Consider the following 57671-nt stretch of genomic DNA (forward strand, 5'->3'; position numbering starts at 1 on the left):
CTGACCAACCGGTTCCTGATTCTTGCCGCACTGGCCGACGGTCCGTCGCGGCTGAGGGCGCCACTGATCTCCCGTGATTCGGTCCTGATGGTCAACGCGCTCAGGGCCTTGGGCGCCGACTGCACCGAGGTTGCTGGGGATGGCGCGTTCGGCCCTGACCTGCTGGTGACGCCCGTCGACTTCGCCGTAGCCAATGACACGTCAATTGACTGTGGGCTGGCGGGCACCGTGATGCGGTTCGTCCCGCCGCTCGCCGCCCTGCGGCGGGGAACCACATCCTTCGACGGCGACCCCCACGCCCGGCAGCGACCGATGGGCGCTGTGCTCCAGGCGCTCCGCGGACTCGGGATCATCGTCGACGACGACGGCGAGCCGCTGTTGCCCTTCTCGGTCACCGGTACCGGGGTCATCCCCGGCGGCAGGCTGGTCGTCGATGCGAGCGCCTCTTCGCAGTTTGTCTCCGCCCTGCTGCTGGTCGGTGCGCGCTTCACCAAAGGACTCCACCTCGAACATGTGGGACCCCCGGTTCCCAGCCTCGACCACATCGCCATGACGGTGAAGGTCCTGCGGGAGGTGGGGGTTGAGGTTGATGACTCTGTCCCCAACCAATGGAAGGTGTCCCCCGGACCCATCAGCGCCTTCGACGTGCGGATCGAACAGGATCTCTCCAACGCCGGACCGTTCCTCGCCGCGGCGCTGGTCACTGCGGGCACCGTGCGAATCCCCAACTGGCCGATGGGCACCACCCAGGTGGGCGACCAGTGGCGACAGATCCTGACGACACTCGGCGCCGATGTGAACCTTACCGGAGGCACCCTGACGGTGACTGGCGGCTCCCGCATCCGGGGTGCCGCGATCGCCGATACCAGCGAACTGGCCCCGACAGTCGCGGCCCTCTGCGCGCTGGCTGACTCGCCGTCGGTCCTCACCGGCATCGCCCACCTGCGCGGCCACGAAACCGATCGCCTGAAAGCACTCGCCACCGAAATCAACCGGCTGGGCGGTGACGTGACCGAGACCGCCGACGGGTTAGCCATCAGGCCTGCGCCACTGCACGACGGACTCTTCAGGACTTATGAGGACCACCGGATGGCGACGGCGGGCGCCATCCTCGGCCTCGCTGTGTCGGGGGTGGAGGTCGAGAACATCGGCACCACCGCCAAGACCATGCCGCAGTTCCCTGACCTGTGGGCCGATCTCGCCGCGACCGGCCACCCACTGACTGGCCAGACCGACCCCTCCAACGGGTGCTGACGTGGCCACTGGAGGCAACCGTGGAGGGTCCAGGTCGTGGGACGAATCAGATATCAGGGTCCGGCCCAACAAGAAGGGCACCCGGCCCCGCACCAAGGAACGGCCCGCCTACGACGACGCCGTCACCGGCAGGATCGTTACGGTCGACCGTGGGCGCTACACAGCAGTCGTCGACGAGGACGCCCTGGACGAGCGGATCGTCATTGCCGCCCGGGCCCGGGAGCTACGCCGGACTCCGGTGGTCGCCGGTGACCTGGTGGCCCTGGTGGGCGACCTCTCCGGAGGGCCGGACGCCCTGGCACGCCTGGTCCGGGTGGAGGAGCGCCGAACCCTGCTGCGTCGCAGCGCCGACGACACCGATCCGGTGGAGCGCGCAGTGGTCGCCAACGCCGACCAGCTGGTCATCGTCGTGGCGGCAGCCAACCCGGAACCAAGGACAGGATTCATCGACCGGGCGCTGGTAGCGGCCTACGACGCTGGCATCCAGCCGATCCTCTGCGTCACCAAGGCTGATCTGCGGGACCCCACCGAGCTGCTCGATAACTACCGACACCTGGACCTGCCGGTCATCATCAGCCGGACCGCTACCGATGCCGACGGGATCGACAGCACCTCGGATGACGGACTGTCCGCCCGGCTCCTCGGCGATGCAGTGAGTCAGCTGCGGTCCCACCTCGATGGCAAGGTCAGTGTGCTGCTGGGCCACTCGGGGGTGGGAAAGTCCACAATGGTCAACGCGCTGACCGGGTCCAACCGTGCCACCGGCGGGGTCAACGCCGTGACCGGGCGCGGGCGGCACACGTCGTCGTCGGCGGTCGCCTTGAAGGCAGGAGATTCCCTGCCAGGAACGTGGATCATCGATACCCCCGGGATTCGCTCGTTCGGCCTCGCCCATGTTGATCCTGACCGGATTCTTCAGGCGTTCCCAGACCTTGAGCCCGGCACCGCCGATTGTGCGCGAGGCTGCCGGCATGACCGGCTCGCGGTGAAGTGCGGCCTGGACCCCTGGGTGCGGGACGGATCGGCAGGGGTCTCGGGTCCTGTCAGGCTCGCCTCCCTACGGCGGTTGCTGGGTGCCAGCGCCCCCGAACCCAAGGGAAATACCCAGGAAGCCAAACAGCTCGGCGAACAGTAGACCTGATACGCTTTAAGGAGTTGCAGTGTTGCGCCTCAAGCTGACATCGCAACGAGAACCCCGAAGCACGGGGGGATTCTCACACACAAGGAATAAGAAAAATGGCAACAGGTACAGTCAAATGGTTCAACGCTGAAAAGGGCTTTGGATTCATTGCTCCTGACGACGGCGGCGCGGACGTATTCGCCCACTTCTCGGCAATCAACTCCAGCGGATTCCGCGCGCTCGAAGAAAACCAGAAGGTCAACTTCGAGACCACGCAGGGCCCCAAGGGACCGCAGGCAGAGAACATCACCGTTATCTGACAACCCCTCAACGTAGCCCGTCCCACTGGACGGCTCCCCGCAGGACACCGAAGCGGCCCACCGCCGTCGGTGTCCTGCGGTGTTTAATCCCGCACTATGGCGACGTTAGGCGATAGGTTGAAGGTATGAACCACCGCCAAAGTTATAACGATGATCTGCGCCTTGCCCACGTCATGGCCGATTCTGTCGACGACCAGACCATGTCGCGATTCAAGGCCCTTGATCTGGTGGTGGAAACCAAGCCTGACCTCACGCCTGTCACCGACGCCGACAAGGCAGCCGAAGAGTCAATTCGGGGCCAACTCTCCCGCGCCCGCCCGCGCGACGCGGTCCTCGGCGAAGAGTTCGGCAGCAGCGGCGCTGGCTCACGCCGCTGGATCATCGACCCCATCGACGGCACCAAAAGCTTTGTGCGAGGCGTCCCGGTCTGGGCCACCCTGATTTCCCTCGTTGACGAGGGGCAGCCGGTTGTCGGTTTGGTCAGCGCCCCCGCCCTGGGTAAACGCTGGTGGGCGGCCACCGGTACCGGCGCCTACATGGGTAAATCGCTGGCCGCAGCAACCCGGCTCAAGGTGTCAAACGTGTCGCGGCTTGAGGATGCCTCGCTGTCCTATTCAAGCCTGTCGGGTTGGAAGGAACGCGGCAACCTGCCGGAATTCCTTACCCTGACGGACGCGGTTTGGCGCAGCCGGGCGTACGGCGACTTCTGGTCCTACTGCCTGGTCGCAGAGGGCGCCGTCGACATCGCCTGCGAACCCGAGCTGAACCTCTATGACATGGCGGCGCTGGTGCCGATCATCACCGAGGCCGGCGGACGCTTCACCTCCCTTGAGGGCACTGACGGCCCCTTCGGCGGCAACGCGCTGGCCACCAACAGCACGTTGCACAACGATGTGCTGCAAATCCTCAACCCTGATGTGGACGACCTGCTCTAGACGCAGGCCGCCCCGGCCTGCGAAGGAGACCACACCATGCCCCACGGCGGCCCGCGTCTGCACGCCTCCCGGCGGATCCACCTTGCCGGCGGCTACCTCGACGGCGGTGAGCAATACGACAGGGTCCGGCCCGGCTACCCGGCAGCTAGCGTCGACTGGGTCCTGACGGCAGGAGCCCTGACCGCGGCCGACGTCGGTGCCGGCACCGGGCTCTTTACCGCGCAGTTGGTGGCGCGCGGACTGGACGTCACCGGCGTCGACCCCTCACGCGACATGCTTGACGTGCTGCGGACCAAGCTCCCCCAGGTGACCACCGTGGTGGGTACTGCCGAGGCGACCGGGCTGGCCACGGCGTCGGTCCAACTGGTCACGATTGCCCAGGCCTGGCACTGGCTCGATCCAGCGGCGGCGGCCAGCGAGGCGGCCCGCATCCTCGTTCCAGGCGGCCGCATTGCGCTGCTCTGGAATCAGCTGGATGTCTCGCTCTCGTGGGTGCACCGGCTCAGCCGGATCATGCACGCCGGGGATGTCTACAAGCCCGATCATCAGCCGACCATCGGCGAGGACTTCGAGCTACCCGAACATCTGGCTACCCGCTGGACGCAGACGTTGAGCACGGCGGACATCGTGGAACTGGCGAAATCCAGAAGCTACTATCGGCGTGCCAGCCCCGTGATTCGCGCGAAGGTGGAAGCCAACCTCGACTGGTACCTCCACGAACATCTGGGATTCACCCCGGAGGCAGCGGTGGAATTGCCGTACTTTACCCATGTCTGGCGGGCGTCCAGGGTGTGACCACCTCGCAGCCCTACCTTTTAGGCCCCCCTTTGCGCTAGGTTTAGGTATGCCGAAATTCTCGATCCCGCTCGCTACGCTGACGGTTTTGGTCCTTGCCGGTTGCGGGGCCAGCCCGGCAGCGCTGGCCAGGCCTGCCGACAACGATGACCGACCCGTGGTCCTGACCACCTTCAGTGTGCTCGCTGACCTCACCGACCAGGTGGGTGGAGGACGGGTGCGGGTCGAGTCCATCACCAAGATCGGCGCCGAAATCCACGGTTACGACCCCACCCCGTCCGACCTGGTCAACGCGCAGGACGCCGACCTGATTCTCGACAACGGACTGGGGCTGGAGCGGTGGTTCGAGCGCTTCGTCCTCTCGGTCGACGCCCCCCACGTTGTCCTGTCACAAGGGGTGGAGCCAGTCGATATCCGTTCCGGCGCCTACCGGGGCCTGCCCAACCCCCACGCCTGGATGTCACCCGCCGCCGCGCAGGTCTATGTCGACAACATCGTGGCGGCTCTGACTGAACTCAGCCCGGCGCACGCCGCCGAATTCGAGGCCAACGGTCTCCGCATCAAAGCCGAATTGCAGGCCATGCTGGATGACCTGCGGGCAGCCTTCACCGATGCGTCCACGCCCGCCCTGGTCACCTGTGAGGGAGCCTTTTCCTACCTGGCGCGGGACGCCGGACTCGACGAGGCGTTTATCTGGCCGGTCAACTCGGACGCCGAGGGAACTCCCCGCCAGATCAGGGAAGTGATCAGCTTCGTCGAAGCCAACCACGTTCCTGCAGTATTCTGCGAGTCGACGGTCAACCCGTCCGCCCAGGAACAGGTGGCGTTGGCCACGGGCGCCGACCTGACCGGTCCGCTGTATGTCGATTCGCTCTCCGGCCCGGCCGGTCCGGTACCCACCTTCCTCGATCTCCTCCGGTACGACATCGCCATGATTACTGATGGGCTCACCTCATGACCTCCTTCGCTCCCCCACACCCCACGTCCACGGACGCCGGCCCCGTCGCAGCAATCTCCGTCGCCGGGCTCACCGTCAGTTACAACGAGGTGATGGCGCTGACCGATGTCAACCTGACCCTGGCGAGGGCGCGGATCTGCGGCCTGATCGGGGTCAACGGTTCGGGCAAGTCGACGCTCTTCAAATGCCTGATGGGGCTGGTCCAGCCACAGGCCGGTGCCGTGGCGATCTTCGGTAAGGACCACCGCACCGCCCGGCGCAGCAACCTGGTGGCCTATGTTCCCCAATCCGAGGACGTTGACTGGACCTTCCCGCTATCGGTGAGCGACGTCGTTCTGATGGGCCGCTACGGCAGGATGCCGCAGTCCCGCCGTGCCAATCGGGCCGACCGTGACGCCGTCGACGAGGCGCTGGAACGGGTTGGGCTGAGCCAGCAACGCCACCGCCAGATCGGCGAGCTGTCCGGCGGGCAGAAGAAGCGGGCCTTCGTGGCTCGCAGCATTGCCCAGGACGCTCAACTCCTGCTCCTCGACGAACCGTTTGCCGGCGTCGACAAGACCAGCGAGGCAACCCTGATCGACCTGCTCCGGGAGTTGAGGGACGAGGGACGGACGGCGCTGATTTCCACGCACGACCTCGCAGGCATCCCGGAACTGTGCGACGAAGCGGTGCTGCTGCACAACCGAGTCCTCGCCCACGGGCTACCCGAGGACGTCCTGACACATGACAAGCTGGCACTGGCGTTCGGCCCGACGCCGGCCGCCGTACCGTCCAGCGTTCCCCTGGGACAAGCAGCGAACGAAAGCTAGGACAACGTTATGGACCTTCTCACCTTCATCATCGAACCGCTCCAATACGGCTTCCTGACCCGGGCCCTGATCGTCACTGTGTGCGCGGCGGTGGTCGCCTCCGTGCTGTCCTGCTGGCTGATCCTGATGGGGTGGTCACTGATGGGCGACGCCGTTTCACACGCGGTGCTGCCCGGCGTCGCCCTTGCCTACATCATCGGTATCCCGTTCTCCATCGGCGCTTTCGTCTTCGGTGCAGGTGCTGTGGCCTTGATTGGGCTGGTGAAATCGACCACTAAGCTCAAATCGGACACCGTCATTGGGGTGGTGTTCACCGGCTTGTTTGCCGTCGGACTGGCCATCGTATCCCGAACGCCATCCCAGGTGGACCTGATGCACATTCTGTTCGGAAACGTCCTGGGCGTCACCAATGGGGAGTTGTGGCAGGTGGTCATTCTGGGTGTCCTGACGCTCGCCATCCTGCTCTACAAACGCCGCGACCTCACCCTCTTCGCCTTCGACCGGACCCACGCGCATGTGATCGGGCTCAATACCCGGCTGCTGTCGGCCCTGTTGCTGGGCCTGCTGGCGCTGAGCGTCGTCGTCGGCCTGCAGGCGGTGGGGATCATCCTGGTGGTCGCCATGCTCATTACCCCCGGGGCGACGGCCTTCCTGCTGACCCGCAGTTTTGATCGGATGCTGATCCTCGCCGCGGCCATCACCGCCGTCGCCTCGGTGGCAGGAATCTATGCCAGCTATTACCTGGACATCTCGACCGGCGCCGCAGTGGTACTCTCCCAGTCGCTCGTTTTCGTCCTGGTTTACCTGTTCGCGCGGCGAACTGGCGTCCTGTGGCAGGTGGGCAACCGGCGCCGCCTCCGGCGCACCATGGCCCTGACCGCCAGACCGTTAACGGCTGTCCGCCCTCTACCGGCCAGCCACCAGCCATTCGGTGGTGCCTAAGGTGGTACGCCGGTCAGCTATCGCCCTCAGCGCGGGATCGTCGAGCGTCCAGGACTATGTCAAGGGCATCTACTCCTTCACCGAATGGCAGGAACGGCCGATCACCGCCTCGCAACTGGCGTCCCGGCTGTCGGTAGCCAACTCCTCGGTCTCGGAGATGGTCCGCAAACTCATGGATCTGGGCCTTGCCCAGCACGAACCGTACGGCGCGGTTGAGCTGACCGACGACGGGCTGCATCTTGCCCTGGCGATGGTGCGCCGTCACCGTCTCCTGGAGACGTTTCTGGTACGCGAGCTCGGGTACCGGTGGGACGAGGTCCACGACGAGGCCGAGCTGCTGGAGCACACGGTGTCCGACACCTTTATTGAGCGGCTGGACCGGAAACTCGGCTATCCGTCCCGTGACCCGCACGGGGATCCGATCCCCACCGCGGACGGGAAAATTACTGTGCCGAGCGCTCATCCCCTGCGGGAGCTCGACGACGGGCACCGGGGCCGCATCACCCGGATCAGCGACGCAAATCCTGAGTTGCTCAGATTCCTCGCTGCGGAAGCCATCGACCTCGACGCTCCGGTACAGGTTCTGGAACGCAAACCTTTTGGGGGTCCCCTGGTGGTGAGGGTTGGCGATTCCAGCAGCGCCAGGACCTTCGACTTCGGTGAAGAACTGACCGCTGCGCTGTGGATCGAAACCCATGAGGCCCATGCAGGCTGCCGCCTGCGCGAAGCCTCCGGGCGCTAGCCACCCGCCAGGCCGGCGCCCACCAGGACGGCGCCGGCAGCGATACCTGCCGCCGCGGCGATCAGGGCGAGCACCGCCGTTCCGATGGCGTGGACCAATCCACGTCCTACCCGCCCGCTCCGGATCAGCCTCACCGTGTCGACACTGGCTGTGCTGAAGGTAGTGAACCCGCCCAGGAACCCGACACCGGCGGCGAGCTCTAGCTCCAGAGACACCCCGCCGCCCAGGGCCAACCCGGTGAGGAGCCCCAGGAACCCGGAACCCACCACGTTGATGGTCACCGTCCCCCAAGGAATGGCCGTGGCAAACCGCGCCCGCACCACGCCGTCGAGTACGAAGCGGGTCACCGCACCGAGCCCACCCGCCGCACCGATCAGCAGGACCACCAGGACGCTCACCGGCCGGCCTTTCCAGTGGTAGACCCCCGATTGGCTCGGCGGCGGGTCAGTGCTGCGGCTAGTCCGATCCCCGCGAAGCTCAGCAGGATTCCCCCCAGGAGGCTGGCTGCCACGTACCCGGCAGCCGGCCAGTAGTCACCCTCGGTTCCCAGCCCGATCGTTTCGATCGCGAAGGTGCTGTAGGTGGTGAATCCCCCCAGAAACCCTGTGCCCGCCAGCAGCCGCACCATGCGGCGTTTCCCCTGGTCCGGTCCGGTGCGCAGCAGGGACTCCAGGAGCAACCCCAGCAGAAACGAACCGCTCAGGTTGATCAGCAGGGTAGGGAGTGGCCAGCCCTGCGGAGCGGGAAGGAGCCCCTCCAGCCAGAACCGACTGAGTGTTCCGCCCATTCCACCAACGAAGACCAGGGCAATGAGGGTTAGGCGATGGTGTGGTTGAGGTGCGGCAGGGTCGGCTGACCGTTCGCCCAGTCTGTGCCGACGGATCACAATGCTCTGCCCCTATCGGGTGTCAAAGGAAGGAACCATCAGCCCTGCGTGGCGGTTCGGGCAATACCCCGGCGGGATCCATCGCCGTAGCCTTGACTATATCGGATCTGTACCGGGAGCCCCCGAAAAGTCACAGTATTAGCCGTCGGCAATTCGGGGGTGCAATGATCACTACCAGCACCGCATGCTCCGCGCCCGCACCCATCTAGGCAAAGGTTCCACATGACAACGCTGGGGATCGAAGAAGAGTACCTCCTGCTGGACCCGCTGTCCGGGTTGCCGGTCTATCAGGCGAATGAGGTGCAGGCCCTCTTGGAGCAATCACCCACCATCGAGGCCGACGACGTTCAGCGCGAACTCCTCAGCTGCCAGATCGAGACTGCCACCCCAGTGTGTTCAACCCTGACCGAAGCGGAAGAATCCCTGCTCCACTTCCGACGACGCATCTCGGCAGCGGCGCGGAAGGCGGGGGTGCGGGCCAGCGGTTCAGCGACGGCGCCCCGGATTGAATCCGCCTACCCGACGCTGACCGATCATCAGCGCTATCACGAGCTGAAGGCCAGCGCCAGCGGGATCGTGGCGGATCAGTTTGTGAATGGCCTGCACGTTCATGTCGCGATCCCCGACCGGGAGACCGGTGTGCAGGCATTGAACCGGATCCGGCCGTGGCTTCCGGTGATCATAGCGCTCAGCAGCAATTCACCGTTCTGGTTGGACCGGGACAGCGGCTTCGCGAGTTGGCGAGTGGTGCATTACCGCAGGTGGCCGGTGCAGGGGTGCCCGCCGGTCTTCGCCGATGCCGCCGACTACGAACGCCGCATTGAACGTCTCGTGGGCACCGGCGTCATCATCGACCGCGGTGTTTTGACCTGGATGGCGCGGCTGTCCGATGCCTATCCCACGCTGGAGGTGCGGGCCGGCGACGCCCAGCTCGAAGCCCAGGATTCGGTCCTTCTCGCTGCCCTGGTCAGAGGTCTGGTGTCCACAGCTGTCCGCGAGGCCAAGGCCGGCTTGCCGTTCCTCAACCCGGACCCCGAACTGCTGGACGCCGCCATGTGGCAGGCGGCCCGGCACGGACTGGCCGCCTGCCTGGTTGAGCTGGAGACCGGTAACCTGCTGCCGGCCCGTGAGGTGATGGACCGGCTACTGTCCTACACGGCGGCCGCAGTGGAAGCCGAAGGTGATACCGAGTGGATTGCCGCGGGCCTGGCAACGGTCTGGGAGCGGGGCACCGGTGCCGAACGCCAGCGCCGGGCCATGGCGGACGGCGGCATGGCCTCCCTCCTGGATCTCTACAGCACAACGCTGACCGCCGAACGCTAACCCGGTTTCTGGTTTGCCCGGCCCTCCGCCAGCCGCTGCAGCGTCCTGGCGATCCGCGCGTCCCGGGTGGCAGGACGCTTCGCGGAGGCGATCCACAGCGCGTATTCGCGCTGGCGCGAGTACGCGAGAGCCCTGAACCGGTCCACTGCACCGCCCGCCACCAGTGCCGCCGCCACATCATCGGCGAGTTCCACCACCCGCTCGCTGGTGTCCAGGGTAAGCGACACACGCACCGTGTCGCCGGCGGCTTTACCGATCTGTGCCTGGACGTCGGACCGGACCAACAGCAGGTGATCGTCGCCGTGGGTGACCAGCGAACCCCGGTATCCGACGCCGTCGAACGTGGCACGGACCGGGACCCGCCCGCCTGCACCAAATGTTTCCGGCACGCTGTACGGAAAGGTGACGAACGACGCCGCACCAATCACGGCTGAGTGCTGGATGACTGCGTCGAACTCGATGGGGCCGGGATCTTGATAATGGGCCATCCCTGAAGCTTAGCTAACCCGTCTATGGCCCGGCCGTCCGAAGGACCCGCGCCTCCCACGGACGCAGCCGTCCAGCATCCTCTGTGGTGTCCTCAATGGTGTCCCGTGTGGCGTCCGACCTCGGAACCGGGTAGTTGCCCAGCACGCGCTCCCCGCGGCCCAGCCCCTGCGGCAGGACCAGGTCCTCGCCTGACACGTTGCCCAGGACGGTGAGCGTCTCACCGTTCCGGGTCCGCGTGAATGCGTACAGGGTGGGGTGGTCCTCCTGGATTGGGGTGAACCCTCCGAGGCGCACCACGGCGTTGTCGTGCCGCAGCCGGATCAGCTGCTGGTAGTAACCGTAAACGGATCGATCTGACGCCCGATCCGCCTGGGCGTTGATCGCGGTGTAGTTCGGGTTGACCCCCAGCCAGGGCTCGCCGGTGGTGAACCCTGCGTGGGCCTCGTCCGACCACTGGACCGGTGTTCTGGCGTTGTCGCGGCTCATGATGCGAATGCCCGCGAGCACCTGCTCCGGGTCAAGCCCCAGAACGGTGGTCGCTTCGGTGAAGTAGTTGATCGACTCCAGGTCCCGGAAGTCCTCGATGGCGGCGAACGGCACGTTGGTCATGCCGAGTTCCTCGCCCTGGTAAATGTAGGGCGTCCCCCGGTGCAGGTGGAGCAGGGTCGCCCATAGGGTGGCCGACTCATATCTGAACTCCGAGTCATTGCCGAACCGTGACACCAGTCGCGGCTGATCGTGGTTGTTCAGGTAGAGGCTGTTCCAGCCCGTCGTTGCCAGGCCCTGCTGCCACCGGTTCCAGGACACTTTCAGGTCAGCCAGATTCAGGCCACGGTAATCCCACTTGCCGCCGGGCCCGTAGTCCAGTCCAACATGCTCGAACTGGAAGATCATGTCCAATTCGCGACGGGACGGGTCGGTGAAAAGGCGGGCCTCCTCGACTGTTGCACCGGGCATCTCGCCCACAGTAATCAGCTCAGCCGACCGTCCGGCGAACACCTCGCGGTGCATTTCCTGCAGGTAGTCGTGGATTCGTGGACCGGAAATGAAGTGCGGCCCGCCGTCGCCCCACAGTACTCCGGGCGGGACAACGCCGTCCGGCAGAGCGGGGTCCTTGGAGATGTAGTTGATGACATCCATCCGGAAGCCATCAACACCGAGGTCGAGCCACCAGTTCATCATCTCGTAGACGGCCGAGCGGACCTGAGGGTTCTCCCAGTTCAGGTCCGGTTGTTGGGGGGCGAACAGGTGCAAATAGTACTGCCCGGTGTGGGGGTCGAGCGTCCAGGCCGGCCCGCTGAAGGCCGATCCCCAGTTCGTCGGTTCGGCACCGGGGCTGCCGGCGTCGAACCCGTCCCGGGGGTCCCGCCACCAGTACCAGTCTCGCTTGGGGCTGTCCACGGAAGCGGACGCCTCCTTGAACCACTCGTGTTCGTGGGAGGTGTGGTTGACCACCAGATCCATCACCAGTTTCATCCCCCGATTGTGCACACCCTCCAGGAGCTCGCGGAATTGTTTGAGGGTACCGAACGCTGGATCGATCCGGCGGTAGTCGCTGATGTCGTAACCATTGTCGTGGTGTGGCGACTGGTAGACCGGGGACAGCCAGAGCACGTCGACGCCGAGCTCCGCCAGGTAGTCCAGCTTGCCGATGATCCCACCCAGGTCGCCCACGCCGTCGCCGTTGGAATCGGCGAAACTACGGGGGTAGATCTGGTAGACAACAGCGCTCGTCCACCAGGCGGGCTGGGTCTGGTCCGTTGCGATGCTCACGAGGGGTTCTCCTTGGCTGGTGTTCGCCGCACTTCGATGAGTACTGATTGTTCGGGGAAAAGCACAGGTGCCTGAACGCCGATGGACCCGAGAACACGACCTGACAGGATGACCGGGCTGCCGAGCAGCGCCGCCTGGTACCAGTCCAGTGAGGACTGGCCGGCACCCGGATGTTCGAGTGCCGGGGCCGCCGGGGCGAGGGTGTACAACGCCGTGGGTTCCAGCCCCGGAAACCGGATCCGGCCTGGCGGATAGGAGGCACTGGATGCGGTGAGGGTATAGGAGTACAACGCCGCGGAACCGTCCCTGGCCACAGTGCCACGGAGATCCATGGCCGGGTCCGGCAGGTCCGCGTGGACCACCCTGCCGCTGTGCAGCAGGCTCCGCCATCGTTTGTGCAGGGCAATCCACGCTGTGAGGTCAGCAGAGTCCTGCTCCCCCAAATCGGAGATATCCCATTCGACCCCGTAGTGGCCAAACACTGCAGTGCTTGCCCGAAGCGACAACGAGTGCGCCCGGTGGGTGGAGTGGGAGACCGGCCCGCCGATGTGCATCCCCATCAGTTCAGGGGCGATCAACAGTCCGGTGTACTTCTGGATGACCAGTCGCTCCAGCGGATCAATGCAGTCGCTGGTCCAGATGCGGTCGGTGCGGGCCAGGATTTCCAGGTCCACCCGCCCGCCACCCGAGGCGCAGCTTTCAATCTCGAGGCCGGGATGGCGGCGTTTGAGCTCCTCGAGCAGCCGGTACAGCGCCGCCACGTTCCGGTGCACCTCGGGCATACCCGAGGTGGCGCCGACCGCTTCCACCAGATCCCTGTTGTGGTCCCACTTGAGGTAGGCGATGTCGTGATCCGCCAGGATGGAGTCCATCCGCTCCAGGAGGTATTCCCATGCCTCGGGGATGGCCAGATTCAGCACCTGCTGCTGGCGGGCCGACGGCGGCAGTCGTCCGTCGGCCTGCAGCATCCAGTCGGGGTGCCGCCGGGCCAGATCGGAGTCCGGGTTAACCATTTCCGGTTCGAACCACAGCCCAAATTCCATCCCGAGAACGCGCACATGGTCGATGATCGGAGCCAGTCCGTCGGGCCACACGTCGTCGTCGACAAACCAGTCCCCCAGGCCTGCCGTGTCGTCGCGGCGTCCCCTAAACCAGCCGTCGTCGAGCACGAACCGTTCGATCCCCACCGCAGCCGCCCGGTCAGCCAACTGGGTGAGCCGCTCGAGGTTGTGGTCAAAGTAGATGGCTTCCCAGGTATTCAGCGTCACAGGTCGCTCCCGCACCGGGTGGGAGGGCCGGCTCCGTTGCTCCTGGTGGAACCGCTGTGCGAGCTCGTTGAGGCCGTTGCCCCACGAGGCCAAAGCATCCGGTGCAGCATAGGAGTCGCCCGGCTGAAGCACAATTTCCTGCGGCAGGAGCAGCTCTCCGGCGGCGATGAAGGTCTCACCGGTGGGTGTCTTCTCCACCAGGAGCTGGTGGTTTCCACTCCAGGCAGCATGCACGGCGTGAACCACGCCGGATTCGAACCCGACTGATGCCTCCCCCGCGGCCAGCAGGAGCGTCGCGTCGAGTCCGGGCCGGCCTCGCCTGCTCTCACGCCGGTAGGTACCGGTGGTCAGGGCGTGCCGTTGCGGGCTGCGCTCCCTCAGGTGGCGTCCGGTGGTGTCAAGGATTTCCACAGCGTCTGATGGAACCGGGAACACCGCCAGCAGGGCGTCCACCTCGTAGGGGGTGTCCCCCACATTCGTCAGCCGTAACCGCTGCCTGAGCAATCCCGCGTCGGTCAGGGTGAGAGTGCCTTCCAGGCGAAGGCCGCCGTGGGGATCGGCTGCCGAGAAACGAAATTCAGCGGTCGACGTCGAACTGGCCGTCGTAGCCAAGCGCGGAAAGAGGGCCCTGCCGGCGCGGTGCCCTATGATTCCCGGGGTGCCCTGCCACCCAAACGATTCCTGCGGAGTCAACGTCAATCGCGGCGGCGAGTCAAGACCGCCCGAAACCCTCTGCGGCCTGGATGCTGCGGCAAAGTCGTCGAGGCTGCCGGTCTCGCCCAGTTCGCTACCCCAGTACAGGATGGCTGGCAGGCCCGCAGCCGTGGTGTCGACAACAACGCTGGTACCGCCGTTGGTGAAATGAAAGACCGTAGTAGACTGCATTAGTTATTTTTACTGCAAAAGTAATTGTAGTGTCAAGCATCGCAGCTGACCCGTTTGACGCATGGCGGACGTCGATCATCGATAGTAAATTGACTTTGGTATCACAGGAAAAATATTCGGGGACGGAGTCCAGTGAAGGCAGTCCGAGCGCTCGCCGCCGATAGTCCCACCCGTGCCATTGCCCGCGAGGTGCTGATCCGTGGCCCCATCTCGCGGAGTGAGCTGGCACGGAAGCTCGGGCTATCTGCCGCCAGCCTCACCCGCCTGAGCAAGCCTCTGCTCGCGGCCGGCATCCTGCAGGAAGGCTCTGATGTGCAGGTGGGGGCGGTGGGCCGCCCCACGAAACCCCTGAACGTCTGCTCCGACTCCCACCGGTTCGTGGGCATCAAACTGACCGGTGATGCCGCAAGCGCCGTCTCGGTAGACCTGCGCTGCCGGGTGAACGCTTCGGCGACGCGACCGCTGGCCAGCCATCTGGTGGATGACGTCGTCGACGTCGTCTGTGCCGTGGTGGGCGATCTGGGCCCGGCGACCAGCTTCAGCGGCATCGGGATCAGCTTGGGCGGCAAGGTGGGATCACCCACCGCATCCGGAACGGTTCAGCGGGCACCCTTCCTCAACTGGCGTGATGTTCCCCTGGCCCAGCTCGTGCAGCAACGCACAGGGCTACCCGTGGTGCTGGAGAACGACGTCATTGCCCTCACCGTCGCTGAGCAATGGTTTGGTGCGGGGCGGGGGGTCCCGAATTTTGCGGTAGTGACCATCGGAGCTGGCGTGGGCTACGGGCTGGTCATCAACGACCAGGTGATTGCTCCCCCGGATGCCGGGCTGGGTCTTGCCGGGCATTTTCCGCTGGACGCCTCGGGCCCGCTGTGCCCCGAGGGCCACCGGGGGTGTTCAACGGCGATGCTGACCATGCCCGGGATCTGTGCCCAGGTGACAGGGGCGACGGGCCTTGCCCACCCCTACGCATCGGTGTTGCAGCTGGCCCGCGAGAAACACCCGGTGGCCCTGCACGTTGTCGAGAGTGCCGGCGCCGCCTTGGGCACCTTGATCGCGGCGATCGCCAACCTGACCATGGTCGAGTTGATGATCCTTTCCGGTGAGGGGATGGACCTGGTCGATGTGGTGCCAGCTGCGGTGGATGCGGCGGTGGCCGCCCATCGGGATCCGGAGGCACAATCGGTACAGCTGGTCCGCGAACACACTGACTTCAGCCAGTGGGCGCGGGGCGCGGCGGCAGTCGTGATCCAGCAGTCAATCGTGGGAACGCTGAGCTGACCGTCAGCGACCCTCATTGCGGCGGACCATTCCGACGATCAGGAGAATCAGCCCGAGCGCCAGAGGGATCAGGGTCACCAGGGTGTGGGTTCCACCGATGAAACTCATGTAAAAGATGAAGATGAAGGATCCGATCACCAGGAACAGCCCGGTGTTCACCAGCGCGCGGCCCCGGTTAGGGGGCGGCAGCGGGGGAAGCCACGATGGAGGATCGTCCGTCCAGTTCATCTGGTCAGTCTACGTCCGGGGACGGACACCCGATGCTCCCGCACCAGTTAACGACAAAACGTCCCTCCCCCAAAGGGGAAGGACGTTCCGCCGTGAAAGGCTTTCCGTGGAGATGGCGGGAATTGAACCCGCGTCCGATGCAGTGTAGTCAGGGCTTCTCCGGGCGCAGTTTGCGTCGGTTTTTCTCAGCTTCAGCCATCTTGCAAACAGGTGACTGCCAAGCTCAGTTACATAAGAGTCCCCCCGAAGCCTGTAACGAGCTTCAGGAGCAGTGGCCCTCTAAATGACGCCAGGATCCGGGACGAGAGCATTCCCGGGCTGACGGACTTGGTCTTACTGCCTAGGCAGCGAGAGCGAAGTCAGTGCGTTTTTGTTCGGCACTTATATTTTTACAAGGAGCGTTAACGAGATAACCTTGTAGATCCTCGGCCCGCTTCCCCTGTCGCGACTAACATCGTCGAAACCTGTCATCCCCGTGTGTAGTTATCAAGTAATACTTCCCGGATTGCCCCGGGTCTCCCAGTATATCGCACTGGGGCACGGTTCGTGGTCCCGGCTGGATGGTCCGCGAAATCCCTAGACGGTGATCCCGAACATGACGATAGGTGATTGCCACAGTGTCACTACCACGAAAGACACTGCCACGAACGCGAGGCCGACGGCGGCCAGGGCGGTGGTTGCCGCCTGCTTTCGTGTGAAGCTCCACCAGAACACCACCAGGTTCATCAGCACCAGCAGTGGCGCCACCCAGATGATCACCTGAGCCAGATACAGGTAGATCAGGAAGAAAAAGGGGATCAGCGCGAAAATTCCCACCGGCACGATCGCCAGCAGGATGAGCAGATCGACTAAGGCAACCACCGTCACCCACCAGGGGCGCCGGTACCGCAGTTCCAACTCCTCAGTGTCCTCGCGCGGATCCTGGGCATCCCAGAAGACGTCAGTCATACCTCAGGTGCCCCGGTTCTTGTCGCGCATATCGCGCAGCGCTTCGCGGTTGTCTTGCTTTTCCCTCAAGGTCTGACGCTTGTCGTAGTCCCGCTTACCCCGTGCGACGGCGATTTCGACCTTAGCCCGACCGTTCAGGAAGTAGAGCTGCAGCGGCACCAGAGTGAATCCGCTCTCCCGGATCCGCTGCGAGATGCGGGTGAGCTCGTCCCGATGCAGCAGCAGCTTGCGGCGCCGCCGGGCCGCGTGGTTGGTCCAGCTGCCCTGCGTGTATTCGGGGATGTGGATGCCTTCGAGCCACAGTTCGTCGTTGTAGAAGATGGCAAATCCGTCCACCAGTGATGCGCGCCCCGCCCGCAGTGACTTCACTTCGGTACCCATCAGCGCGATGCCGGCCTCATAGGTATCCAGGACCTCGTAATCGTGCCGGGCCTTCCGATTGGTGGCCACTACCTGTCGGCCACTTTCCTTGGGCACGGTACAACTCCTTTTTTTCGGGTGATTCAGCTCCACGGCTCAGGCCTGCGGAACGGAGAATGGTCCCTCCAGTCTACGACGTCGGTCGCTACAGCAGACCCAGCGGGTCAACCAGACTGCCATTGAGGACGGTTTCAAAGTGCAGGTGGCACCCGGTGGAGTTACCGGTGGTGCCCGTGTGGCCGATCAGCTGACCGGCGCTCACCTTTTGTCCCTGGGACACCGTGAAGCTGGCGAGGTGGTAGTAGTTGGTCGCCAGCGCGTTGCCCTTTATCACTCCATGGTTGATGACGATACGGGTTCCCGCGCCGGGGAGTGCATTGGAATCGGCGAACCATACCTCGCCCGCGGCGGGGGCGTAGAGCGGGGTGCCGCACCCCACACCGTAATCGAGTCCGGTATGCGTGTAGCCGCCGGACCCGTCGAAGTCGATGGTGCCAACCGGCGTCGCCCGCCAGCCGAAACCCGATGAGATGGGGCCGCTCACCGGTGCCTGCAACCCGAACGCCGACGGGCTGCCCGACTGGATCGGGGTGACCGGGGCTACCGCTGCGGGGATGATCGGTTCGGGTTTAACCGGCTCAGGGGCTGGCTGCTGCGCGGCAGCCGCTGCCGCTGCTGCCGCGGCGGTGGCTGCCGCAGCCGCATCGGCTGCCGCCTGCGCCCGGCGTTCGTTCTCAATACGGGCACGCTCCTCGGCCTCGGCTTTGAGCCGCGCTTCTTCCTTCTTACGGGCCTCTTCGATGAGCCGCGCCTGGCGGGCAGCGATGTCGGCGGTGACCTTCTCATGTGCGGCTTCCACCTCGGAGAGCTTGGCCTCGATCACCGGCTTCTGCTCCTGAAGCTGATCGGATAGCTCTGAGGTGTCAGCGACAAGAGTGTCAACCTTGTCCTTTTCGGTGGCTGCCTCATCGCGGGCCATCTGCTCCGCGGCAAGGGCTTGCTCTGCCTGCGATTTCAGATCGAGGATCTCGGCTTCAACTGCGGCAAGACGAGCTTCGGAATTGACATTCGTTGCATTTTGCTGGGAAAGCTGATCCATGGCTGCGTTCTGGCTGCGGAGCGCCTGATCCACCATGTCGATCGAATTGGTGAGGCTCTCAGTACCTTCTGACCCGAACAGCAGGGACAAGTTGGAGGGCACTCCCCCGTTCTTGTAGGCCTGGGTGGCGATCTGCCCGATCACCTCACGGGTTTCACCCATGGCTTCCCGGTCGAGTTCGATCTGTTCGTTGATCTTGTTCTTGGTTTCCTGCGCCAGATCAACGCGCTGGGTCAGAGCCGTGACCTGGCTGGTGGCTGTCTCGACCCGCCCCTGGGCGTCGGCCAGTGACTGCTGGGCGCCAGGCAACTGTCCCTGATAGACGCGTAACTGGGCGATAGTCTCGGAAATGTCGGCGTCAAGGTATTCGATTGACTGCTGGACGTCCTGAATTTCCTGCTCGAGAGCGCTCTGGCGGTTATCTAATTCGTCGGCAAACACCGGAGCGCTGAAACCCAAAGCCAAAGCAACAATCACTGCCACCGAAGTACCCGCCACGACCTTGGTCGCGGCTGATTGATTGGCCGGTTTGAACGACCAAGAATTGACGGCAGGCATATGCTCTCTTTCTTTCCTGGTCATCACTCTAAACCCTCAAGTAGCGTCTGAGGGTTAGGAGGGAGGACACCCCGGCAAGAACTCCCCCCAGGAGAATCAGCAGCGGCGCCAGAAGAAGAACCTCGGTTGATGAGATGAACGCCGTTTCCGGATACATCTCGGCGAGCACACCATTGAGCGCGAAGTGAGCTATCGCCCATAACGTGCCGGTCGCGAGAAGACCACCAACCACTGCGGCGATCACTCCCTCCAGCACAAACGGGAGCTGGATCACAGCCTTGCTCGCCCCGACCAGCCGCATGATTCCGGTCTCCCGGCGCCTACTGAAGGCCGAGAGCCGGATGGTGGTCGCGACCAGCAGCACAGCACACAGCAGCATCACACCCGCTATGGTCAACGCAATCGCGGATGCGACGTTCATGTACGTGAAAAGACGCTCCAACAGCTCACGCTGATCACTGACCACGTCAACACCGGGAGTCGAGGAGAACGCTTCGTTGATGACCTCGTACTTCTCGGGGTCGACCAGATTGACTCTGAAGGATTCGGGCAGCTGGTCTGCGGTAACCGAATCGACAATAGGCGAGTTGGCGAACTGGTCCTGGAAATGACCCAGTGCCTGGTTCTGGGATTCGTATTCGACACTCGAGACGTACTCGCTGAAGGAATTGGATTCGAGGATGGCCTGGATGTCGTCACGCTGGTCCTCGGTGACGGGTCCAGCGGCACAGCTGGGTGACGTCGAATTGTCGACGCACAGGAATACAGCCACCTGGACGCGGTCGTACCAGTAACCCTTCATTTGGTTGATCTGCAGCTGCAGCAACCCTGCGGCCCCGACGAAGGTCAGTGAAATGAAGGTGACCAGAACAATGGAAATGACCATCGCCAGGTTCCGGCGGAGACCGGATCCCAACTCTCCAAGAACGAACGCGAACCTCACGGCGCGGTCACCTCGGTTTCGCCGATGTAGATGCCCTGGGCGTCGTCGCGCACTACCGAACCGTTGTGGAGTTCAACCACCCGTTTACGCATCGTGTTCACGATGTCGTCGTCGTGAGTGGCCATCACCACTGTGGTGCCGTTCGAGTTGATGCGGTCGAGGACCTTCATAATGCCCATCGACGTGGTGGGGTCGAGGTTTCCGGTTGGCTCGTCCGCCAACAGGATTCCCGGCCGGTTCACAATGGCGCGGGCGATCGCCACGCGCTGCTGCTCGCCGCCGGAAAGTTCGTGAGGCATCCTGTTGTTCTTGCCCTCGAGGCCCACCGTATGCAGCACGTCGGGGACTGTTTCCCTGATCACTGCCCGGCTTTTTCCAATCACCTGCATGGCGAAGGCAACATTGGCGAAGACCGTCTTGTTGGGCAGCAGCCGGAAGTCCTGGAAGACCACACCAATTCCGCGGCGCAGCTTTGGCACCCGCCAGCTTGGAATGTTGGCAACGTTCTGGCCGGCGACGTAGACGGCGCCACGCGACACCCGGTCCTCTTTGAGGACCAGACGGATAAATGTTGACTTACCGGACCCTGAGGCCCCGACCAGGAAAACGAACTCCCCACGATCCACTTCGAGGCTGACCGCGTCGAGTGCTGGTCGTGAATTGTTGCTGTAGACCTTGGTGACGGTGTCGAATCTAATCATGACTACTCTGCGCCCATATGGTGCTGCCAGTGCACGGGCATTTGCTGGGGGGAAGAAGGTACCGGCCACTAGACTATAGCGACGCCGCTGCGCGTTGCCGGCTCACCGCTGCGGTGTGTCGCTGATCCCTTGGCCGCCCCCAGTGCCCGGCGTGTGCGCCTATTCTGCTGGTGCTGCCCGGTTGTTGGCCCGCCAGCGGATGCCGGCGTCGATGAAGTCATCGATCTCGCCGTCGAACACGGCCGAGGTGTTTCCGACCTCGTGTTCGGTGCGAAGGTCCTTGACCATCTGGTACGGGTTGAGGACGTACGAGCGCATCTGGTCACCCCAGGACGCCTTCACATCACCGGCCATGGCCTTCTTCTCGGCGTTTTCCTGTTCCTGCATCTGTAGAAGCAGACGGGACTGAAGAACCCTGAGTGCCGCCGCACGGTTTTGGAGCTGGGACTTCTCGTTCTGCATCGACACCACAATGCCGGTGGGAATGTGGGTCAGCCGGACCGCCGAGTCGGTGGTGTTCACCGACTGGCCGCCGGGCCCTGAGGATCTGAACACGTCAACCCGGATTTCGTTGTCCGGGATCTCCACCGAATCGGTCTGCTCGATGAGCGGGATGACCTCGACCGCGGCGAAGGACGTCTGGCGGCGGCCCTGATTGTCGAAGGGACTGATCCGGACCAGCCGATGAGTCCCGGCCTCCACTGAGAGGGTGCCGAATGCATAGGGTGCCTTCACCTCAAACGTGGCGGACTTCAGCCCCGCTTCCTCGGCGTAGGAGGTGTCGAGAACCTGCGTGGGGTAACCGTGGCGTTCGGCCCAGCGCAGATACATCCTGAGCAGCATTTCGGCAAAGTCCGCCGCGTCCACGCCGCCCGCGCCGGAGCGGATGCTCACCACTGCCTCGCGCTCGTCGTACTCGCCCGCCAGCAGGGTGACGACCTCCAGCCGGTCCAGTGAGGCGCTCAGCGAGGTGAGCTCCCTGACGGATTCCTCGCGGGACGCCTCGTCATCCTCGTCCTGCGCCAGTTCAACCAGAACTTCCAGATCTTCAATCCGGGAGTGAAGCGTTTCCAGGCGTTCCAGCGCCGACTGGCGGTGGGAGAGTCTGGAGGTGATTTTCTGCGCGGCGGCAGGGTCGTCCCACAGGTTGGGTTCGCCGGCCTGTTCGCTGAGCTCCGCAATGTCGGTGCGGATCGCTTCGATATCAGCTACCTGTTCGATGTTGGCGTACTTGGTGCGGAGCGCGCGGATTTCTGCGGGAAAATCGATATTTGCCATGATAGAACCAGCCTACGTCATGACGCTGACGGCGGCCGTGGGGGCTCCGGCCACCCGAGCGGACTGAGCTGCGTGCGGTCCACGGCGTCGTCGACGACGGCGGTGGGGCCGTGCCGCATCAGCGCTCGCTGCTGGTCCGCCCCGGTTCCCCGGCGCTCGATCTCGCGCAGTTGTCGGCGTACCGTCGCTTCGTCGTCGTAATCGCGCAACGAGGGCAGGACCCGATCGAGCAGGAGATGCACGGCTTCCGCCGCATCGCAGAGCCCACCCAGCAGCGGATTCACGAGCGGCCCCCGAAGCCCGTATCTGCTCGCCGTCCAGCTGGCTGCCCGCAGATCCGCCGCCGTGGCGGCCGGGGCTGGCTCTCCCCTGTGCCAGCTGCGGACCTCCTCTTCGACGAGCGCCCGTGTCAGCGCCGCGATCAGGACGGCGTCGGCACTGTAGAGGCAGACATCGCAGGCGCGGATCTCGACTGTGGGATGTCTGCGGGCCAGCCGCGCGTCGAGGTAAAGCATGCCTTCGTCGAGGATGACCCCATCGTTCAGCCGGGTCTGCACCATTTCCTGGTACGCCTGCACGGATCCGAACGGCTCGTAGGTTCCCGAGGTGGGCCAGCGGAGGTTCATCGGGTAGCGGTAACTGGCGTAGCCGCTATCAAACCCGTTCCAGAACGGTGAATTGGTGCTGAGGGCCAACAGGACGGGCAGCCACACCCGGATCCGATCCAGGACGGCAACTCCCTCCTCTGCCGACTCGATCGAGACGTGCACATGGAACCCGCAGGTCAGGTGGTCCGCGAGCGCCAGCCCATAGAGTTCCCTCATCCGGGCATACCGTCCGTCCGGCGCCAGCCGGAGTGTTGACGGGTGGACGCTGGTGGCGAGCGCGGCGACGCGGGCGCCGACCCGCCGGGCCGCCCGGTCCGCCTGGCGTCGGCCGCGGTGAATTGCAGCCGCGAGATCACGCAGTTCGGTATACGGCCGGCTGATGACTTCCAGCTGTTGCTGCTGCAGCTCCAACGACAGCTCGCTGACGTCGTCATCGAACGACACCACGCCGGAGAGGATCAGCGGTGCGAGCGGGGCTGGTCGCCCGGTGTGCTCGTCGAGGAGGATGAGTTCCTCCTCCACACCAAAGGACCGTCGCGCCGTTGGCCCGTTGAAGGTCGCATTTACTGGCTGCACCGCCTGCCCCCTTCTGGGCCAAGGCTCTGCCGCTCCATCCTCTATGTTTCGGCCAGGGTTTGGGTTTTGGAGTGGAGGATCGAGCGCTTACCGAGAAGGTTCCTCAGATCCAAAAGAGGTGTCAAGTATTGTGCAGCTCAACGGGATAGGCGGCGTTGTCCGCCAGATCTTGCGGGGACGAGTGTGGGGGTCAGAAGATGAGGTTCAACCCATTCCACCCAGTGCCCACCTGTACTCGGGGCAACCAGGCGCCGGAGCCGTTCCCCGGATACAGCCACAGAACTCCCCGACTGTCCCGTGCCAGGACATCGGCTGTGCGGTCGCCGTTGAAATCACCTGCGCTCATGACCGCCGTCAGGGAGTTCCAGCCGCTGCCGACTCGAACCCGCTGCAGCCATCCGCCCGCGCCGTTGCCCGGATAGAGCCACAGCTCGCCGGTGGTTCTGACCCGGGCGAGAATGTCAGCGGTGCCGTCGCCATTGAAGTCTCCTGGACCGACGATACTGTTGAACGCGTTCCAGCCGGTGCCAACCCTGACCCGCGGCAGCCACCCCCCGGTCCCATTGCGGGGGTAGAGCCACAAATATCCGGTGACCCTCTCACGGGCGAGGACGTCGACCGTCTGATCACCGTTGAAGTCTCCCGGACCGACGATGCTGTTAAAAGCATTCCAGCCGGTGCCGACCCTGACCCTCGGCAGCCACCGCCCTATACCGTTGCCCCGGTACAGCCACAGGTCTCCGGTGGCAGTTTCGCGCGCCAGTACATCTGCAGGGCCGTCGCGGTTGAAGTCGCCGGGCGTCTCCAGAGCGTTGAATCCTTGCCACCCTGCCCCAATCCGGACGCCACCCCATGCAGTGCCGTTCCCCTTCCCGGGGTACATCCGCAGGTCGCCCGTCGCGGTCACACGGGCCAGCATGTCGTTGTTCCAGTCCCCGTTGAAGTCTGCGGTGGAGCGGGACAGCGTCGATGCGGGGATGGCCAGGGGTGTGAAAGCGTACGGCTCGCAGGTCCGGTCGTAGTCCCGGGTGTCGTCGTACCACTGTGAAAGGTAGACCCGGCCGCCGGAAAAGCTCGGCTGCTGGCACCGGTCCAGCGCCTCGTTCGGATAGTCAAGCCGCCCGGCCGTGGCCCACACAGGCACCCCCGGAAGCTTCCAGGATCCAGTGATCTCGGCCCACCCCGAGGTATAGGAGTAGAGGCCATAGGAGAACCCCGCATCGCGTAGCCCGCGCATCAGACCCTCGATGACGAGCCGGTTATCGCGTTGCTGCGCCGTGGTACTGACGGGCCACGGCTGAGCAGGGCGAGGTTCGACGTCGATCCACACCACCGGTGGCCGGAAGCCGATCCGGTTCATGCTGGCGATGGCAAACCGCGCTTCGGAGTACCCCACGTTGGAGAGTCGACCCGCACGGGTATTGCTGGTCCACGGCCCCCGGGTGCCATAGGTGCTCAGCTGGGCGGCAGTGGGAAACCCGGCCATGGCGTAGCCGTGGCTCTTCTTGTTGTGGGTCTTGGTCCAGGTGACTTGACTGGCCAGGCATGGGTTCTCGGTGAACGGCAAACCCCTGGTCAAGCCGACGACGACGAATTGGGTTGAGAGCGGCGGCAGAGGCAGGCCGAAACCGCCGACTGCTGGCGGGCATTGGGGCCAGGAAACATCGTGACCGAATAAAGGAGCTGCCTGGGCGGGTGGTGCGACTGTCACGAAGCCGAACAGAAGCGCCAGCGATGCGACAACTGCCACTACCATCCGCCGGAGCGAGCGAACCACCATGCGAACCACCTCATCCAACGTCACCATTTTACCGCCATTCACCGGAAAGAGCGCTGCTGATGCGGAACAAATCTGCGGTCAGCGAGTGAGCTCGGATCGGGCGTCGGCCGTCACCACGATGGGTATCCCGGCGGGTACCAGGAAGTTCACTATCGGCGGGTGGACGACGGCGGTGAGCACCACGCGTGCGGTCCTGCTGTCAGGCGCACCGGTTGCCGGGTCCACGGTCAGGCCGTCGAACCGCGCCCCGGATCCGGTCAGGTCCAGGTATTCCTGCACCGTGGACCTGACGGTTCCCGGGTCGAGCTCCGGCACCGGTGCGGTTGCTCCCGGCAAGGGTTCGGCCAGTCCGTAGGTGTCTGCGGCGGTGAGGGCTGCGCCGTCGGCCACTGACAAAAGCTTCTGCCGGTCCAGGTAGACGGCCGAAGCCCCCAGCACCACGGTGATCATCAGGAGAGTCAGCAGCACATAGCCAATCACCATGACCACCACCTGCCCGTTTTCCGGGTCAGGGAATTCGCTGTCCCGGCGGGACTGAACGAGCCGTCGCATCACTTGAATCGTTCCACCAGTTGAGTTGCTGTTGCGTCGACGGCAACCGTTGAATCCCCCGCCCCGCGGGAAGCAGGCATGAACGGCAGGGAGATGCCCAACCGTACCTCGACCGTCACGCTTGAACCGGGCGTCAGGCAGTCACCGGTGCAGCGGATGTTGATCTCGGCGGCTGAGGGATCGAACCCGAAGTCGCCCAGCACCAAGAGGGCGGCCTGACGCGCCCGAGGCGCGGCCTGGGCCGTTGATTCCTCAGTGACATAGATCTTCGCTGCCTGATCGGCGGCGCCGACCACCGCGAAGGAACCTGCCTGGAGTTGACCAATTGTCAGAACGAAATAGATGACTGGCACCAAAAGGACAAGGCCGAGGAAAACAAACTCGACGACCGCACTCCCGCTCTCCTCGTCATTCGTCGGCAGGCTGTCGGGGAAGCGCCGCATGGCCGGTCACCTCCAACGCACCCGCGGGACCGATCAAGCCAATGACTGGCAGCGGCGCCCGCACAGTCACCACCAGCATGGACAGACCGTCGCGGCTGACCTCGCCAACCGAAATGTCGTCGGCGTAGCCGTCGCTGAGGGCAGCAGAAATGATGGATCCGGTCCGCTGTGCAGCATCACCAGCTGATCGGTCGGCCAGAGTTCCGTACCGTGCACCTGACGACGCCGCGTCGATGAGGGTGTTGCGAACGTGGAGCACCAGGGTGAGCTGGATGACCGCAATGAAGATCACCGACAACAGTCCGCCGATCAGGGCGAAGTCCACCACCGCTGCGCCGCGCTCGGAACTGGTTCCTTTGCAGGAATCCACCTGCACGACCGGCCGCCTAGGGATTGACGCGACTGATCGCATCATTGAACATGTTCTCCAGCGCCGGGCCGGCGAGAGCGAGCAGCGCTGCCACCAATACCGCGGACATCAGGGTAATCATGACCCAGCCGGGGACATCCCCCCGCTCCGGTGGGTCGTCGTCAACGCTCGTCGCGGCCCTCGTCACCCGGATCAGGACGAGCGCCAGTAGCAGGTGAACTGCGGAAAGAATCCGCTGGGAGGGTGTGGTCGATTTCACGGTGTTCCTCTTCTGTCGGTTCTGGTATCTGGCCGGACAATCACAGACCCAGGCTGATCAGTGCGATGCCTGGATACACTGCAAAAAGTACTGTCAGGGGAAGCACACCGAATACGAGGGGCACCATCATCGCAATCTCTTTTTTCCCCGCGGATTCCATCAGCTCCCGTTTGGCCACGTCACGAACATCCTGCGCCTGCGCGCGGAGGACATCGGCCAGCGGGGTGCCCCGTTGGACGGCAACGGTGATGCCATCGACAAAACGCACCAATGGCGTGAGCCGGGTGCGGCTGGAGAATTCCTGAAGCGCTGTCATCAGGGGCATTCCCGCCCTGGTCTCGGCGAGCACCCGCTCAAATTCACGGGCAAGTTCACCGTTTCCGGTGCGGCAGATCCGTTCGAGCGCACCCGAGGCGCTCTCGCCCGCGCTGACGGCGAGCGCCATCAGCTCGGCGAGGCTCGGGAACTCGGCCAGCATTCTCGCCTCGCGGCGCTTGATCTGCACGGCCAGGACGTAGTCGCGGAGCGCGTAGCTGCCCACCGTGCAACCGACCACCACCAGCATCGCTGGTATTGGTTCGATACTGCCGGAGACCGCGAGTATTACCATGAGGCTGGCGGACACGCTGAGGCCCAGCGCAGCCCAGAGAATTTGCTCACCGCGGAAGTCGATCACCTGCTGGTGTTTCCCGGCCTGCGCCAGCCGCCTCGCCAGCACCGCCGACGCCGGATTGAACCGGCCCAGCCAGCGAACGACGTCGTTCATCACGGGCCGAACGATCCGCTCGAGCGGACCGAAGGGGGTGAGCGCCCCCGGTGGACTGTCCAGCAGCCGGGATCGGACATCCACCGATCGCAACTGCGGTGCAACGCGGTCCACGAAGCGGGTCGGCCGCAAAACGGGAACCCGAACGAGCACCAGCCAGAGACCGACTCCGAGGGACGCACCAATCAGCATCGCGAGCGCCTGAACGTCAATCACCGCAACACCCGCTCGTCCTCAGGAAGCGCCCCGATCCTGAGCATCAACCGGTAACAAACCACCGAAACCACCAGACCGCCCACCAGCACTGCGGCCCCCATGGGAGTGTTGTAGGCCCTGACCGCTTCCGGACGGGTGGCAAGGAGCATCAACACCAGCCAGGGAGCGGCAACGGCGAGGCGCGCAGCATTGATGGTCCAGGATTGGCGGGCCACAAGTTCGCTTCGGGTACGCGCGCTGTCCCGAAGAAACTCGGCGAGTGTCCCCAACAGACGTCCCAGGTCGGAGCCTCCTACCTCACGAGTCATCCTCAGCGCCTCGATGATGCGGTCTGCCACGGGGTCGGCCAGCCTCGCCTTCAGCCGTCCGAGCGCATCATCGAACCGTGCACCCGCCCGATAGTCGATCCCGAAGGTAGTGAAGGCCTGCCGCAGCTCCGCTGGACCCTTCTCACCCAACTGGCTGATCGCTTCCGGCAAGGACAGGCCTGCGCGAATGGCTGATCGTAGGTGATCCACGACGTCGGGCCAGAGTTCGCGCAGGGACTCCGCCCGACGATGGGCCCGCCACCTGACAATACCCAAGGGGACAAGAGTGCCAAATAGGCAGAAACAGCCAGCGATGGGAGGAGACCCGGTGACAATCAGAACTGCTAGGAAGACCAGCGCTCCGACGCCGAGGGAGGATGCCACGAGGCCGCCGGCCGACACTGCTTCGATGCCGGCACGCAGCAGCAGTTCTTCGACCCGTCGGCTCCTCCGGTGGGCGCGCGTGCCCCTGGCGGGTTGCGCCCAACAGGACCACCAGATCAAGAACAGACCAGTACCGAGCACCGCTCCGACGACGGCGGTCACGGGACCGCCTCCAGAAGGCGGGCAACCTGAAATCCGGCGTTGGCAAACTTTTCCGCAGCAGGCATCGCCGTTGCTGTGACCGCCAGGTCACCGTCGATCCGCCGGAAGATGGTCGAGGATTCGATGATCCCGTTCTCCACCCGTCTGCCCAGGGACAGAATTTCGGTGACCCGTCGTCGACCATCGCGGAGGCGTTCGCAGTGGATCACGAGGTCGATGCAGGACGCGACAGTCGGCACCATAAAAGCGCTGGAGATATTGTCCCCGGCGAGGAGCGGGAGGGTGCAAATCTTCGTCACCGCGTCATGGGCATTATTGGCGTGAACGCTGCACATGCCCGGTAGCCCCGAATTGAGCGCTACGAGCATGTCAAGGCTTTCCGCCTCCCGGACCTCGCCCACAATCAACCGATCCGGTCGCATCCTGAGTGCTTCCTTCACTAGCCTCCGCAAGGGGATCTCCCCCTGCCCTTCAAGGTTGGGTGGCCGGCACTGCATCCCGACCACATCCCTGAGGGGCAGTTGAAGCTCGAAGATCTCCTCGACGGTTACCACCCGTTCCCTCGAACCGATACTCGCACCAAGGCAGTTCAGCAGCGTCGTCTTGCCGACTTAGCGCTAATGTACCCCCATGAACCAAACGCGATCCGCCATAGCAATCTACGCCCGGATATCCCAGGATCGGAGCCGTGAGGAGCTGGGGGTCAAACGTCAGATTCAGGACTGCCGCGCCGAGGCAGAGCGGCGGGGTTGGCTGGTGGCCGAGGAGTACGTTGACGACGACCTTTCCGCTTACACGGGTAAGAAGCGTCCGGCATACGAGCGGATGCTACTGGACATTTCAGAGGGACGCCGGGACGGAGTAATCGTTTGGCACATGGACCGGTTACACCGCCGGCCGATAGAACTAGAGCGGTTCGTGGATACCTGCACTTTCGCGGGAGTCCGGGACGTCGTCACCTTGTCAGGAGACATAGATCTGGCGAAGGGAGACGGTCTCCTCATGGCACGATTACTCGCGGCCGTTGCGGCCAACGAGTCCGACTCAAAACGGCGGCGGGGCCAGCGAAAATCACGAGAGATCGCTGAATCTGGAAAACCACATATGGGTGGCCCGCGAGCTTTCGGATTCCAGGCAGACAAGACGACCCAGGAGCCTGGGGAAGCCGTAGTAATCAGGGACTTGACTGCGCGGGCATTGGCAGGTGAAACGCTGGTCTCTATGGCCACATGGTTACAAGACAACGAGGTGCGGACGGTTGGCGGTAAAGCGTGGCGGACCAACACGGTGCGAGCGTTACTAACGAACCCGCGTTACTGGGGAATGCGTGTGCACCAGGGCCAAGTCATCGGCCGAGCAGATTGGGAGCCCATTATTACTCCGGATCAAGGCGATAGATTGCAACGTTTATTGTTGGACCCGGCGCGCCGGACCAATCGAAGTGCGCGCCGTTATCTGTTGACTGGACTATTGGTGTGTGGCAAGTGCGGCTCACGGCTGAACTCAGCGCCTCGTGGTGAAATCCGCCGTTATGGCTGCCGCACCGGACCGGATACCCGGGGTTGCGGTGGTGTCTACATCTACGCCGAAATGTTGGAAAAGTTTATTGCTGAAGCGGTCCTCTATCGGCTCGACTCCCCGCTGATGCATGAAACCCTCAATGACGGAGGCACTGACCAAGACGAAGCCCGGACAGTAGCCGATGCAATCCAGACAGACACCAACCGTTTAGACGACCTCACCAGCATGTGGGCCGACGGTGAAATCTCCCGCACAGAGTGGTCCACGGCAAGAAAACGAATTCAAGACCGCCTGGAGACGAATCGAAGGACTTTTGCACGGCTCACCCGACGTGACGCAGTGGCTGACTACATCGGACACGGCAACGAACTCCGCGCGCAATGGGAAGGGCTGAACCTTTCCCGGCAGGTCGCAATCGTCAAAGCCGTCTTGAATCAGGCCACAATTCTGCCGGCCACGAAAGTAGGTCGCCACGGGTTAGATCCGGATCGGGTCGTGCCTGATTGGCGTCAGTAGGGCAGCATGGCGGCCCGCTCACGTGCTCGGCGCTGGCGCGCCTTGCGCGCGCACACGGCCCATCCCTGCACTCAACAAGACGCCGACTTCCCGCAGCGCCACAACATCGGTGACTTTCTCCGTAATTCCCTGAGCTTCACACGTCGCCTTTACCCAGGCAGCAACCAAGTCGATTTCGACCATCAGGCACCCCACTGTGCCCAAACGGCGGGAGGCCCGGCCCATTCTTCGACTGACGCCGATGACCATTCGATGCCGGGCGGCTTACCCATGTAATCGCTAGCTTGAGCCATAACCTCAGCGGATGAGAGACCAGTCAAAGTCATCCCATGCGGTTGGAAGCCTTGGGCTACGTCGTATCTATGGAGCCCGAAAACCCTAGATCCCGGATCGGTGAAGGTCTTTGAAACGTATTTGGAAAGATATCCGGCAGCATGCCGAGCCTCGGCGAGATTATCGGAGCCGACACCGAGCCCGCCAAGAAGCTTGATGTGAACGTGCCCTCGCCCCCAAGCCGTCGATATGAGATTGCGGCGAATGTACCGACCTACCGCAAAATGCACATGCAAGCCGTGGTTTGTCTTGTGCCACTCCGGCACCCACACGTAGGGGAAAGGCTTCCCACCCGTGCACTCCCTGAGGTTGCGAAAAAACTCCGCAATGTCCAGAGGGAGCTGCTTCGGGTCATGAAGGCCAACACCCGCATACGTCAGTGTCCCGAGCCGATTGAGCCGATTGGCTGCGCAATATCGACGGAGTTTCGCACGTGCGCGCCGACCGGCCTCCTTGGCTGCCCTTTCGGGATCTGCTGCGGCACCCTTGGCGACATAGCTCCGCTCCGGCCTGTTCGCGCTAACAAAGCACCCTCCACCCTCTCCCGCGTCAGGGTAAAGGGTGAAAGACCACCCAGCATTGGGCACTCTAGGGCTGCGGAGGGATGGCGAGATGGACGTGGATGGCATGAGAACCCCAGGGACGAGACCGACAAGGAATCGTTGAAGTCCACTACCGGGGGAAATGAATGAGTTGAGACAGTGGCTCCAACATCCGGTCTCGCTCCGGAAGGGCCCTGTGTGTGTTTATACCTCGAGCATGATGGGTACGCGGCCTACCACGTAGCTCAGCCTCTCAGGAAGGCTTCCCTAATATATGATCTTCCGGCCCTGAGTTGGTCCTGCCGGGTTACTACAAGATTTATCTTGCCACACGAATTACACCGATGTCACTAGCTGCCGCGCAACCGTTCGTCCTCGGACGCTACGCGTCCTCCGGGCGCTGCGTTACTTGCCACGGTGATTGTTCAGACTCTGTAGGAAAAGGGACCCGCCACCGTGCTGGGTTTGTTCGCGTCACAATGAGTCAACAATATGGGCCGAAACGACTCAGTTAGGGTTCCGAGTTATGTTGCTATTTCAAGTAAAGGGGACGCCGCTAACGCGGCGTCCCTGCGTAATCAGAAGGGCGGTTCGCTAGACCACGGGTCTACAGGTTTCTTGGAAACCTCAGCATAATCAGACGGCCGGATGTGCACAGTCCTGTAATCCTCGAGATCGGGATCCTCCGTGATCGATTTCAGGAAGCGTGTGCCGCTGCTCGTGTAAGTGGACGTCACCTTCACAACGCTAATTCGCGGCTTGACAGACACTACCTCGCCATTAAGTCTTTCTACGTCAACCTCACCAAGGTCTTCATGCGTGATCGGATCGGTGACTGTAATGCGTTCAGAGATAACGACAACATCTCCGACGCTAACGCTGTCTGTCGAACCGACATTAAGCGCGATGGTTTTTTCTGTAAGTATCCGCGCAACTCGGGCATCAACTGGCATTTATTTACCTCCTAAAGAGCTATTTGAATTGCTCGAACTAAGTTGATAGACAGCAAGGCGGACCGATCTAGGGGGATCCGGATCCTCATTGACTCGGAGTCTCAGCTTCTCCCAGAACTCCGGAGTCACTTCCTCGCAGCATTGAAGTAACGCGACCTTTTCAGATTCACGTACCTCGACCACCTTTACTGCACCTTTGCTCTCACCTGTACCGACCACCTCTACGGTGAACCAACTTCCAACTATTGGAGTTGCCTTTGCATTAAAATGAGCGGCAAAGCCGATACATCCCTGTATCAGGGTGATGGACGATATTCGAGGCAGAGGTTCAAGACCCTGGCCAAGCTGAGCTCCGACGACGCGAGAAGCTCCTTCTTCGAGCCCCTTTTTGTATTCCTCGGGCAAATCTCGCTGCAGTTGTTTTACTTCAATCCTAAGGAGCTTTTCGCGCACTTCTGCAGTAGCTGCTCGCCGCAGTAACTTCCCATAATTCCGGTACCGATTTACTACATTCTTTATTAGTCGAGCCGATGGTTTGACGAAGGCCCACAGCAAGGATGCTACGCACACCAACCAGAACGCCCATACGAGGTCTATGGCTAACGCTCCAAGGTAGAGACTGACTATGCCCGCCAGGATAGCCAGCGCAGACCAGTAGTCCTTCAAGAATTGCTTCAGTGTCAACCCCCCACCCGACCAATATCGTCTTTGACGTGAATCATAGCTACACAGCTCAGCTTAGGCTCGCCAAGTCTGGAACTGAAAACGAAGTGGTTGTCTGTCTCGGTGACGGTTGTTTAGCATTTGGTCGGGTTGCCGGCCTGGGTCGCCCCGGATACCAGAATGTTCAACCCGCTCGCCACCGCCGCATCAAGAAAGCGGGCCGCCTGAGGCGAGAGCGTTCCCAGCTCGACCAGGTGTTCCAGACGGGTTGCCTTCGCGATGAACTTCCGGATGTTTACCGACCAATGGCGCCGGGTCACGTCAGGGATCACCACGTGGAGTCGAGATCCGTCAGGAAGGGCCGCGTCAACGAAGGGTGAGGAAAGATCCAGTCGCCTGCCGGAAGACTTCAGCATCCGCTCGACAAGGTCATGGATTTGTTGTTCTGAGAGGGTCAACGATGTTAGTTCGGACTCGCCCGAGCGTGCCACATAAATTTCCGCTGGAGAATTGATCCAGACCTCCTCGATGGTGGGATCATCCAGCAGCGGCTGCAGCGGCCCGAATCCCGCCACCGCGTCAAACACGTGTTTTCGCACCAGATCGAGCTGCCCCAGTTGCGGCAACGTGCCGAGAAGTGAGCGTTCGTCGTAGTCGTTGACTGCAGCTTCAACCAGCCGCAACACCTCGCCGCCCTGCCGGGCGGGATCAAGTCCGTGCCGGCGGATGAGCTCGCGTACCTCATCCTCGATCATGCGTACGGCGTCCATAAGACTCCCTGAAATCAGGGCGCCCGGTCATAGGCCGGGATGCCCGAGACCGTGGGTGTAACCGGTGAATGCACTACACCCTAGGGGATGCGGCGTTCCACGCCCACCCCCTGGTGACCCACCTGTGGATAAGGATTCACCCAACAGCAACATCTTTACCTGTAGTCACATTAGCCACAGTGGGTTAGTCTCAAGGGGACGACGCCCTCCCTCTCGCCTCGGGCTCGCATTAATCGGAGAATTTTCTGTGACTCACTCTCGCGCTTCCTCTGTCCTTTCCGCCGTGCTCCTGACGGCCGCCCTCGCCGCCGGATCATTGCCTGCCGTGGCCGCTCCACAGGTCGAACCACCGGTGCCAGCCGTCTCGGCTCCGGCCGAGCCAATCCCGGTTGGCCCAGTGCCGACCGAGCCGTCGCCCACGGTCCCGACGACGCCAGTCCCGGCTGAGCCCGCGACTGTCGATCCGCCCCGGGAGACTGCAGTACCGGTCCCAGCACCTCAGCCGGCCGAATCTGTTGCGCCCGCGGTGGCCGCCCCGGAGGAACTTACTGCTGCTGAGCTGGCTGCAGACCCGGGGGCTCTTGCCGAGTTGATCGGCCCCCACGGTGCCACGCTTGGCCAAGGTGTGGAACGCATCGCCGAGTCGGGCGACCCCCAGGTCCCCACCGCCCGGGAACTTCAGGACCAGTCCTCGCCGAGTGAATCCTCGCCTAGTGAAGCATCTGCGGCGGCAGTGAACACCTGGCGCCCCCAGGGCATCGTCGGCGTCGACGTCAGCAGCCACCAGGGCAACGTCAACTGGTCGGCCGTCTGGAACCAGGGCTCCCGCTTCGCCTATACTAAAGCCACCGAAGCCATGAGCTACCGGAACCCTTACTTCAACCAGCAGTACACCGGGTCCGCCAACACCGGCATGGTGCGCGGTGCCTATCACTTCGCCATTCCGAGTATCTCCTCGGGCGCCGAACAGGCCAACTATTTCATCAACAACGGCGGCGGCTGGGCGGCGGACGGTAAAACCCTTCCCCCACTGCTCGACGTCGAGTACAACCCGTATCCCTCGCTCGGCAACTCCTGCTACAACATGAGCACCACCCAAATGGTCAATTGGATCAGGGACTTCTCCAACACCATGCTGAACCGCACCGGCCGGGTGCCGATGATCTACACCACCACCGATTGGTGGAACAAGTGCACGGGCAACTCGACAGCCTTCACCAACCACCCCCTGCACATTGCCGCCTACAACAACATCGGCGCGGGCACCCTCCCCGCCGGCTGGAACGACTACAGCCTGTGGCAGTACACCAGCGAGGGCCCGGTCGTGGGCGACTGGAACGTTTGGAACGGCACAGCCGCTGCGTTGCAGACTTTCACCCGCAACGCCGCTCCGCCAGCACCACTGGCGCCGCCAGCACCGCCAGCACCGCCACGTCCCACCGGGCCTTCTATCAGATCCGCAGCCGATATCATCGCCATCGACCGCACCGGCAGACTCTTCAACTACCCGGCCACGGGACGCGGTGATGTGTCCTCAAAGATCCAGATTGGGTTCGGCTGGTCAAACACCCGGTCCATCCACTCAGTGGACTGGAACGGCGACGGCGTCGTCGATATCCTCGCGCAGTGGACCAACGGTCGCCTTAGCGTTTACCTCGGTAAAGCAAGCGGCGGGTTCAACTCTCCGCAGATCCTTGCCGCCTCGGGCTGGAGCGGCATGAAAATCACCGTGGGACCATGGCTGCGGGGCGCCCGGCCGGCTATCGTCGGGACACGCTCTGATGGGTCCATTCACTACTGGTCCCAGTCGAACAATGGGAACCTCGATTTTCCCCGCCAGATAGGCCACGGCTTCGGCAGCATGTCAGTAGTGATGACCGACTACGATGGCGACGGTCGCCAAGATCTATTGGCCCGGAATGCCGCCGCCAAATTGGTCCTTTACCGTGGCTCCGGCGCAGGTGGATTCCAGTATGAATCCCGGCGCTTTGTCGGTACCGGCTGGCAGTCCGCTCACACCATGGACAGTGTCGGCGGTTTCGCTGGCTCGGACAGCCGGGGCATCATCGCGAAACGTTACGACGGCACAATTCACTACTACCCTCTCAAATCCGGTGGAGGATGGGACACCTGGGCCCAGTTCGGCCATGGTTGGACCTCACTCACGCTTGCCGGCACCCAGTTGAACTAATCTCGGCTCCCATCTAATTCAGGCTCCGTTCCCCTTCAAGTCGAAGGGAACGGAGCCTGAGCCCGTTTACAGCTGTGCTCCAGCCGATAAACCATTCACCCAGTCAGGAGACGCCGGCCAGCTTCTTGACCGCCGCAATCCACGGTGCAGCAACATTCTCGGCGCTGAGGGTCCGGGCGGCCAGATGAGATGCCTGCTTCATCTTGTCGACCTGCTGGGGCGTCAAATCGATCAGAACGCGGGCCGCAGATTCGGCGTCGAAATCCTTCGACACCACGCCGAACCCGTGTTCCTCGACAACGCGCTTCATTTCCGGTGACGGGCCGATGAGCACTGCAAGCCGAGCCTGAACGAATTCGAAGAGCTTGTTAGGCAGGGCGTGGAGCATGTTGAAGTTTACTGGAGGGCAAAGGTAGAAGCCAATGTCGTAGCCATGCAGCAGCCCAACGATCTCCTCGAATTTCACCGGGGGCAGCATCCTGATGACGCCACCGGGTACGGCCGCCGCTTTAACTGCCAATTCGTCGATGTAGTCTTGATCTCCGGGGACCAGGACGACGTCAAAGGTCACGCTGCCAGGTTTCAACTCGTTGGCGCGGGCGACGGCGTCGATCATGGTTTCGATCTTGCGGCCACGGCCAGCTGCACCAGCGTGGATCAACCTGAGAGGCACTCCTACCGGAGAAGGATTGTAGCGGGCGTCGTAGTACGACGCGTTAGGAACGACTGCCGGCTGGGCAATGCCGTAGACGGAAGCGTATTCTTCTGCGATACCCTTGGCGACCGTCGACACCGAGTCAGCCTTCGTGACGTACTTTCGGCAGGCCCAATCCATCAGCGGACCGACTAGAAGCTTCCATTGCAGCTTGTCCTCGCCCTGGCGTGGCGCATACTCGTGCAAGTCAGCGTGGATACCCTTGCGGGGCCGGAGTGCGACCGCGGCCGGCACTGCTAGGGCGTCGTTGGCGACAATCACGTCGACGCTGCCTGCGGGGATGTTCCGCAGGACATATTTGACTCGGTCGGAGTCGAAGTACAGTCGTTCGTGGAACCGGGCGCCGAGAAGTATAGCTACCTTCTTGAAGTCCGGCCGCCACGGTTTGTAATCGCTGGGAATTTCAACGTGCTCGACCACTCCCTCAGGAGCGGCACCATAACCGCAGGAAAGCACATCGGCGAACTCGCTGAAAAACTGAATCTGTCGCAGGACCCGGGGATCCCGGTGGATAGGTGAGAAGGACAGCACGAGAATGCGCGGACGAGCTCCGGGAAGGTTTCCCTCGGTCATGGTTTTACTCCAGAATTAGTTGGATTGCGGTCTGGGGGCTGTGAAAACTAGGTCAGTCCCGCCAGGGCGGCCTGCTCGGCAAAGTCTGGCATCTGCGCTATGACTTCGGCGAAGGTTCCCTGGGCGGCCAGCTTGCCATCCGCGAAGAAGAAGACCACGTCGCTGTCCCGGATTGTCGACAGGCGGTGGGCGACCGTAATGGTGGTAACGCTTCCAATGAGATTGCGGACGGCCTGGGTGACGGCGGCCTCGGTCGCCGTATCGAGTGCGCTGGTGGCCTCGTCCATCACAAGTACCGCGGGATCGGCGTACAGCCCACGGGCGATGCCGAGGCGCTGGCGCTGCCCACCGGACAGCGCCATTCCTCGTTCACCAACAGCGCCAAGAATGCCGTCGGGGCGTCTCTCGACCGTCTCAAGCATTTGCGCTCGTTCCAATGCTCGCCGAACGCGATCCGCATCTACCTGATCGGGATCCCAGGTCAGGGCCACGTTCTGGGCGATCGAAGCATCAAAGAGTGACACCTCCTGCGGCACGTAGCCGACTCGGGATCGCCAGGAATGAAGAACAGCCCGCATTGGGACTCCCCCTACCAATACTTGGCCGGAGCTGGGCAGCAAAAGCCCCAGCAGTAGATCGATCAGCGTGGACTTGCCTGCGCCCGACGATCCCACTACGGCTACCCGCGAGCCGGATGGAATCGTCATGGTCACGCCGTTGAGTGCAGGTATATCCGCCCCGGGGTAGGTGAACGACACATCTGTCAGCACCACGTCGGGCACCCCTTCAGGAAGCTCCGATTGATCTGGTTCTTCCTGGTCCTTAGCGCTAGCCTCAGCCTCTTTGATGTCAGAAAGCACCTGTTCAGCGAAGGGAGAGTTGGAGTGCACCATGGACAGGATGGCCTGGAACCGCGTCAGCGACGGGATAATCCTGAAGCCGGCGACACCGAACAGCGCGACAGCCGCCAGGGCATTGGTGACCGGATCGACGCTGGATGGGCTAGTGACCAGTCCCACCGCACCCACCAGCATAAAGCCACCGATCAGCCCGGCTTCAAGGACGAAGCGCGGTACTTGGCCGAGGAAAATCGCCAGCGCCCTAGCTTTTGACGAATGAATGCGGTTGTTGTGGACCGCTTTCTCGACGTCCGGAGAGGCGCCGCGGAGGGTGACTTCCTTCAGCGCGCCAACCGCTTCAGTTAGAAGACGGACGGTCCTGAACGAGAACTGACGGTTGCGTCGCCCGTTGGCCACAGCACGCTTGGAGATGCCGCGCGAGAGCAGGAGCGCGATCAGGCCCAGGTAGATGATTGCTGTTACCGCTGTGATCCAATTACTGACGAACAGCACGCTCACAACTGCGATCACCGAGACAATCTCGCCCGCCAACCCCATCGACGGCATCAGTACCCCGGAGACGGTTAGGGACACCCCTGAATCCACTGAACGAACGAGCTCAGCCGAGTTCCGCTTCAGACGGTCAACCCAGGGAGCCCTCATGTAAGCAGCTAGCAGCCGATCACCAATTGCTACTTCGTGGGAGGCGAAACGAGAGGTCGCATACCGCAGCAAGAGGATATTTAGCCCACTCTTGATGATGACCAAAGTGCAAAACACTGCCAAGACGGCAATGTAGTGGCTCACTTCATCGATCTGTCCGAACGGCCCGAGGTTGACCGGGGTACCGGTGATGATGCTCGACATCACGATGGCAAGTAGTCCCAAGGCGACCACATCAATGAGTGATAGCAGGGAGGAAAGGATTGCGTAGCGCAAGAGGAACCTGCGCGCGCTGGGTGGCAGGACCGCCAAAAGCTGGCGGTTAATGCTGATAAGTGATTTCATGGCTCCCGCAAGATTAGCTTAGTTGGGTCTGCGGAGGGTCGTCCGATGGGGCTCCGGGCAAGCTCTGCGCACCGGTTTCCGACTCCCAGACGTGAGGTGTTTCATCCAACGCGACCCTGCGGGCCAGCCTGGTCAGTGAGTCCTCCATGTGACGGTTGCGCTGGGCGGAGGACGCCATGAAGACCATGAAGCAGACGATAAACCCGTACAGGACTAGGTCAGTCCCCCGGCCGATGCCGAACAGGTTCGCCAGGCCGGTTAGGAGCCCTGGCAGGAAGATGGACAGGACCGCGACCAGAGCGAAGCCCAGCAGGAGGATCCTGCGGATCGCCAGATGGCTGGCGTTCGCGCCACCCCTCATCAGGACCAGTGAGCCGAGGATCACAGCGAGGACTAAGACGAACTGGACGATAAGGAGCATGGGGTTCACCTGAAGAAGAGGTCGGCAAGGATGTTGACGCCGTTAAGGAGGGACTGGCCTTTGGCCTTCGAATAGTCGGTATAGATGATCTCGACGGGGTGCTCAGCGAGCCGTGGTTTGATCTCGGCCAACTGGTGGATCAATTCGGACGCGTGGGCCATCCGGTTCTGCTTCAGGTGAATCCGCCGGGCGACGTCAGCGTTGATCACCCGGAGGCCGTTGTGGGCGTCAGTTAGTTCGAGGCCCGTCGACATCCTCGACTGGAACGCTACGGTGCGCAACACGAGGCGCTTGAGCGGTGAGATTTTGGTGCGCCCGTCGAGGAATCGTGATCCCAAGACCACTTCCAGCTCGCCGGAACGTACTCGGGCGAGCATTTCCTGTGCATCCTGCACACGGTGCTGGTTGTCGGCGTCGAATGTGATGACCGCGTCCAGCGCGGGATCCTGCAACGCGTACTCAAGACCGGTCTGGAGGGCTGCGCCCTGCCCCAAGTTGAAGGGGTGAAGAACGACGACGGCACCCGCCGCTGCTGCTGCCTCCGGAGACCCGTCAGTGCTCCCGTCATCGACGCACACGACGTGGGGGAAATGTGGGAGCAGTCCCTTGATCACACCACCAACTACGGTGGCTTCGTTATACATTGGTATGACGACCCAGGAGCGACTCACAGGGGTAAGTATTCCATATCTTCCTCGACCCGATCCTCAGCTTCACCACAGGGGGCACGCCGCCGCACCGGTCCGGGAAGCCCGGCCGAACCGCTAGGCTAGCGCTCATGACCCTCCGCATCCTCTGCATCTCCTTTTCGGATATCAACGCTGATTCCAGGGTGCTGCGACAGGTGAAAGTCCTTGCCGAATGTGGAACGGTCACGACGGCGAGCTATGGTTCGGCCCCGCCCGGGTCGACCACCCACCTTGAGGTTGACTCGGCTCTTCCCTCCCTACCCCAGACGGTTAAGGGTGTGATTGGTCTGGCCCTGCGGCGTTTCAATACTGCTGGTCAACAGGCGCCTGCCGTCCGACAGGCGCGTGAGCTCATCGGGGAGACGCGATTCGATTTGGTGGTGGCCAACGAGGCGCGCGCGCTGCCATTGGCCCACGCTGTCGCTGGGACGGCTCCAGTCCTCGGTGACATGCATGAGTGGGCACCCGAGGAGCGGTCCCATGTGCTCTCCTGGAAGTTGCTGGTGAAGCCCTACATGACCTGGGTGTGCCGGACCTATTTGCCTCTCTCCGCCGCGGTCCTCACTGTCAACGACTCCATCGCCCGCCTGTATACGGAGCGGTTCGGCTGCCCGGTGGAGGTGGTGCGCAACGCCGGCCCGCTGCGTGAACTGGAGCCGTCGGCCATGGTGCCCGGGCTGATCCGCCTGGTGCACAGCGGTGCAGCGGTCCCCGGACGGAATCTTGAGGGAATGATCGAAGCCGTTAAGATGCTTGATGAGCGTTTCAGCCTTGACCTCTATTTGGTCAAGGCACGCGACGGTGGCAGGTACTGGGACTCACTGCGTGCCGCTGCCGGCACACTTGACCGGATCACTTTCCACGACGCGGTGTCCCCTGATGAGTTACCTGCCACCCTCAACGGGTACGACGTGGGAGTGTTCAGCCTCCCGCCACGAACCACCAACCACGCACTGATGCTCCCGAACAAGTTTTTCGACTTCGTCCAGGCACGGTTGGCGATCGTGTTCAGCCCGTCACCCGAGACGTCTAGACTGATAAGGGACCATCGGCTTGGCGCAGTGACCCGGGGCTTCACGGCCGACGACCTCGCGAGGACCCTGTCCGCGCTCACAGAGGCCGAAGTCTCCCAGTTCAAGCGGAACTCCCATATTGCGGCGCCGGAGCTGAGCAGCGCAACAGACGAAACGGTGATTCGGGCCGTCGTGGAACGGCTTACCGCTCCCCGGACATAACTGCGATGACCCAGAAAAAGGTGAAGTACTGATGAGTTGGTGGCAGGCGGCCCCCATCATCCTGATGGCAGTGGTCATCCTGACGGTGCCGGGATTTTTGGTGGCAAGGGCCTGCGGTGCCCGCGGGCTCACCTCGGTGACCCTCGCGGCACCAATTTCTGTTTCCCTGGCCTCCGTTGGCGCGATCCTGGCCCCTTTCCTTTCCATTCCTTGGTCTCCCGCGGTCCTGATCGGGATGACCCTGGTGACTGCCGCCGGCGGACTGCTGATTCGATTCCTCTGGCAGCGTTCCCGGGGTCGGGAACTAGTCCTCGTGTATCGCCCCACCAGGGCTGGGCTACTGACCGCTGGCCTATGCGCCTTGGCCGTTGCCGTTCCCGCGTTGATCATCGGGGCTCGGTTCGCCGAAATGTTTGTCGGTCCAGAGAATATCTCCCAGTCCTACGACAACATTTTCCACCTGAACTCGCTACGCTACATTCTCGACACCGGATCCGGGTCTTCCCTGACATTGGGTAACCTCACCAACGGCGGAACGGGGTTCAGCTTCTACCCTGCGGCGTGGCATGACCTCATCACCCTGGTGGCCCTCACCAGCGGTGCTCCGATTGCTGTTGCAGTGAACGCTACGAATATCGCTATTGGCGCCGTCGTCTGGCCACTGTCGGCCCTATTTATGGTCACCCGTATTGCCGGGGAAAAGCCCCTGCCGATCCTGTTGACCGGGGCCCTGGCGGCCGCGTACCCCACCTTCCCCTACCTAATGGTGGACTTCGGCGTCCTGTACCCGTATCTCCTCTCGATTGCCCTTCTCCCCGTGGGAATAGGGCTTGCCGGCACCATGCTGGGTGTGGTCCAGGATCCTTTGAATGGCCGGTTTCTGGCGGGAATCGGGCTGCTGGCCGTTCTGCCGGCGATAGCCCTCTCCCACCCGAGCACCATGATCGCCCTCTTCCTCTTCGCCGTCCCCCTGGCTGGCCTGGTGCTATGGCGCACCACCCGGCAATTGGTCCGCCGTGGCGCCCCATGGTACCGCCACCTCGCTCGCCCAGCTTTGTTCATGGCTTACGTGGCGTTTACCTACTACTTCTGGATTTCCTTTCGCCCGTCGCTGCAAAACTCTCTGTGGGCACCATTCCTGAGTACCACTCACGCCGTCGGTGAGGCTCTCGCCGTTGCACCTATGCGCGGTCAAATCAACTGGATCATGCTGGTGCTAACCCTTATAGGCCTTGCGGCAACTATCAATAACCGCAAGTACTGGTGGGTGCTCGGCATCTACGCAGCTAGTGCCCTGCTGTACGTCAATGTTGCCAGCGTTGAAAAGGGCGATCTGCGCAACTTCTTCAGCGGCCTCTGGTATAACGACAGCAACCGGCTAGCCGCCCTGCTACCCGTCGCTGCCATCCCCTTGGCGGTATTGGGCGGAACCGCCATTCTCTCGGCCATCGTTCGACGGACGACGAACTGGCGGACCCAGCAGGTGGCCGCCTGGCTGGTGATCGTCATTGGTTGCACTACTATCGGATTCCTCGGTCAGGGTGAGGCTATCGAGAATGCCCAGGCGAAAGCCCGCAAGGAGTACGTCCTAGACCGCAACTCGGAATTGATCACCAATGACGAACTTACCCTCATTGAGCGGCTGGACCAGTCAGTTCCCGAGGGCGCGGTCGTGGTCGGGAATCCGTGGACCGGAGCCTCTCTTGCGTACGCGCTTGGAGATCGAAATGTTCTTCTGACCCATGCCTCAAGTCGCGCGGCCGGCGACGCCGAACTGCTGATGAACCAGCTGGATGAGGCTGCGGTACAGCCTGAGGTATGCCGTGCCGTGCAGGAACTGGGCGCATTCTATGCCCTCGAATTCGGCGATGTTGAGGTGCATGCCGGATCCCATCCGTTCCCTGGTCTGGACAACCTTGCCACTGCCCCGGGAGTCAAATTAATCGACCGCGAAGGGAAGGCGAGGCTGTACGAAATCATTGCCTGCCGGTAGACCCGTTACGCCGTCACCTTTTCCTAGCACGTTCTTGTCACAGGCGTGTCGGCCGGTCGATCCCGGCACGCAGATCCACCCCGAGCCGCTGATCGGGCTCTCTGCGTCCATGTTCGCCGCATTCAATCAGATCATGATGCCGACACGGGCCGAACACCTTTCAGCTCTGCGCTGACAACCGGACGACGTCACACGCAGACCGGGGAACCCGTGGAGGCCCGGGTCCTGACGGCGTCGCACCCGTGACCCGCCGGCCTGGGACTTCTATTATGGGAGAACACTCAAGCCGGCGGGGCAGTAAGAAACTCAAACGCGCAATGTTCCTCCCGGCGTTCGTCGCGTTGCACCACCCGCCCACCTCGGCCTATGGCGACCGCGAACGAACCGAGAAGGACCCCCTTAGGCACGCATCCTCGACACCACGTCGGCTACCGGGGCATCCATGACAATGCGTCCGTGTTCAAGCAGCACCCCCCGCGAGCAGACCTGCACCACGAGGTCGAGATCATGACTAACGACGACGAGGGTCTTACCCGCGGCAGCCAGTTCCTTGATCTTGGCGAGACACTTCTTCTGGAAGGGCTCGTCACCGACGGCAAGAATCTCGTCGACCAGGAAGACCTCAGGATTGGTGTGCACGGCGACGGAGAAAGCGAGGCGCAGGTACATCCCCGACGAGTAAAATTTCACCTCGGTGTCGATGAACTGACCGATCTCCGAAAAGTCGACAATCGATTCGAACAGGTCGTCGATCTGCTGTTCGGTCATACCGAGGATGGCACCGTTTAGGTACACGTTGTCGCGTCCGCTGAGGTCAGGATGGAAACCGGCACCCACCTCGATGAGGCCCGCCACCCGTCCCCGGGTCCGCACGGTACCGCTATCGGGCAGCATAACCCCAGAGATGTGCTTCAGCAGGGTCGATTTGCCCGATCCGTTAAGCCCCAGCAGAGCCACTGACTCACCCTGGCGAACCACAAGCGATACGTTGTCGAGGGCATGGAATTTTTGGGAGAGGTCACCCTTGCGCCCCTTGACCAGCCAGACAAACGCTTCCTTGATGGAACGGGTATGGCGCAGCACAAACTGCTTCGAAATCCCTCTAACTTCAATGGCGGTGGTCACGGGTCACAACTCCTGGGCAAAGCGGCCTTCGAGCCGCCGGAAGGTCCATTGCCCCAGAACAGTAACCAGAAGGGCGGTGACCAATCCGATCGGAAGCCACATATCGAGCAGGTCGGACGGGACGGCGATGGTCGCGTCGGTGATTTCCGACGTCGTCGGAAGCCAGAAGGCGAAATGGAACAGCTCGACGGCAATCGTCAGCGGATTTGCCTGATAGACCACGAGGAGTACCGATGCCGTTCCGGCGGAGAACGCCGTCGCCAGTCCGTCCCGGACCATGATCCAGGTGTAGAGCACTGGCGAAGCCCAGGTGGCGATCATCAGTAACATGTCGACGAAGTTCTCGCTGTCCCTGAAGTACACGTTGGCGGCACCAAAGAACAAGCCGAGGCCGGTAGCCAGCAATGCCACGATCACGAAACCAGCCAATGCCGCGATGAGCTGAAAGATGCCGGGGGTCCACCCGGCGACGAGGCAAGCAACCAACAGCACCAGGAGTTGCGGCAGGAAATGTACCGCCGATACCCAGACCGAGGCGACCGGGAACAGCTCCCGGGGCAGATAGATCTTCTTGATCAAACCGCCGTTGCCCACCACTGAGCGGGAAGCGTTGCCGAGCGCCTCGTTGAAGAAGTTGATCAGGACAATGCCCGAGAACAGGTAGATGGCATAGTTTTCGGTGTTCCGGTTCATCCCGAGGAAGACCCCAAGCGCAAACCAAAACACCAGGAACTGCACTCCCGGCTTGACGTAGGACCAGAGGATTCCCAACACCGAACCGCGGTACCTGACCTTGAGTTCCTTGGCAACCAGAAGCTTCAGGAGGAAGCGGGACCGCAGGACGTCGCGCAGACCAGCACCCAGGCCGGGTGTGGTGAGTTCACTGGTGCTCAACCGCTATCCACTCTTCTCGGAGTTTTCTTCAAAGGTCTTTTTCCAGGCCTCGAAGGACGTGATCTCCTCGGCAGCTGCCTTGTACCGGGCGCTAAGTTGCGGCCAGCTCCGAAGGATTTCGGCGTTGAGTCGGCCCGCCTCGGCGAGCATCGCGCGCAACTTTTTGGGATCGCGCTGGTACCAGGAGGCACCACTGCCCTCGGCGTTGGACACCACAGCACTGTCGTACTGCGACATCCGCCACCACTTGTTGTCCTGGTGGGCGACAAAGGCCTGCGGGCGTTCCCTGCTTGAATCCTGGACCGGCTTGCTGAGCTGGCGGAAAAGAGTCTTCGCAGCCCAAGGCACCAGGGTGGCGTAAGAAGGCGCCCGGAAGCCCTGCCCCTGCCGTGGTGGCTTGTCCATCCGTGCGCCGGGGAAAGCATCGGGGTCAGTCTTGACCTGGGAATCGGGGAAGTCCTTGGTCATCGCCCGGATATCGGTGAGCTTCGTAGGAAGGACGTCATGAAGCTGCTCCGGGCCCTTGAGGATGTCCTGGAGGGCCATGATCCTGCCGCGCGCCGTGTAGTACTGCATGGAGATCAGGTGCTTGATGTCCATGTACCCGGATTCACGCACCACGCGACCACCGCGCTCATACGGGCTGTGGATCAATGCTGTGATCATCCGGTTACGGGTATGGAAATAGGCCTGCCAGCCCACCAGGTCGTCCTTGTCGATCCAGGACACATGCCAGACCGCTGAACCCGGCATCGACACCGTCGGGTAGCCAGCAGCCTTGGCTCGCAGTCCGTATTCGGCGTCGTCCCATTTGATGAACACGGGCAGGGACAGGCCGATGTCCCTGATGACTGCCGTCGGGATTAGGCACATCCACCAGCCGTTGTAATCGACGTCGACGCGTCGATGCAGCCACGGGGTGTGGCGAAGATTGGACCGGACGAAGTCGTGGCCCAGGACCTGTCCAGCCACCGGTTGGTCCGGCTGGAACCGCCACGGGTTCACCGTCTCGCCGAAGGTGTGCAAGACGGTCCGGTTGTAAAGGTCGAACATGTGTCCGCCGACGATGGTCGGGGTTTTGCAGTGATCGGCGAACGTCAGCAGCCGGGCAATGCTCTCCGGCTCGATGACGACGTCGTCATCGAGCAGTAAGGCGTAATCGCTACCATTTTCGACTGCCTCATACATGCCGCGGGCAAAACCGCCCGAGCCGCCCAGGTTGGCCTGGTTGATGATCCGCAGCTTGCCGTGGAGGGCCGCTTCCACCTCCGCGAATCCTGGCTGGTCCGCAACCTTCTGAGTGCCCTGATCCACGACGAGGATTTCCTTTAGAGGGGCAAGCGAATCAGGGTGGTTGGCCAGAATCGACAGGTTGTTCAGGCAGAAGTCGGGCTTGTTCAGGGTGGTAATCTCCAGGGTGATCGACCCCTGGCTCTCGACGGAGTGGGGCGCCTGCCACTCGGCCTCGTCCAGGATCAGGCGGCCCGAGCCTGCTACCAGATCGAACCAGTACCAGCCACCGTCGCCGAAGGGTGCGAGGGACAGGTCAAAGGTGGTCACAGTAGAGTCGGTGACCCGCTTGGTCTCGACGTGCTGAAGAGAACCTCGTGCGTTCGACTTGTACACGCTGATCCCGCCGTCGCCGGTGGTCGCAACGCTGAGCCTGACGGACTGGACGGTGGTCCAGCGGCGCCAGTAACTGGCGGGAAAAGCGTTGAAATAGGTGCCGAAGGAGACTCGCTCACCGGACCGCACCAGGGTCGAGCGCCGGGACTTGAAGTCCTCCGCATGGATTTCCTTCGAATCGCCGCCGCGCGACGATCCCCCGCCCTGGCTAGAAACGCTGCCATCCATCGTGTTGAGCTGCACGCTGAGCGCGCTTCCCGTGTCCAGGTAAAGCGGAGCCGTGTCAAGGTCGCTTTGGTTAGGCAGGACGACGCGCTGCAGGGTTTGCCAGTTCATCTCGGTGGCGTGGTCTTTGGCGATAGTGGCGGGGTTGCTCATGCGTCCACTCCTCCGCTTTCGAGCGTGGCGCCGTCAGTGAAGTGCGGCTTGAGTTTGTTGTCAAACATCGACAGGGCCGACCCGATGGCCATATGCATGTCAAGGTACTTGTAGGTGCCGAGGCGACCGCCGAACAGGACCGACTTCTCGCCCTTCGCCAGGTCACGGTAGGCGCTCAGCTTGGACCGGTCCTCGCTGGTGTTGACCGGGTAGTACGGCTCATCCTCCTTCTCCGCGAACCGGGAGAACTCGCGCATGATGACCGTGGCGTCCTTGGTGTAGTCCCGTTCGGGGTGGAAGTGGCGGAATTCATGGATCCGTGTGTAGGCGGTATCCTCATCGGGGTAGTTCATGACTGAACAGCCCTGGAAGTCCTCAACGGGGAGAACTTCCTCCTTTAGGTCGATGGTCCGCCAGGATAGGTCACCCTCGGCGTAGTCGAAGTAGCGGTCCACCGGCCCGGTGTACACGACGGGGACCTGGCCCAGGGTGGCGGCGCGGGAGAACTTGTGGTTGTCGTCAAAAAAATCTGTGTTGAGCTGCACGGTGATGTTGGGATGGTCGGCCATCCGCTCGATCCAGGCCGTGTATCCGTCCACGGGCAGACCCTCGTACTTGTCGTTGAAGTACCGGTTGTCGTAGGTGTAGCGGACGGGGAGCCGGGAAATGATCTCCGCTGGCAGGTCACGGGGATCGGTCTGCCATTGCTTGCCTGTGTAGTGCTTGATGAAGGCCTCGTAGAGCGGCCGGCCGATGAGCTGAATGCCCTTGTCGTTGAGGTTCTGCGGGTCTGTTCCGGCGAGCTCCCCGGCCTGCTCCTGGATCAGGGCACGTGCTTCGGCGGGACCGTAGGAGGCCCTGAAGAACTGGTTGATCGTGCCCAGGTTGATGGGCATCGGGTACACCTCGCCCTTGTGGCTTGAGTACACCTTGTGGACGTAATTGGTGAACTCGGTAAACCGGCTGACGTAGTCCCAGACCCGCTCGTTGGAGGTGTGGAACAGGTGCGCACCGTAGCGGTGCACCTCGATGCCGGTCTGCGCTTCCTTCTCGCTATACGCGTTACCGCCAATGTGGTGGCGACGGTCGAGGACCGCCACCTTCAGGCCGAGCTCGGTGGCCGCCCGTTCAGCAATGGTCAGGCCAAAGAAGCCCGACCCTACGACAACGAGGTCAACGTTCACAAACACTCCTGAATTGTTGGGGGCAACGCCAGCTACTCGGCGCTCTGCCTGCACAAGATTACCGGAGAATCGGGTTGCGGCTTGTATTTAGGCAACAAGCGCAACAGCTAAAGTGGAACCCATGCGTATCCTCAGCGTCGTTGGCGCACGCCCACAGTTCGTGAAGCTCGCTCCCATTGCCGCAGCCATGAAGGGCCGGGCAGAGCACCTCATAGTCCACACCGGCCAGCACTACGACTCGCTGATGTCGGACGTGTTCTTCCAGGACCTCGCCATTCCTGCACCCGATTACAACCTGGGTGTCGGGTCCGGTAAGCACGGTCAGCAGACCGGAACCATGCTGGCGGGGTTAGAGGAGATCTTCGAGCGGGAGCGCCCCGACATGGTGCTGGTCTATGGGGATACGAATTCCACCCTCGCTGCCGCGCTAGCCGCCGTGAAGCTGCACATCCCGGTAGCCCATCTTGAAGCGGGCCTGCGGTCCTTCAACCGCCGGATGCCCGAAGAACACAACCGGGTCCTGACCGACCACGCCTCCGATACGCTGCTGGCGCCGACCGAAGTCGCGATGGGTCATCTGGCCGCTGAGGGGCTGGCTGACAAAAGCGTGCTCGTGGGCGATGTGATGACCGATGTCCTCTTCAAAACCCGGGATTCGCTGTTGGCCCGGGATGAACCGCTTCCAGCCGGGCTGCTCCCGGCCGGGTATTACGTCAGCACTATCCACCGCCCGGACAATACCGATGATCTGGGGCGGCTGCAGCAGATCATCACCTCCCTGTCCCGGTTGGACAAACCCGTACTTCTTCTTGCCCACCCGAGGCTGGTGGATCTGGCGGCTGCTCACGGTATCGAGCTGGAGACCGGAGCGATCCGGGTGGGCCAGCCCTTGGCCTACCCAGGGTTGATCAACGCGGTGATGAACAGTGCGGGCGTGATTACCGACTCGGGCGGACTGCAGAAGGAAGCTTTCCTGTTGCGGGTGCCGTGCACAACGATCCGGCCGGAAACCGAATGGGTCGAAACGGTTGAGCTGGGCTGGAATGTCCTCGTATCCGAGCACCTCGACACCCTTGCAGACGTCGTGCAACGCCCCCAGCCTGAACCAACGTCAGCGGTCCCCTATGGCACAGGCGCTGCTGCCACTGCCGTCCTTCATGCGCTGACCACCCGGTAAGACCGCCCGACCGGTTGGTCAGTCGCGGGCGGCAGCCTCAATGACTGTCGCAGCCTTCTCGCCCACGCTGGTCAGCGAATAGTTTTCTTCAACCCACCGGGAAATGCGCTGGCGTTCGGCTGCCTGCCGCGGCCAGGCGAGTGCATCCCGCATTGCCGCAGCGACCGCAGCGGCGTCCCACTCGACGCTGACCCCAAGATGTTCGCCGGTAATGATGTCCTTCAGCGGTCCGACACCCGCGTAGATGACTGGCGTACCGCAGCTGAGGCTGACCAGGGCTTTCGTCGCGAAGGCGAAGTCGTAGCCGCGCGCCGGACGCACCGAGGCGAGGCCCGCGACGCTCCCCCGCAGCGCGGCGGACACCTGTCCGCCGTTGACATTGCCCCTGAATTCGATGGGGGCTGATGCCTCCTGGGCGCGGGTCCGCAAAGCATCGAGTTCCACACCCTGGCCCAGCATCACCAGCCGGACGTCGGGAAATTCGTCAGCAATCCTGATGAATCCGTCGACGAACACGCCGGCACCCTGAATCTCGGACATGGTGCCGGCGTAGACGAAGTAGCGCCCGGTGTCGGAGCCGGCTGGCCCGTCAATAGTGAACTGGTCGGTGTCGACTCCGGTTCCCACGTTCACGATCCGCTCGGAAGACCCCACTAGGGAGGCAACAGCGGTTGAAACCCCCTCAGACACCGTTAGGATACGGCGCGCCCTGGACAGGGTCCAGCGCTCGACAGCGCGAAGCACCCGAACTACTGCTGGCGAGACCCCAATCCCCTCGGCAGCTACCGAGCTGACGTCGGCGGCAAAATAGACGAAGGGCTTGCGCCGCAGAGCCGTGGCTACCCGGACGACCACGCCCGTAGTCGGCGGCGGCTCCACGACCACCAGATCGAAGGCTGGGGCCGTCAGCAGTCTGAAAAACAGGGGAATGTCGAAGCTGGCGTACTGCACATAGCCGCGTACCGCCCCTGCCTTGTCCCGCAGGACCGGCCAGCGGCTGACGGTCGGTGAGGACTTTTTACCGCCCGGCGACGAGGTGGTCAGCACGGTGACGTGGTGGCCCCGTCCTTCCAGGGCTTTCACCATGGCTGCCAGCCGAAAAGCGGCAGCCCCCGTCTCCGGGGCATAGATGCGCGTCGCAACAAGAATTCGATGAGGCATCCCTAAAGCTTTATCGTTGAGCCGGCACGGGCCGATTCGATGATGGCTTCGGCCACTCTGAGGGTGTTGAGGCCTTCGCGCATGGTGACGATGGTGTTCGAGTTGCCTAGCACTGCGTCCCTGAAAGCCTCGTGTTCGGACCTGAGAGGTTCGCGTTTGGTCAGGGCGAGGCGGGTGATGTTGCCTTCGGACACTCCCCTGAAGTTGGAGACGGCTTCCCATTCGGTATTGATGGTGCCGTTCTCGAAGAACGTCAGGTCTGCAGTCAGGGTGTCAGCGACGAACGCGCCCTTTTCTCCGGTGACTACGGTGAGGCGTTCCTTCATCGGTGAAAGCCAGTTCACTAGGTGGGAGGTGATGACACCGTTTTCCAGCTGGCAGGACGCGGTGACCATGTCTTCGTGCGGGCGACCGGACCGGGTGCTGGTCAACGCTGACACCGAGGCGAAGGGTGATTGCGCCAGCCAGGCGGTGAGATCGATATCGTGGGTGCCGAGGTCCTTCACGACGCCGACGTCGGCAATCCGGGACGGGAACGGGCCCTGACGTCGGGTGGCGATCTGGTAAACGTCGCCGAGGTCCCCGTTTTCGATCCTGGCCCGCAGGGACTGCAGTGCCGGGTTAAACCGTTCGATATGCCCCACGGCACCGACCAGGTTCGCTTCTTCAAAGGCCTCAACGAGGCGCTGTCCGCCGTCGATGGTCGACGCGATGGGCTTCTCAACCATGGTGTGGATACCCGCAGCAGCCAAGGCCAACCCGACTTCCTCGTGCAACCCGGTCGGCACCGCGCAAACTGCCATGTCGATGCCCTGGGCGATGAGTTCAGCGACTGACCCGCACACCGGTAGGGATCCGGCGACGCCGTGCGGGTCGCCGAACGCGTCAGCGACGGCGACCAGTTCCAGGCCGTCGACTTCCCGGATCACCCGGGCGTGGTGACGGCCCATCATGCCGAGCCCGATCAAGCCGACTTTCAGATCCGCCATGCTCAGGCCCCCGCCGTGGTCAACGCGTTGACCGCTGCGACAATCCGCTCAAGATCTTCCTGGTCCAGCGACGGGTGCACTGGCAGGGACAACACCTCCTGGGCAGCGATTTCCGTATTGGGAAGATCCTCTTCGCGCATGAAGGAGGGCAACCGATGGTTTGGGATCGGGTAATACACTCCCGATCCGATCTGGTAGTCCTCCTTCAACGCCGCGGCGAGCTTGTCCCGGGCAGCGGCGCCGCCGTCGACCCGCACCGTGTACTGGTGGTAGACGTGCTCGGCACCAGGAGCCACCACCGGGGTGGCGACCCCGGTGAGGTTGGCGTCCAGGAACGCCGCGTTGGCCTTGCGCTGAGCGGTCCAGCCGATCACCTTGGTCAACTGGACCCGCCCAATGGCAGCGTGCAGGTTGGTCATCCGGGCGTTGAAACCCACCAGCTCGTTCTCGTACTGTCGTTCCATCCCCTGATTCCGCAGCAGCCGAAGGTTACGTTCTATGGTTCCGTCGCCGGTCGACACCATGCCACCCTCACCGGAGGTCATGTTTTTCGTCGGATACAGCGAGAACATCGCGAAGTCCCCGAACGTGCCCACCTTGCGACCATCCAGGCCCGCACCGTGGGCTTGCGCGGCGTCTTCGAACAACCCAATCGAGTGCTTATCTGCCAACGCACGGAACGCAATAATGTTCGCCGGGTGCCCGTAAAGGTGCACCGGCATGATGCCCTTGGTCCGCTCGGTGATCAGCGACTCCACATGGGCGATGTCCAGGCAGTAATGGTCCAGTTCAATGTCAGCGAAGACCGGTGTCGCACCCGTCAGGGCGACCGAGTTCGCTGTCGCGGCGAACGTGAACGAAGGCACGATCACCTCATCCCCCGGACCCACCCCCGCGGCGAGCAACCCCAAGTGCAGCCCGGACGTCCCCGAGTTCACTGCCACCGCTGCCCGACCATCGAGAAGTACGGCGGAAAACTCAGTTTCGAAGGACGCCACCTCGGCGCCCTGCGCCAGCATCCCCGAGAGCAGCACCGCATCAACTGCTGCCCGCTCGTCGTCCCCTACAATCGGCTTTGCCGCCGGAATAAACCCTCTACTCATGCCTCTACCCCTACTGGTTTCAGTGTTGAACCCGCTTCGACATACTTTTCCCCGGTGGCCGGGCACACCCAGGAATCTGCTTCCTGACGCAACGGGTGGCCAGCCTTACCGACCCAGCCGACCCGTTTCGCCGGGACCCCCACCATCAGGGCATACGCCGGGACATCCTTGGTCACGACGGCACCGGCCGCTACCGTAGCCCACTCGCCGATGGTCACCGGGGCCACACAGACCGCGCGGGCACCGATTGACGCGCCATCGCCGATGGTGACGCCGACCGGCGTCCAGTCATGGGCGCTCTTGAGCTCACCGTCCGGCGACACCGACCGCGGGTACGTGTCATTGGTCAGCACCACCGCCGGGCCGATGAAAACCCCCCGACCCAACGACGCCGGCTCGTAGACCAGCGCGTAATTCTGAATCTTCGAATTCGCGCCGATCCGGACACCCGTGCCGATGTACGCACCCCGGCCCACAATGCAGTTCTCGCCGAGGACCGCGTCCTCGCGCACCTGCGCCAGGTGCCAGACCTTGGTCCCCTCACCCAGGGTGGCCCGCGCTGAGACGTCAGCACCATCCGCTATGAAAGTCATTGAGTCCTTCTTCCGTCGTGAAGCGCAGTTGCCAATAGGTTAGGCCCTACCGATGACCCGGTACAGGACACCGTCCCAGTGTTCGGCCGAGCTGACCCGACGCCCATCAATGAAGGCCTTCACCCCGGGAAGGTCCGCCGGACCCAACGCTGCGTACGACTGGTGGTTGGCCTGCACCACCGCAGCATCAATCGGCTCTCCCAGGTGGTATGCCTCGAAGCCCAGGCGCTCCAGTTCGTCGTCCGTGTACATCGGGTCATGGACCAGCGCGGTAGCCCCGCGGGCCTTCAACGCATCAACAGTGGCGAACACGCCGGAAAACGCCGTCTCTTTCACCTCACCGCGGTACGCGGCGCCGAGCACCACCACCCGTGCACCCTCGAGGTCGCCATACGCGCCCTCCAGGAGGCCGATCGTGTAATCCGGCATGCCGGCGTTCGCCTCACGCGCGGCACGGACCACAGTCGCGTCAGGGTCATTCCACAGGTACAACCGCGGGTATACCGGAATGCAGTGACCGCCCACAGCGATACCCGGCTGGTGGATGTGGCTGTACGGCTGCGAGTTCGACGCGTCGATCACCTGATAAATGTCGATCCCGGTCGTCGCCGCGAACCGGGCAAACTGATTGGCCAACCCAATGTTCACGTCGCGGTACGTCGTTTCAGCCAACTTGGACAGCTCCGACGCCTCAGCGGAACCCAAATCCCAGACGCCGTTCCCCCGGACCAGATCGGGACGGTCATCGAAGTCAAGGACGGCCTCGTAGAACTCGACAGCCCTAGCAGCCCCTGCCGGGGACAGCCCGCCCACCAGCTTCGGGTACTTCCTCAAGTCCTCGAAGACACGACCGGTCAGTACCCGCTCTGGGGAGAACACCAAATGGAAATCCCTGCCTTCGACCAGGCCGGAACCCGCCTCAAGCATCGGCTTCCACCGCGTCCGGGTCGTGCCAACGGGAAGCGTCGTCTCAAACGACACCAGCGTGCCGGGCGTCAGGTGCTTCGCCAGCTCAGTCGTCGCGGCATCCATCCAGCCGAAATCAGGCTTCGCGTCCTCGTCGACGAACAGCGGAACCACCAGCACCACAGCGTCGGCACCGGGCACCGCGTCTGCGTAATCGGTGGTGGCCCGCAACTTCCCCGACGGAATCAGTTCCGAAAGTTTCTCCTGCAGATGAGCTTCACCAGGGAACGGCTCAACCGCCTGGTTCACCAACTCAACCACCTGCGCGTTGACATCCACGCCGACCACCTCGTGACCCTTGGACGCGAACTGCACGGCGAGCGGAAGCCCGATTTTCCCCAGGGCAATAACAGCAATCTTCACGAAACAGTGACCTTCTCTAGTAACAGGTAGTGAACATGTCCAGCCGGACCCAGTAGTCAAGCCTATAGGCACTCGGGGAAAAACGCCTGATCTGGGATTGTCCACATTCCCGTTCCCGAAGCAACCCGCAGACCAGCCTGCGGATAGCCTCGGTCGCACAGATAGTAAACCGTCGCCGAAGGATCACCACATGCTGCTTCATCTGACCCTGGTCTGGGCCCCGGGCCTCCCGGTGGGACCTGGACGGCCCGCAGTTGAGCTGGTTGTTGATACCTCCCTCGTCAGTTCACCTCTGGAACTGATAGACACCCTGCAGAGTGACTACGGCCCCGGACAGTACACCGTAGCCGGCGGCCCCCTGGACTCGCTCACCTTCGGCGTGGCGCCGCTGGTGAACGGCTCGGTGATTGTCGCGGGCGGGACCCGGCCCGCAGGGCACCAACGGGCCGCGAGTCGTTTTCTCGGTCTCACCTTCGTTGTCTGCTCAGGACCGGACGCGGGGCAGTTGACGGCACTGCGACGCGGCACGTATTCGCTCGGCCGGTCGGGCACCGACATTGTGCTCGATGATCCCGAGGTCTCCAAGATTCATGCCTTTCTCACAGTTGAAACGAATAGTGTCACCCTTCTCGACAACACCTCAGCCAACGGAACCTGGGTCGACGGCTCGCGGATTAACGCCGCCCGGATCTCTTTCCTGTCCTCCATCCAGGTTGGCGGAAGCCGTTGCCGTGTTGCCTTATTGGAGCAGCCATCGCCTGCCGGCCCGGTTCTGCACCTGACTGATCCCCTCGAGGTGGCGCGGCCAACTCCCCCGCTGGCCACCCCGCCGATGCTGGCTGCGGCACTGTTTCCGCTGGCCCTCGGCATCGGGCTTGCCCTCACCACCGGGACGTGGGGCTATCTGGGGTTCAGCCTGCTGTCAGCGGGGGTCGGCCTGGCACCCCTGGTTACCAGGCGGCGTGCCCGCCGCGATTTCACCGCTGCGGTTGCCCATGCCTCGGAGGAGGACCGCCGCCGGAGGGTGCGCGCGGTTCACGACGCCGGGTCACGGGCGCTGGCCGCCTTCGCGCCGCTAATCGTCGACCCCATCGACCGTTCTGAGGAGGTGGGTCCGCCCAGCTATCTGCGGCTGGGAGAGGGAGCCCAACCCGCCCATCTTGTCCTCAAACCACCGGATCCCACCTGGACCCGCCCGCTCCTGAACGCCGTTCCGGTAATCATCGAGATCGGTACCCGCAGCACTCGATTCCAGCCACCCGAGGTCTGCGTGTCAGGGTCGGGAGCCCAGGTGCTCGGTCTTGCCCGGTCGTTGCTCCTGCAACTCAGCGAGGCTCCGGGTGGCGCAGTCTGTGTGGGGTCGCCCGGCGAGGTGCCTGCCGAGGCCCGTTTCCTGCCGGGCGTCATCCTGGCCGGGACGGTGGCTGCGCTGGGAGGACCTTCCCGCGCAGCCGGCCCGGTAGCAATACTGCTCTTCGGGTCCTTTGCTGAAGTCACTCTGCCGCTGACAGGGTCGACGGGCGTCTTCCGGTTCGGGTGCCGTCCCGCAGGTGAGCTCCCGCCGGACCCGGGAGAGGTACGGCTGGGCGTCGATCTCCGCCGTGGCCGGGCCGAGCTCCGGGGTGCCGGACAGCAGCTCAGCTTCCGACCGGACCTCGTGAGCACCCGATCGTTCAGTCGGATTGCCCGCGCTCTGGGTGGTCGATCTGTTCCTTCGGCGGGCGTGGGTGACTCCGGGAACGATACTGGCTCCCCTGTCCTGGTCGGTCGTGTCAGTCTGACCCAGCTGGTGCCGTCAACGCCCGAGCTCGTGATGCGGGCCTGGGCCCGCCCGGATCCGGGCCTCCGCGCACCAATCGGTCGGGGTCTGAACGGCACGCTGCTATTCGACCTGGTCTCCGACGGCCCCCACCTGGTCATCGCCGGCACCACGGGTTCGGGTAAGTCGGAGCTCCTCCGGACCCTCATCCTGTCCATTGCCCTCCACCACGGTCCCACCGAAGTAAATTTCCTCCTCATTGATTTCAAAGGCGGATCCGCACTGCGGCCCCTCACCGACCTGCCGCATTCAGTGGGTCTGCTGACTGACCTCTCCTCTGCAGCTGTTACCCGGGCCCTCGTATCGCTTCTTGCTGAAGTACGACGGCGGGAGCGCCTCTTCGCCGCGCATCTGGTCAGCGATATTGTCGAGTGGCGGGCCGCCCAGACGCAGGTACTACCTCGTCTCGTGGTGGTCATCGACGAGTTCCGGATGTTGGTAGATGACGTTCCCGATGCTGCGCGGGATTTGATCCGTATCGCGACGCTGGGACGCTCGCTAGGCATCCATCTCGTCATGGCGACCCAGCGTCCGCAGGGAGCACTCGGCCCCGACATCCGGGCCAATGTGACGGCCAGCATTGCTTTGCGGGTTGGGTCCGCCCTCGAGTCGCACGACATCATCGGATCGGCAGCGGCTGCTGCCATCCCCGTTGATGCGCCCGGTCGTGCCTTTCTGAGGTTGGGCACCGGGCCTCCCACCGCGTTTCAGGTGGCATCACCCTACCCCGAGAAGAAGGATGTCGGGATGGATGCGGGCGTCGTCGACCTGGCAGCGCACCTGAGCAGACAGGCGCCGTCCGCCGGTCGCGTGGCCGGCCACAGCAACCCGATGGACGGGACCTGGATGGTTGAACAGTTGGCTGCTGTCGCAGCCCATGCTGCGGCCAGGGAACTCACCGAGCCTCTGCACTACCCGGTCCTTCCACCGCTCCCCGAGACACTACCTCCAC

53 protein-coding genes, 1 other RNA gene, 3 pseudogenes and 1 riboswitch (2 of these 58 only partly in view) are annotated in these 57671 nt (G+C 63.0%); of the genes and pseudogenes, 18 read left to right on the forward strand and 39 right to left on the reverse strand.

From position 1 onward, the window contains the following. From aroA to ACX80O_RS00315, 9 genes are all read left to right on the forward strand, one after another. Positions 1 to 1254, forward strand: the 3' portion of a protein-coding gene (gene aroA, locus ACX80O_RS00275; RefSeq protein WP_459305636.1) for a 3-phosphoshikimate 1-carboxyvinyltransferase. The gene continues 78 nt to the left of window position 1, outside the view; 1254 of the gene's 1332 nt are visible here — the last part of the coding sequence; its start codon lies off the left edge, out of view; the stop codon is at positions 1252 to 1254. A 1-nt stretch (position 1255) separates the two neighbouring features. Then, positions 1256 to 2389, forward strand: a complete 1134-nt coding sequence (rsgA, locus tag ACX80O_RS00280) for a ribosome small subunit-dependent GTPase A (RefSeq protein ID WP_459332133.1) — start codon at positions 1256 to 1258, stop codon at positions 2387 to 2389. A gap of 101 nt (positions 2390 to 2490) precedes the next feature. Continuing rightward, positions 2491 to 2694, forward strand: a complete 204-nt coding sequence (locus ACX80O_RS00285) for a cold-shock protein (protein WP_019483099.1) — start codon at positions 2491 to 2493, stop codon at positions 2692 to 2694. Positions 2695 to 2819: 125 nt separating this feature from the next. Further along, entirely contained in the window at positions 2820 to 3629 is an 810-nt protein-coding gene (hisN, locus tag ACX80O_RS00290) for a histidinol-phosphatase (RefSeq protein ID WP_459332134.1), read from the forward strand. Between the two features lie 36 nt (positions 3630 to 3665). Beyond that, entirely contained in the window at positions 3666 to 4424 is a 759-nt protein-coding gene (locus ACX80O_RS00295) for a class I SAM-dependent methyltransferase (protein WP_459332135.1), read from the forward strand. Positions 4425 to 4473: 49 nt separating this feature from the next. After that, positions 4474 to 5382: a metal ABC transporter substrate-binding protein gene (locus ACX80O_RS00300; protein ID WP_459305632.1), complete on the forward strand. Its 909-nt coding sequence runs from the start codon at positions 4474 to 4476 to the stop codon at positions 5380 to 5382. Next, positions 5379 to 6191, forward strand: a complete 813-nt coding sequence (locus tag ACX80O_RS00305; RefSeq protein WP_459332136.1) for a metal ABC transporter ATP-binding protein — start codon at positions 5379 to 5381, stop codon at positions 6189 to 6191. The genes ACX80O_RS00300 and ACX80O_RS00305 overlap by 4 nt, the downstream gene beginning before the upstream one ends. Before the next feature lie 9 nt (positions 6192 to 6200). Next, entirely contained in the window at positions 6201 to 7133 is a 933-nt protein-coding gene (locus ACX80O_RS00310) for a metal ABC transporter permease (RefSeq protein ID WP_459305629.1), read from the forward strand. A 19-nt stretch (positions 7134 to 7152) separates the two neighbouring features. Beyond that, positions 7153 to 7875: a metal-dependent transcriptional regulator gene (locus ACX80O_RS00315; protein WP_459332272.1), complete on the forward strand. Its 723-nt coding sequence runs from the start codon at positions 7153 to 7155 to the stop codon at positions 7873 to 7875. Here ACX80O_RS00315 and ACX80O_RS00320 read toward each other — a convergent pair. Then, positions 7872 to 8273, reverse strand: a complete 402-nt coding sequence (locus ACX80O_RS00320; RefSeq protein WP_459332137.1) for a fluoride efflux transporter FluC — start codon at positions 8271 to 8273, stop codon at positions 7872 to 7874. The genes ACX80O_RS00315 and ACX80O_RS00320 overlap by 4 nt on opposite strands. After that, complete coding sequence (locus tag ACX80O_RS00325) at positions 8270 to 8662, reverse strand: fluoride efflux transporter FluC (protein ID WP_459332138.1); 393 nt, start codon at positions 8660 to 8662, stop codon at positions 8270 to 8272. Before ACX80O_RS00325 ends, ACX80O_RS00320 begins: the two co-directional genes overlap by 4 nt. Before the next feature lie 121 nt (positions 8663 to 8783). Beyond that, positions 8784 to 8856, reverse strand: a riboswitch (Fluoride riboswitch). Positions 8857 to 8983: 127 nt separating this feature from the next. On the opposite strand from ACX80O_RS00325, the gene ACX80O_RS00330 reads away from it, so the two are divergent. Beyond that, positions 8984 to 10084, forward strand: a complete 1101-nt coding sequence (locus ACX80O_RS00330) for a carboxylate-amine ligase (RefSeq protein WP_459332139.1) — start codon at positions 8984 to 8986, stop codon at positions 10082 to 10084. On the opposite strand, the gene ACX80O_RS00335 is transcribed toward ACX80O_RS00330, so the two are convergent. From ACX80O_RS00335 to ACX80O_RS00345, 3 genes are read right to left on the reverse strand one after another with little or no spacing between them, the layout of a single operon-like run. Beyond that, on the reverse strand, positions 10081 to 10572 hold the full coding sequence (locus tag ACX80O_RS00335; RefSeq protein WP_459305624.1) for a YdeI/OmpD-associated family protein: 492 nt from the start codon (positions 10570 to 10572) through the stop codon (positions 10081 to 10083). The two genes, ACX80O_RS00330 and ACX80O_RS00335, sit on opposite strands and share 4 nt — an antisense overlap. A 22-nt stretch (positions 10573 to 10594) precedes the next feature. Further along, positions 10595 to 12346 carry an alpha-glucosidase gene (locus ACX80O_RS00340; protein ID WP_459332140.1) on the reverse strand — a complete coding sequence of 584 codons (1752 nt, stop codon included), beginning with the start codon at positions 12344 to 12346 and terminating at the stop codon, positions 10595 to 10597. Then, positions 12343 to 14499 carry an alpha-galactosidase gene (locus tag ACX80O_RS00345; protein WP_459305621.1) on the reverse strand — a complete coding sequence of 719 codons (2157 nt, stop codon included), beginning with the start codon at positions 14497 to 14499 and terminating at the stop codon, positions 12343 to 12345. The genes ACX80O_RS00340 and ACX80O_RS00345 overlap by 4 nt, the downstream gene beginning before the upstream one ends. Positions 14500 to 14631: 132 nt before the next feature. Between ACX80O_RS00345 and ACX80O_RS00350 the strand changes: the two genes are divergently transcribed. After that, on the forward strand, positions 14632 to 15780 hold the full coding sequence (locus ACX80O_RS00350; RefSeq protein ID WP_459332141.1) for an ROK family protein: 1149 nt from the start codon (positions 14632 to 14634) through the stop codon (positions 15778 to 15780). Positions 15781 to 15783: 3 nt separating this feature from the next. Here ACX80O_RS00350 and ACX80O_RS00355 read toward each other — a convergent pair whose 3' ends face one another. The 17 genes and pseudogenes from ACX80O_RS00355 to ACX80O_RS00435 all read right to left on the reverse strand — a co-directional run. Continuing rightward, a complete protein-coding gene (locus ACX80O_RS00355; protein WP_459305617.1) occupies positions 15784 to 16008 on the reverse strand; it encodes a hypothetical protein in 225 nt (74 codons plus the stop codon). Positions 16009 to 16112: 104 nt separating this feature from the next. After that, positions 16113 to 16483, reverse strand: a transfer-messenger RNA (tmRNA) gene (gene ssrA, locus ACX80O_RS00360). Between the two features lie 101 nt (positions 16484 to 16584). After that, complete coding sequence (locus ACX80O_RS00365; protein ID WP_459332142.1) at positions 16585 to 16956, reverse strand: hypothetical protein; 372 nt, start codon at positions 16954 to 16956, stop codon at positions 16585 to 16587. Between the two features lie 3 nt (positions 16957 to 16959). Continuing rightward, positions 16960 to 17433: an SsrA-binding protein SmpB gene (gene smpB, locus ACX80O_RS00370; protein WP_459257751.1), complete on the reverse strand. Its 474-nt coding sequence runs from the start codon at positions 17431 to 17433 to the stop codon at positions 16960 to 16962. Positions 17434 to 17521: 88 nt separating this feature from the next. After that, positions 17522 to 19033: a M23 family metallopeptidase gene (locus ACX80O_RS00375; protein ID WP_459305614.1), complete on the reverse strand. Its 1512-nt coding sequence runs from the start codon at positions 19031 to 19033 to the stop codon at positions 17522 to 17524. A 28-nt stretch (positions 19034 to 19061) separates the two neighbouring features. Further along, positions 19062 to 19976: a permease-like cell division protein FtsX gene (ftsX, locus tag ACX80O_RS00380; protein WP_459305612.1), complete on the reverse strand. Its 915-nt coding sequence runs from the start codon at positions 19974 to 19976 to the stop codon at positions 19062 to 19064. Continuing rightward, positions 19973 to 20677, reverse strand: coding sequence for a cell division ATP-binding protein FtsE (gene ftsE / locus ACX80O_RS00385; protein WP_459305610.1), 705 nt, complete (start codon positions 20675 to 20677; stop codon positions 19973 to 19975). The genes ftsX and ftsE overlap by 4 nt, the downstream gene beginning before the upstream one ends. 159 nt (positions 20678 to 20836) lie before the next feature. After that, on the reverse strand, positions 20837 to 21955 hold the full coding sequence (gene prfB / locus ACX80O_RS00390) for a peptide chain release factor 2 (protein WP_459305609.1): 1119 nt from the start codon (positions 21953 to 21955) through the stop codon (positions 20837 to 20839). Positions 21956 to 21972: 17 nt separating this feature from the next. Then, positions 21973 to 23139, reverse strand: a complete 1167-nt coding sequence (locus tag ACX80O_RS00395) for a carboxylate-amine ligase (protein WP_459332143.1) — start codon at positions 23137 to 23139, stop codon at positions 21973 to 21975. Positions 23140 to 23329: 190 nt separating this feature from the next. Continuing rightward, positions 23330 to 24946 (reverse strand): FG-GAP-like repeat-containing protein, encoded by a 1617-nt coding sequence (locus tag ACX80O_RS00400; protein ID WP_459332144.1) that lies wholly within the window; start codon positions 24944 to 24946, stop codon positions 23330 to 23332. Between the two features lie 51 nt (positions 24947 to 24997). After that, positions 24998 to 25471 carry a Tad domain-containing protein gene (locus ACX80O_RS00405; protein WP_459305607.1) on the reverse strand — a complete coding sequence of 158 codons (474 nt, stop codon included), beginning with the start codon at positions 25469 to 25471 and terminating at the stop codon, positions 24998 to 25000. Continuing rightward, the gene (locus ACX80O_RS00410; protein ID WP_459332145.1) at positions 25471 to 25914 is read right to left on the reverse strand and encodes a hypothetical protein; all 444 of its coding nucleotides are present in this window, start codon (positions 25912 to 25914) and stop codon (positions 25471 to 25473) included. The genes ACX80O_RS00405 and ACX80O_RS00410 overlap by 1 nt, the downstream gene beginning before the upstream one ends. After that, positions 25880 to 26284: a TadE/TadG family type IV pilus assembly protein gene (locus ACX80O_RS00415; protein WP_459332146.1), complete on the reverse strand. Its 405-nt coding sequence runs from the start codon at positions 26282 to 26284 to the stop codon at positions 25880 to 25882. Before ACX80O_RS00415 ends, ACX80O_RS00410 begins: the two co-directional genes overlap by 35 nt. A gap of 16 nt (positions 26285 to 26300) precedes the next feature. After that, the gene (locus tag ACX80O_RS00420) at positions 26301 to 26492 is read right to left on the reverse strand and encodes a hypothetical protein (RefSeq protein WP_459305722.1); all 192 of its coding nucleotides are present in this window, start codon (positions 26490 to 26492) and stop codon (positions 26301 to 26303) included. Between the two features lie 91 nt (positions 26493 to 26583). Further along, positions 26584 to 27525: a type II secretion system F family protein gene (locus ACX80O_RS00425; protein ID WP_459332147.1), complete on the reverse strand. Its 942-nt coding sequence runs from the start codon at positions 27523 to 27525 to the stop codon at positions 26584 to 26586. Then, positions 27522 to 28379: a type II secretion system F family protein gene (locus tag ACX80O_RS00430; RefSeq protein ID WP_459305601.1), complete on the reverse strand. Its 858-nt coding sequence runs from the start codon at positions 28377 to 28379 to the stop codon at positions 27522 to 27524. Before ACX80O_RS00430 ends, ACX80O_RS00425 begins: the two co-directional genes overlap by 4 nt. Beyond that, positions 28376 to 28987: pseudogene (locus tag ACX80O_RS00435) on the reverse strand (CpaF/VirB11 family protein); the annotation flags it as partial. The pseudogene ACX80O_RS00435 and the gene ACX80O_RS00430, both read right to left, overlap by 4 nt. Positions 28988 to 29009: 22 nt before the next feature. Here ACX80O_RS00435 and ACX80O_RS00440 point away from each other — a divergent pair. Next, positions 29010 to 30416, forward strand: coding sequence for a recombinase family protein (locus ACX80O_RS00440; RefSeq protein ID WP_459332148.1), 1407 nt, complete (start codon positions 29010 to 29012; stop codon positions 30414 to 30416). Positions 30417 to 30598: 182 nt separating this feature from the next. On the opposite strand, the gene ACX80O_RS00445 is transcribed toward ACX80O_RS00440, so the two are convergent. The 4 genes and pseudogenes from ACX80O_RS00445 to ACX80O_RS00460 form a co-directional block, all read right to left on the reverse strand. Beyond that, positions 30599 to 31378, reverse strand: a complete 780-nt coding sequence (locus ACX80O_RS00445) for a rolling circle replication-associated protein (protein WP_459332149.1) — start codon at positions 31376 to 31378, stop codon at positions 30599 to 30601. 491 nt (positions 31379 to 31869) lie between these two features. After that, positions 31870 to 32244 (reverse strand): hypothetical protein, encoded by a 375-nt coding sequence (locus ACX80O_RS00450; protein WP_459332150.1) that lies wholly within the window; start codon positions 32242 to 32244, stop codon positions 31870 to 31872. Then, a complete protein-coding gene (locus tag ACX80O_RS00455) occupies positions 32245 to 32928 on the reverse strand; it encodes a hypothetical protein (protein ID WP_459332151.1) in 684 nt (227 codons plus the stop codon). Positions 32929 to 33050: 122 nt separating this feature from the next. After that, positions 33051 to 33677: pseudogene (locus tag ACX80O_RS00460) on the reverse strand (ATPase, T2SS/T4P/T4SS family); the annotation flags it as partial. 247 nt (positions 33678 to 33924) lie between these two features. Between ACX80O_RS00460 and ACX80O_RS00465 the strand changes: the two are divergent. After that, complete coding sequence (locus tag ACX80O_RS00465) at positions 33925 to 35868, forward strand: GH25 family lysozyme (protein WP_459332152.1); 1944 nt, start codon at positions 33925 to 33927, stop codon at positions 35866 to 35868. A 103-nt stretch (positions 35869 to 35971) separates the two neighbouring features. On the opposite strand, the gene ACX80O_RS00470 is transcribed toward ACX80O_RS00465, so the two are convergent. Genes ACX80O_RS00470 through ACX80O_RS00485 form a run of 4 tightly spaced genes read right to left on the reverse strand, consistent with a single transcriptional unit; the run spans position 35972 to position 40095 of the window. Beyond that, entirely contained in the window at positions 35972 to 37156 is a 1185-nt protein-coding gene (locus tag ACX80O_RS00470) for a glycosyltransferase family protein (RefSeq protein ID WP_459305584.1), read from the reverse strand. 47 nt (positions 37157 to 37203) lie between these two features. Continuing rightward, on the reverse strand, positions 37204 to 39003 hold the full coding sequence (locus ACX80O_RS00475; protein WP_459332153.1) for an ABC transporter ATP-binding protein: 1800 nt from the start codon (positions 39001 to 39003) through the stop codon (positions 37204 to 37206). 13 nt (positions 39004 to 39016) lie between these two features. Then, complete coding sequence (locus tag ACX80O_RS00480; RefSeq protein WP_459305580.1) at positions 39017 to 39424, reverse strand: DUF2304 domain-containing protein; 408 nt, start codon at positions 39422 to 39424, stop codon at positions 39017 to 39019. Positions 39425 to 39429: 5 nt separating this feature from the next. Next, positions 39430 to 40095, reverse strand: coding sequence for a glycosyltransferase family 2 protein (locus ACX80O_RS00485; RefSeq protein ID WP_459305579.1), 666 nt, complete (start codon positions 40093 to 40095; stop codon positions 39430 to 39432). A 107-nt stretch (positions 40096 to 40202) separates the two neighbouring features. Between ACX80O_RS00485 and ACX80O_RS00490 the strand changes: the two genes are divergently transcribed. From ACX80O_RS00490 to ACX80O_RS00500, 3 genes and pseudogenes are all read left to right on the forward strand, one after another. Further along, complete coding sequence (locus ACX80O_RS00490; protein ID WP_459305578.1) at positions 40203 to 41348, forward strand: glycosyltransferase; 1146 nt, start codon at positions 40203 to 40205, stop codon at positions 41346 to 41348. A gap of 31 nt (positions 41349 to 41379) precedes the next feature. Next, positions 41380 to 43341 (forward strand): DUF6541 family protein, encoded by a 1962-nt coding sequence (locus ACX80O_RS00495; protein ID WP_459332154.1) that lies wholly within the window; start codon positions 41380 to 41382, stop codon positions 43339 to 43341. Positions 43342 to 43571: 230 nt separating this feature from the next. Further along, positions 43572 to 43730, forward strand: a pseudogene (locus tag ACX80O_RS00500) (transposase); the annotation flags it as partial. Between the two features lie 10 nt (positions 43731 to 43740). Here the strand turns inward: ACX80O_RS00500 and ACX80O_RS00505 are convergent. The 4 genes from ACX80O_RS00505 to glf are packed head-to-tail and all read right to left on the reverse strand — an operon-like array spanning position 43741 to position 48548. Continuing rightward, complete coding sequence (locus ACX80O_RS00505) at positions 43741 to 44466, reverse strand: ABC transporter ATP-binding protein (RefSeq protein ID WP_459305575.1); 726 nt, start codon at positions 44464 to 44466, stop codon at positions 43741 to 43743. A gap of 3 nt (positions 44467 to 44469) precedes the next feature. Then, positions 44470 to 45360: an ABC transporter permease gene (locus ACX80O_RS00510; protein ID WP_459305573.1), complete on the reverse strand. Its 891-nt coding sequence runs from the start codon at positions 45358 to 45360 to the stop codon at positions 44470 to 44472. Positions 45361 to 45363: 3 nt separating this feature from the next. After that, a complete protein-coding gene (locus ACX80O_RS00515; protein ID WP_459305572.1) occupies positions 45364 to 47364 on the reverse strand; it encodes a glycosyltransferase in 2001 nt (666 codons plus the stop codon). Then, entirely contained in the window at positions 47361 to 48548 is a 1188-nt protein-coding gene (glf, locus tag ACX80O_RS00520) for a UDP-galactopyranose mutase (protein ID WP_459305570.1), read from the reverse strand. Before glf ends, ACX80O_RS00515 begins: the two co-directional genes overlap by 4 nt. A gap of 121 nt (positions 48549 to 48669) precedes the next feature. Here glf and wecB point away from each other — a divergent pair, with 121 nt between their 5' ends. Then, positions 48670 to 49725, forward strand: a complete 1056-nt coding sequence (gene wecB / locus ACX80O_RS00525) for a non-hydrolyzing UDP-N-acetylglucosamine 2-epimerase (protein WP_459305569.1) — start codon at positions 48670 to 48672, stop codon at positions 49723 to 49725. Positions 49726 to 49743: 18 nt separating this feature from the next. Here wecB and ACX80O_RS00530 read toward each other — a convergent pair whose 3' ends face one another. Genes ACX80O_RS00530 through ACX80O_RS00550 form a run of 5 tightly spaced genes read right to left on the reverse strand, consistent with a single transcriptional unit; the run spans position 49744 to position 54900 of the window. Then, the gene (locus ACX80O_RS00530) at positions 49744 to 50886 is read right to left on the reverse strand and encodes a glycosyltransferase (protein ID WP_459305568.1); all 1143 of its coding nucleotides are present in this window, start codon (positions 50884 to 50886) and stop codon (positions 49744 to 49746) included. A gap of 2 nt (positions 50887 to 50888) precedes the next feature. Then, positions 50889 to 51875 carry a Gfo/Idh/MocA family oxidoreductase gene (locus ACX80O_RS00535; RefSeq protein WP_459305566.1) on the reverse strand — a complete coding sequence of 329 codons (987 nt, stop codon included), beginning with the start codon at positions 51873 to 51875 and terminating at the stop codon, positions 50889 to 50891. Between the two features lie 2 nt (positions 51876 to 51877). After that, positions 51878 to 52978, reverse strand: a complete 1101-nt coding sequence (locus tag ACX80O_RS00540; protein WP_459305565.1) for a DegT/DnrJ/EryC1/StrS family aminotransferase — start codon at positions 52976 to 52978, stop codon at positions 51878 to 51880. Beyond that, positions 52975 to 53571 carry an acyltransferase gene (locus ACX80O_RS00545; protein WP_459305564.1) on the reverse strand — a complete coding sequence of 199 codons (597 nt, stop codon included), beginning with the start codon at positions 53569 to 53571 and terminating at the stop codon, positions 52975 to 52977. The genes ACX80O_RS00540 and ACX80O_RS00545 overlap by 4 nt, the downstream gene beginning before the upstream one ends. Positions 53572 to 53610: 39 nt before the next feature. Continuing rightward, positions 53611 to 54900, reverse strand: a complete 1290-nt coding sequence (locus ACX80O_RS00550; RefSeq protein WP_459305563.1) for a nucleotide sugar dehydrogenase — start codon at positions 54898 to 54900, stop codon at positions 53611 to 53613. 190 nt (positions 54901 to 55090) lie between these two features. Between ACX80O_RS00550 and ACX80O_RS00555 the strand changes: the two genes are divergently transcribed. Then, a protein-coding gene (locus ACX80O_RS00555) for an FtsK/SpoIIIE domain-containing protein (protein ID WP_459332155.1) crosses the window boundary here: on the forward strand, positions 55091 to 57671 show its 5' portion. The gene runs 1379 nt beyond the window's last position; 2581 of the gene's 3960 nt are visible here — the first part of the coding sequence; the start codon lies at positions 55091 to 55093; its stop codon lies off the right edge, out of view.

The organism is Arthrobacter glycogeni (assembly GCF_054511155.1).

Excerpts from the sequence above, each read along its gene's own strand:
- ACX80O_RS00285 (WP_019483099.1), top strand. The coding sequence starts at position 2,491 with ATGGCAACAGGTACAGTCAAATGGTTCAACGCTGAAAAGGGCTTTGGA.
- hisN (WP_459332134.1), top strand. The coding sequence starts at position 2,820 with ATGAACCACCGCCAAAGTTATAACGATGATCTGCGCCTTGCCCACGTC.
- ACX80O_RS00295 (WP_459332135.1), top strand. The coding sequence starts at position 3,666 with ATGCCCCACGGCGGCCCGCGTCTGCACGCCTCCCGGCGGATCCACCTT.
- ACX80O_RS00300 (WP_459305632.1), top strand. The coding sequence starts at position 4,474 with ATGCCGAAATTCTCGATCCCGCTCGCTACGCTGACGGTTTTGGTCCTT.
- ACX80O_RS00305 (WP_459332136.1), top strand. The coding sequence starts at position 5,379 with ATGACCTCCTTCGCTCCCCCACACCCCACGTCCACGGACGCCGGCCCC.
- ACX80O_RS00310 (WP_459305629.1), top strand. The coding sequence starts at position 6,201 with ATGGACCTTCTCACCTTCATCATCGAACCGCTCCAATACGGCTTCCTG.
- ACX80O_RS00325 (WP_459332138.1), bottom strand. The coding sequence starts at position 8,662 with ATGGGCGGAACACTCAGTCGGTTCTGGCTGGAGGGGCTCCTTCCCGCT.
- ACX80O_RS00330 (WP_459332139.1), top strand. The coding sequence starts at position 8,984 with ATGACAACGCTGGGGATCGAAGAAGAGTACCTCCTGCTGGACCCGCTG.
- ACX80O_RS00335 (WP_459305624.1), bottom strand. The coding sequence starts at position 10,572 with ATGGCCCATTATCAAGATCCCGGCCCCATCGAGTTCGACGCAGTCATC.
- ACX80O_RS00345 (WP_459305621.1), bottom strand. The coding sequence starts at position 14,499 with ATGCAGTCTACTACGGTCTTTCATTTCACCAACGGCGGTACCAGCGTT.
- ACX80O_RS00355 (WP_459305617.1), bottom strand. The coding sequence starts at position 16,008 with ATGAACTGGACGGACGATCCTCCATCGTGGCTTCCCCCGCTGCCGCCC.
- ACX80O_RS00365 (WP_459332142.1), bottom strand. The coding sequence starts at position 16,956 with ATGACTGACGTCTTCTGGGATGCCCAGGATCCGCGCGAGGACACTGAG.
- ACX80O_RS00375 (WP_459305614.1), bottom strand. The coding sequence starts at position 19,033 with ATGCCTGCCGTCAATTCTTGGTCGTTCAAACCGGCCAATCAATCAGCC.
- ftsE (WP_459305610.1), bottom strand. The coding sequence starts at position 20,677 with ATGATTAGATTCGACACCGTCACCAAGGTCTACAGCAACAATTCACGA.
- prfB (WP_459305609.1), bottom strand. The coding sequence starts at position 21,955 with ATGGCAAATATCGATTTTCCCGCAGAAATCCGCGCGCTCCGCACCAAG.
- ACX80O_RS00400 (WP_459332144.1), bottom strand. The coding sequence starts at position 24,946 with ATGGTGACGTTGGATGAGGTGGTTCGCATGGTGGTTCGCTCGCTCCGG.
- ACX80O_RS00405 (WP_459305607.1), bottom strand. The coding sequence starts at position 25,471 with ATGCGACGGCTCGTTCAGTCCCGCCGGGACAGCGAATTCCCTGACCCG.
- ACX80O_RS00410 (WP_459332145.1), bottom strand. The coding sequence starts at position 25,914 with ATGCGGCGCTTCCCCGACAGCCTGCCGACGAATGACGAGGAGAGCGGG.
- ACX80O_RS00440 (WP_459332148.1), top strand. The coding sequence starts at position 29,010 with ATGAACCAAACGCGATCCGCCATAGCAATCTACGCCCGGATATCCCAG.
- ACX80O_RS00445 (WP_459332149.1), bottom strand. The coding sequence starts at position 31,378 with ATGCCATCCACGTCCATCTCGCCATCCCTCCGCAGCCCTAGAGTGCCC.
- ACX80O_RS00450 (WP_459332150.1), bottom strand. The coding sequence starts at position 32,244 with ATGCCAGTTGATGCCCGAGTTGCGCGGATACTTACAGAAAAAACCATC.
- ACX80O_RS00470 (WP_459305584.1), bottom strand. The coding sequence starts at position 37,156 with ATGACCGAGGGAAACCTTCCCGGAGCTCGTCCGCGCATTCTCGTGCTG.
- ACX80O_RS00475 (WP_459332153.1), bottom strand. The coding sequence starts at position 39,003 with ATGAAATCACTTATCAGCATTAACCGCCAGCTTTTGGCGGTCCTGCCA.
- ACX80O_RS00480 (WP_459305580.1), bottom strand. The coding sequence starts at position 39,424 with ATGCTCCTTATCGTCCAGTTCGTCTTAGTCCTCGCTGTGATCCTCGGC.
- ACX80O_RS00490 (WP_459305578.1), top strand. The coding sequence starts at position 40,203 with ATGACCCTCCGCATCCTCTGCATCTCCTTTTCGGATATCAACGCTGAT.
- ACX80O_RS00495 (WP_459332154.1), top strand. The coding sequence starts at position 41,380 with ATGAGTTGGTGGCAGGCGGCCCCCATCATCCTGATGGCAGTGGTCATC.
- ACX80O_RS00515 (WP_459305572.1), bottom strand. The coding sequence starts at position 47,364 with ATGAGCAACCCCGCCACTATCGCCAAAGACCACGCCACCGAGATGAAC.
- wecB (WP_459305569.1), top strand. The coding sequence starts at position 48,670 with ATGCGTATCCTCAGCGTCGTTGGCGCACGCCCACAGTTCGTGAAGCTC.
- ACX80O_RS00530 (WP_459305568.1), bottom strand. The coding sequence starts at position 50,886 with ATGCCTCATCGAATTCTTGTTGCGACGCGCATCTATGCCCCGGAGACG.
- ACX80O_RS00535 (WP_459305566.1), bottom strand. The coding sequence starts at position 51,875 with ATGGCGGATCTGAAAGTCGGCTTGATCGGGCTCGGCATGATGGGCCGT.
- ACX80O_RS00540 (WP_459305565.1), bottom strand. The coding sequence starts at position 52,978 with ATGAGTAGAGGGTTTATTCCGGCGGCAAAGCCGATTGTAGGGGACGAC.
- ACX80O_RS00545 (WP_459305564.1), bottom strand. The coding sequence starts at position 53,571 with ATGACTTTCATAGCGGATGGTGCTGACGTCTCAGCGCGGGCCACCCTG.